This window comes from Nocardia sp. NPDC019323 (assembly GCF_044389845.1).
Classification (GTDB): Bacteria; Actinomycetota; Actinomycetes; order Mycobacteriales; family Mycobacteriaceae; genus Nocardia; species Nocardia implantans.
The window spans coordinates 751,164-802,631 of record NZ_JBIRYN010000003.1 but is presented as its reverse complement, the minus strand read 5'-3'; the positions used below and the strand labels follow the sequence as shown (position 1 = coordinate 802,631).

50 protein-coding genes and 1 riboswitch (1 of these 51 cut by a window edge) are annotated in these 51,468 nt (G+C 70.5%); of the genes, 19 read left to right on the top strand and 31 right to left on the bottom strand.

All coding sequences use genetic code 11. The features are described from left to right. Positions 1-272: 272 nt before the first annotated feature. Positions 273-734 (top strand): Rieske (2Fe-2S) protein, encoded by a 462-nt coding sequence (locus ACH49X_RS16670; RefSeq protein ID WP_195077884.1) that lies wholly within the window; start codon positions 273-275, stop codon positions 732-734. 16 nt (positions 735-750) lie between these two features. On the opposite strand, the gene ACH49X_RS16665 is transcribed toward ACH49X_RS16670, so the two are convergent. The 3 genes from ACH49X_RS16665 to ACH49X_RS16655 all read right to left on the bottom strand — a co-directional run bounded on the left by ACH49X_RS16665 (position 751) and on the right by ACH49X_RS16655 (position 2,905). Beyond that, positions 751-1,218 (bottom strand): VOC family protein, encoded by a 468-nt coding sequence (locus ACH49X_RS16665; RefSeq protein WP_195077883.1) that lies wholly within the window; start codon positions 1,216-1,218, stop codon positions 751-753. 83 nt (positions 1,219-1,301) lie between these two features. Beyond that, positions 1,302-2,018 carry a hypothetical protein gene (locus tag ACH49X_RS16660; protein WP_357112745.1) on the bottom strand — a complete coding sequence of 239 codons (717 nt, stop codon included), beginning with the start codon at positions 2,016-2,018 and terminating at the stop codon, positions 1,302-1,304. After that, positions 2,015-2,905: a hypothetical protein gene (locus ACH49X_RS16655; protein WP_195077961.1), complete on the bottom strand. Its 891-nt coding sequence runs from the start codon at positions 2,903-2,905 to the stop codon at positions 2,015-2,017. The genes ACH49X_RS16660 and ACH49X_RS16655 overlap by 4 nt, the downstream gene beginning before the upstream one ends. 211 nt (positions 2,906-3,116) lie before the next feature. Here ACH49X_RS16655 and lspA point away from each other — a divergent pair, with 211 nt between their 5' ends. From lspA to ACH49X_RS16640, 3 genes are read left to right on the top strand one after another with little or no spacing between them, the layout of a single operon-like run. Further along, a complete protein-coding gene (gene lspA, locus ACH49X_RS16650; RefSeq protein ID WP_195077882.1) occupies positions 3,117-3,713 on the top strand; it encodes a signal peptidase II in 597 nt (198 codons plus the stop codon). After that, on the top strand, positions 3,710-4,636 hold the full coding sequence (locus ACH49X_RS16645) for an RluA family pseudouridine synthase (protein WP_067811124.1): 927 nt from the start codon (positions 3,710-3,712) through the stop codon (positions 4,634-4,636). Before lspA ends, ACH49X_RS16645 begins: the two co-directional genes overlap by 4 nt. After that, positions 4,629-5,294, top strand: coding sequence for a hypothetical protein (locus ACH49X_RS16640; protein WP_357209121.1), 666 nt, complete (start codon positions 4,629-4,631; stop codon positions 5,292-5,294). The genes ACH49X_RS16645 and ACH49X_RS16640 overlap by 8 nt, the downstream gene beginning before the upstream one ends. A 1-nt stretch (position 5,295) precedes the next feature. Here ACH49X_RS16640 and ACH49X_RS16635 read toward each other — a convergent pair whose 3' ends face one another. Together ACH49X_RS16635 and ACH49X_RS16630 are read right to left on the bottom strand one after the other, a co-directional pair. After that, the gene (locus tag ACH49X_RS16635; protein WP_195077880.1) at positions 5,296-6,114 is read right to left on the bottom strand and encodes a PhzF family phenazine biosynthesis protein; all 819 of its coding nucleotides are present in this window, start codon (positions 6,112-6,114) and stop codon (positions 5,296-5,298) included. 81 nt (positions 6,115-6,195) lie between these two features. Beyond that, positions 6,196-8,619, bottom strand: coding sequence for an HAD-IC family P-type ATPase (locus tag ACH49X_RS16630; RefSeq protein WP_357112730.1), 2,424 nt, complete (start codon positions 8,617-8,619; stop codon positions 6,196-6,198). Positions 8,620-8,652: 33 nt separating this feature from the next. Between ACH49X_RS16630 and rarD the strand changes: the two genes are divergently transcribed. The 4 genes from rarD to ACH49X_RS16610 all read left to right on the top strand — a co-directional run bounded on the left by rarD (position 8,653) and on the right by ACH49X_RS16610 (position 10,742). After that, a complete protein-coding gene (gene rarD, locus ACH49X_RS16625; RefSeq protein WP_397070147.1) occupies positions 8,653-9,597 on the top strand; it encodes an EamA family transporter RarD in 945 nt (314 codons plus the stop codon). Positions 9,598-9,647: 50 nt separating this feature from the next. Further along, positions 9,648-9,902 carry a type II toxin-antitoxin system prevent-host-death family antitoxin gene (locus ACH49X_RS16620; protein ID WP_357112727.1) on the top strand — a complete coding sequence of 85 codons (255 nt, stop codon included), beginning with the start codon at positions 9,648-9,650 and terminating at the stop codon, positions 9,900-9,902. Beyond that, on the top strand, positions 9,896-10,162 hold the full coding sequence (locus ACH49X_RS16615) for a PIN domain-containing protein (RefSeq protein ID WP_357296735.1): 267 nt from the start codon (positions 9,896-9,898) through the stop codon (positions 10,160-10,162). Before ACH49X_RS16620 ends, ACH49X_RS16615 begins: the two co-directional genes overlap by 7 nt. A 76-nt stretch (positions 10,163-10,238) precedes the next feature. Further along, complete coding sequence (locus ACH49X_RS16610) at positions 10,239-10,742, top strand: PaaI family thioesterase (protein ID WP_195077876.1); 504 nt, start codon at positions 10,239-10,241, stop codon at positions 10,740-10,742. Positions 10,743-10,846: 104 nt separating this feature from the next. On the opposite strand, the gene ACH49X_RS16605 is transcribed toward ACH49X_RS16610, so the two are convergent. Continuing rightward, entirely contained in the window at positions 10,847-11,347 is a 501-nt protein-coding gene (locus ACH49X_RS16605) for a hypothetical protein (RefSeq protein WP_195077875.1), read from the bottom strand. Between the two features lie 181 nt (positions 11,348-11,528). Further along, entirely contained in the window at positions 11,529-12,851 is a 1,323-nt protein-coding gene (locus tag ACH49X_RS16600) for a DNA polymerase IV (protein ID WP_397070145.1), read from the bottom strand. Positions 12,852-13,250: 399 nt separating this feature from the next. Between ACH49X_RS16600 and ACH49X_RS16595 the strand changes: the two genes are divergently transcribed. Continuing rightward, positions 13,251-14,138 (top strand): UTP--glucose-1-phosphate uridylyltransferase, encoded by an 888-nt coding sequence (locus tag ACH49X_RS16595; protein ID WP_357112719.1) that lies wholly within the window; start codon positions 13,251-13,253, stop codon positions 14,136-14,138. A gap of 189 nt (positions 14,139-14,327) precedes the next feature. Here ACH49X_RS16595 and ACH49X_RS16590 read toward each other — a convergent pair whose 3' ends face one another. The 23 genes from ACH49X_RS16590 to ACH49X_RS16480 form a co-directional block, all read right to left on the bottom strand. Beyond that, the gene (locus ACH49X_RS16590) at positions 14,328-14,873 is read right to left on the bottom strand and encodes an NlpC/P60 family protein (RefSeq protein ID WP_323124697.1); all 546 of its coding nucleotides are present in this window, start codon (positions 14,871-14,873) and stop codon (positions 14,328-14,330) included. Positions 14,874-15,300: 427 nt separating this feature from the next. After that, positions 15,301-18,435, bottom strand: a complete 3,135-nt coding sequence (gene ileS / locus ACH49X_RS16585; RefSeq protein ID WP_195077873.1) for an isoleucine--tRNA ligase — start codon at positions 18,433-18,435, stop codon at positions 15,301-15,303. Positions 18,436-18,698: 263 nt separating this feature from the next. After that, on the bottom strand, positions 18,699-18,899 hold the full coding sequence (locus tag ACH49X_RS16580; RefSeq protein WP_084488747.1) for a hypothetical protein: 201 nt from the start codon (positions 18,897-18,899) through the stop codon (positions 18,699-18,701). Positions 18,900-18,976: 77 nt separating this feature from the next. Then, positions 18,977-19,831: a DivIVA domain-containing protein gene (locus ACH49X_RS16575; RefSeq protein WP_195077872.1), complete on the bottom strand. Its 855-nt coding sequence runs from the start codon at positions 19,829-19,831 to the stop codon at positions 18,977-18,979. Between the two features lie 68 nt (positions 19,832-19,899). Next, on the bottom strand, positions 19,900-20,202 hold the full coding sequence (locus ACH49X_RS16570; RefSeq protein WP_039797136.1) for a YggT family protein: 303 nt from the start codon (positions 20,200-20,202) through the stop codon (positions 19,900-19,902). A gap of 89 nt (positions 20,203-20,291) precedes the next feature. Continuing rightward, positions 20,292-21,074: a cell division protein SepF gene (locus tag ACH49X_RS16565; RefSeq protein ID WP_195077871.1), complete on the bottom strand. Its 783-nt coding sequence runs from the start codon at positions 21,072-21,074 to the stop codon at positions 20,292-20,294. 105 nt (positions 21,075-21,179) lie between these two features. Beyond that, on the bottom strand, positions 21,180-21,941 hold the full coding sequence (locus ACH49X_RS16560) for a YggS family pyridoxal phosphate-dependent enzyme (RefSeq protein WP_357112714.1): 762 nt from the start codon (positions 21,939-21,941) through the stop codon (positions 21,180-21,182). Positions 21,942-21,996: 55 nt separating this feature from the next. Beyond that, on the bottom strand, positions 21,997-22,722 hold the full coding sequence (gene pgeF / locus ACH49X_RS16555; RefSeq protein WP_357112711.1) for a peptidoglycan editing factor PgeF: 726 nt from the start codon (positions 22,720-22,722) through the stop codon (positions 21,997-21,999). 268 nt (positions 22,723-22,990) lie between these two features. Next, the gene (ftsZ, locus tag ACH49X_RS16550) at positions 22,991-24,238 is read right to left on the bottom strand and encodes a cell division protein FtsZ (RefSeq protein ID WP_195077869.1); all 1,248 of its coding nucleotides are present in this window, start codon (positions 24,236-24,238) and stop codon (positions 22,991-22,993) included. Positions 24,239-24,591: 353 nt separating this feature from the next. Then, entirely contained in the window at positions 24,592-25,314 is a 723-nt protein-coding gene (locus ACH49X_RS16545; protein ID WP_195077868.1) for an FtsQ-type POTRA domain-containing protein, read from the bottom strand. 5 nt (positions 25,315-25,319) lie between these two features. Further along, a complete protein-coding gene (gene murC, locus ACH49X_RS16540) occupies positions 25,320-26,843 on the bottom strand; it encodes a UDP-N-acetylmuramate--L-alanine ligase (protein ID WP_195077867.1) in 1,524 nt (507 codons plus the stop codon). Next, positions 26,840-27,943, bottom strand: coding sequence for an undecaprenyldiphospho-muramoylpentapeptide beta-N-acetylglucosaminyltransferase (murG, locus tag ACH49X_RS16535; RefSeq protein WP_357209122.1), 1,104 nt, complete (start codon positions 27,941-27,943; stop codon positions 26,840-26,842). Before murG ends, murC begins: the two co-directional genes overlap by 4 nt. Continuing rightward, positions 27,940-29,340 (bottom strand): putative lipid II flippase FtsW, encoded by a 1,401-nt coding sequence (ftsW, locus tag ACH49X_RS16530; RefSeq protein ID WP_195077958.1) that lies wholly within the window; start codon positions 29,338-29,340, stop codon positions 27,940-27,942. The genes murG and ftsW overlap by 4 nt, the downstream gene beginning before the upstream one ends. Before the next feature lie 214 nt (positions 29,341-29,554). Next, the gene (murD, locus tag ACH49X_RS16525; RefSeq protein WP_195077957.1) at positions 29,555-31,012 is read right to left on the bottom strand and encodes a UDP-N-acetylmuramoyl-L-alanine--D-glutamate ligase; all 1,458 of its coding nucleotides are present in this window, start codon (positions 31,010-31,012) and stop codon (positions 29,555-29,557) included. Positions 31,013-31,059: 47 nt separating this feature from the next. Then, a complete protein-coding gene (gene mraY, locus ACH49X_RS16520) occupies positions 31,060-32,136 on the bottom strand; it encodes a phospho-N-acetylmuramoyl-pentapeptide-transferase (RefSeq protein ID WP_039797126.1) in 1,077 nt (358 codons plus the stop codon). Then, positions 32,133-33,671: a UDP-N-acetylmuramoyl-tripeptide--D-alanyl-D-alanine ligase gene (murF, locus tag ACH49X_RS16515; RefSeq protein WP_195077865.1), complete on the bottom strand. Its 1,539-nt coding sequence runs from the start codon at positions 33,669-33,671 to the stop codon at positions 32,133-32,135. The genes mraY and murF overlap by 4 nt, the downstream gene beginning before the upstream one ends. Continuing rightward, positions 33,668-35,251 carry a UDP-N-acetylmuramoyl-L-alanyl-D-glutamate--2,6-diaminopimelate ligase gene (locus ACH49X_RS16510; RefSeq protein WP_357209123.1) on the bottom strand — a complete coding sequence of 528 codons (1,584 nt, stop codon included), beginning with the start codon at positions 35,249-35,251 and terminating at the stop codon, positions 33,668-33,670. Before ACH49X_RS16510 ends, murF begins: the two co-directional genes overlap by 4 nt. Before the next feature lie 293 nt (positions 35,252-35,544). Further along, positions 35,545-37,440, bottom strand: a complete 1,896-nt coding sequence (locus ACH49X_RS16505) for a peptidoglycan D,D-transpeptidase FtsI family protein (RefSeq protein ID WP_397070107.1) — start codon at positions 37,438-37,440, stop codon at positions 35,545-35,547. After that, complete coding sequence (locus tag ACH49X_RS16500; protein WP_397070105.1) at positions 37,437-38,216, bottom strand: hypothetical protein; 780 nt, start codon at positions 38,214-38,216, stop codon at positions 37,437-37,439. The genes ACH49X_RS16505 and ACH49X_RS16500 overlap by 4 nt, the downstream gene beginning before the upstream one ends. Before the next feature lie 121 nt (positions 38,217-38,337). Then, complete coding sequence (rsmH, locus tag ACH49X_RS16495; RefSeq protein ID WP_195077862.1) at positions 38,338-39,312, bottom strand: 16S rRNA (cytosine(1402)-N(4))-methyltransferase RsmH; 975 nt, start codon at positions 39,310-39,312, stop codon at positions 38,338-38,340. A gap of 183 nt (positions 39,313-39,495) precedes the next feature. Beyond that, on the bottom strand, positions 39,496-39,927 hold the full coding sequence (gene mraZ / locus ACH49X_RS16490) for a division/cell wall cluster transcriptional repressor MraZ (protein WP_357209125.1): 432 nt from the start codon (positions 39,925-39,927) through the stop codon (positions 39,496-39,498). A 403-nt stretch (positions 39,928-40,330) separates the two neighbouring features. Beyond that, positions 40,331-40,738 carry a DUF3040 domain-containing protein gene (locus ACH49X_RS16485; RefSeq protein ID WP_195077860.1) on the bottom strand — a complete coding sequence of 136 codons (408 nt, stop codon included), beginning with the start codon at positions 40,736-40,738 and terminating at the stop codon, positions 40,331-40,333. Positions 40,739-41,053: 315 nt separating this feature from the next. Continuing rightward, a complete protein-coding gene (locus ACH49X_RS16480; protein ID WP_067800524.1) occupies positions 41,054-41,494 on the bottom strand; it encodes an SAV_6107 family HEPN domain-containing protein in 441 nt (146 codons plus the stop codon). Positions 41,495-41,662: 168 nt separating this feature from the next. Here ACH49X_RS16480 and ACH49X_RS16475 point away from each other — a divergent pair, with 168 nt between their 5' ends. The 5 genes from ACH49X_RS16475 to ACH49X_RS16455 all read left to right on the top strand — a co-directional run bounded on the left by ACH49X_RS16475 (position 41,663) and on the right by ACH49X_RS16455 (position 46,705). Further along, positions 41,663-42,274: an N-acetyltransferase gene (locus tag ACH49X_RS16475; RefSeq protein WP_195077859.1), complete on the top strand. Its 612-nt coding sequence runs from the start codon at positions 41,663-41,665 to the stop codon at positions 42,272-42,274. A 7-nt stretch (positions 42,275-42,281) separates the two neighbouring features. Continuing rightward, entirely contained in the window at positions 42,282-43,844 is a 1,563-nt protein-coding gene (locus ACH49X_RS16470; RefSeq protein ID WP_357209127.1) for an NAD(P)/FAD-dependent oxidoreductase, read from the top strand. A gap of 107 nt (positions 43,845-43,951) precedes the next feature. Then, positions 43,952-44,692 (top strand): carotenoid biosynthesis protein, encoded by a 741-nt coding sequence (locus tag ACH49X_RS16465; protein WP_323124703.1) that lies wholly within the window; start codon positions 43,952-43,954, stop codon positions 44,690-44,692. A gap of 61 nt (positions 44,693-44,753) precedes the next feature. Continuing rightward, positions 44,754-45,536 (top strand): LppM family (lipo)protein, encoded by a 783-nt coding sequence (locus ACH49X_RS16460; RefSeq protein WP_397070100.1) that lies wholly within the window; start codon positions 44,754-44,756, stop codon positions 45,534-45,536. A 35-nt stretch (positions 45,537-45,571) separates the two neighbouring features. Beyond that, complete coding sequence (locus ACH49X_RS16455) at positions 45,572-46,705, top strand: glycosyltransferase family 2 protein (protein WP_195077855.1); 1,134 nt, start codon at positions 45,572-45,574, stop codon at positions 46,703-46,705. A gap of 24 nt (positions 46,706-46,729) precedes the next feature. On the opposite strand, the gene ACH49X_RS16450 is transcribed toward ACH49X_RS16455, so the two are convergent. Then, positions 46,730-47,437, bottom strand: coding sequence for a hypothetical protein (locus tag ACH49X_RS16450; protein WP_195077854.1), 708 nt, complete (start codon positions 47,435-47,437; stop codon positions 46,730-46,732). 157 nt (positions 47,438-47,594) lie between these two features. Between ACH49X_RS16450 and ACH49X_RS16445 the strand changes: the two genes are divergently transcribed. From ACH49X_RS16445 to ACH49X_RS16425, 5 genes are all read left to right on the top strand, one after another. After that, positions 47,595-47,732 (top strand): hypothetical protein, encoded by a 138-nt coding sequence (locus tag ACH49X_RS16445; protein ID WP_357112483.1) that lies wholly within the window; start codon positions 47,595-47,597, stop codon positions 47,730-47,732. An 81-nt stretch (positions 47,733-47,813) separates the two neighbouring features. Further along, a riboswitch (SAM riboswitch) is annotated at positions 47,814-47,907 on the top strand. A gap of 27 nt (positions 47,908-47,934) precedes the next feature. Continuing rightward, positions 47,935-48,942: an amino acid ABC transporter permease gene (locus tag ACH49X_RS16440; RefSeq protein WP_357209129.1), complete on the top strand. Its 1,008-nt coding sequence runs from the start codon at positions 47,935-47,937 to the stop codon at positions 48,940-48,942. After that, the gene (locus tag ACH49X_RS16435) at positions 48,939-49,706 is read left to right on the top strand and encodes an amino acid ABC transporter ATP-binding protein (protein WP_357112488.1); all 768 of its coding nucleotides are present in this window, start codon (positions 48,939-48,941) and stop codon (positions 49,704-49,706) included. The genes ACH49X_RS16440 and ACH49X_RS16435 overlap by 4 nt, the downstream gene beginning before the upstream one ends. A gap of 14 nt (positions 49,707-49,720) precedes the next feature. Beyond that, on the top strand, positions 49,721-50,680 hold the full coding sequence (locus ACH49X_RS16430) for an ABC transporter substrate-binding protein (RefSeq protein ID WP_357209130.1): 960 nt from the start codon (positions 49,721-49,723) through the stop codon (positions 50,678-50,680). Positions 50,681-50,801: 121 nt separating this feature from the next. Next, positions 50,802-51,468: the beginning of an ABC transporter substrate-binding protein gene (locus ACH49X_RS16425; protein WP_323124694.1), read on the top strand. 953 nt of this gene lie beyond the right edge of the window; 667 of the gene's 1,620 nt are visible here — the first part of the coding sequence; it begins with the start codon at positions 50,802-50,804; the stop codon falls past the right edge of the window.

The window sequence follows — 51,468 nt, the reverse complement described above, 5'->3', positions numbered from 1 at the left end:
CCCCAAAACCCGCAGCGGCAAAATCATGCGCCGCCTCCTACGCGACGTCGCCGAAGGACGCGAACTCGGCGACACCTCCACCCTCGTCGACCCGAAGGTGTTCGAATCGATCGCCCGCGGGTAACCACAAGGAGCGGCGGACCCGGCCACGAACAGATGAGGGGGTCCGGGTCCGTCGCTCCATTCCGGATTGAACCGCCGGATCACCCTCCCCGTGAACAAGGCGAACGCGGAACCGGCACAGCGCAGGCCGCGCCTTCGAGGGAGATCCGATGAAACGACTCGAGCCCTGGCTCACCCATGACCAGCTCCGCACTCGGCGCGGTGTGGTCATCGCCGGTGCGGGCATCGCCGCCGCGGCGGTCACCGCCTGCACCGCCTCCGCCCAGGACGACCCCGCGCCCGATGCCACCCCCGCCGCGCAGGGAGACCGGCCCGCCGATGCGGACCGCCCCGCGAACGCGCTGGCCAAGACCGCCGACATCCCCGTCGGCGGCGGCGTGATCGTGGGCGACATCGTGGTGACCCAGCCCAGCGCGGGCACCTTCGTCGGACTGTCCTCGGTGTGCACGCATGCCGGCTGCAAGGTCGCGACCGTTTCGGGGGGCACCATCAACTGTGCCTGTCACGGCAGCCGGTTCACGCTGGACGGCTCGGTGGCACGCGGGCCGGCGAGCAGACCACTCGCACCGCGCGGCGTGCGCGTCTCCGGTGATTCGGTGGTGGCGGACTGAGCCGGTCCGACCGCGCTCAGGAGCCGCCGAACTGCTCGGCCATCCGGCGGTCCATCTCGTCGGGCGGCACATCCTCCACATGGGTGGCCACGGTCCACCGGTGCCCCCACGGGTCCTCGAACGCGCCACTGCGGTCGCCGTAGAACTGGTCGGTCATGGGCGTGAGTTCCTTGGCGCCGGCGGCCAGCGCGGCGGCGAAGGCGGCGTCGGCGTCCTCGACGTACACGTACAGGTTGACGGGGGTGCCGCCGATCGTCTTCGGGTCGAGGAAATCCATATCGGGCGCCGAATCGCCGAGCATGACGACGGAATCGCCGAACATCAGCTCACAATGCGCGATCTTGCCGTCCGGACCCGGCATTCGCATGCGCTCGGTCGCGCCGAAGATGTTCTTGTAGAAATCGATCGCCGCCGCGGCGCCGTCGATCGCCAATCCGGGCGACACCACCGGATATCCCTCGGGAACGGGCTTGACATCGGACATCGGAAACCTCCGGTCGAGGCGTTGTGTCGGACCATGCCGAGCCTATTCCGGCGACCGGCGCGATTCGGCCGGATCGTGGGAAATCACGGTCCGGCGACGCCTTGCACTCTGCGCACCTGGGCCGCGGTCAGCGCGCTGAGCACCCCGGGGTCGACCGACTCCGGCGCCGTCACCGCGACCTGCACCAACGTGCTTCCCACCTGGACGATCGCGACCGACGAGCCGAGGGTCAGGTCGTCGCTGGTGGTGCGCACCTGGAACGGCGCGCAGGCATCGCCGGCGGGCGGCTGGGCCAGGCCGCCGACGCGGTAGTCGACCGGGATGTCGGAGCCGTCGGCGCTGGCGTAGTGCGCGCAGCGACGCAGAATTCCCTGCACGTCCGCGAAAGCGGCCGCGACCGTGTCCGCCGGATAACTGGCCGCGTCGATATCGATGCTGGAGAAATTCGGCCCCGCGTAGTGCGTGGACGCCCGCGCGAGCGCGCCGGAGCGTTGCGCACCGAGCGGCGCGAGCACTTTCACGCATTCGGCCGGATTCGTCGGCGAACCGCTGGCAGCGCCTGCCCCGGGTTCGGCCGCAGGCGGCAGCGCGGTGAAACCCGCGGGAAGGTCGGTGTCGCCGAGCAATCGCTCGCGCAGCCGAGCGGAATCGGTCTCAGGGGCGGTGGTCACGGGGGCCGCGGCAACGACCGGACCCAGCGCGGGTAGATCGGCCTTTCCGGCAGGCGCGGGCTCCTGCGAGCCACATCCGGCGACGACGAGCGGCACGAGCGCGGCCAGCATTCCGCACTGGCGGATCATTCGGCCCACGACACCTGCGTATCGATCGTCTGCTGCAGCGTGCTCTCGCTGTGCGGGTCGCGATAGGCCTGGTGCCCGCCGACGGTGATAGACCCGGCCACCGGCAGCGGCAAGCCGAGATCCACCGTGATGGTGCCCGCGCCCTGCATGGCGTAGTCGTCGATGTCCAGGGTGCCCGCGTTGTTGGGCAGGTCCCACACCGGCGACTTCGGCTTCTGGGTGACGCGCAGTTCGATGGTGAGCCGGTCGCCGTCGCGCTTGCTCAGCGTCGCGGTGGTCACCTGGTCCAGCAGGATGCCGCTGTTGACCTCCTGCCGCACCGTCCACACCGCGCCCTCGCCGACGGGCTCGTCCGGGAACGCGATCGACCGATAGACCGCCTGGTAGAACGCCTGCTCGAGGGCGGAGCGCGCGGTGTTGGACGCGTCGGGCGCCGGCTCGAGGCGCAGGGCGGTGATCGCGCCGAGATCACTGAGGTCGAAACCGGCGTGCGAACCGCCGATCTTGGTGAGCGCTTTGGCCAGCGTCGGATCCGGCGAGGTGACCGTGCCCAGAGTGAGATCGATGCCTTCGGCGGTGGTCTCGGCGGTCATGGGAATGGTCATGGCCGGGGTGGAGAAGTCGGGCTTGGGCTGCCCGTCGATCCGCTGTTCGATGTGGTGGGCGGTGTAGAGCGTGACCCGCTGCACGGTGCCGGCCGGATACTCCGGCCGCAGCAGCGATCGCGGCTCGGCGCCGGCCGATTGGACCGTGGTCACGGCGGCCGGAATCGGCACGGTCACTTCCTTGCCGATGCCGAGCGGCTCGGTTCCGTCGGCCTCACCGCTCGACTCGGCGCGGTCGCCGCAACCGACGCCGAGGGCCGAGAGCCCGACCGCGAGCACCATGAGCAGCACACCCGAGCGCGCGCTACGGGCATGGCTCGCGCTTCGTGGCAGGCGGGGAGAAGACAACACCGTCACGAGCAACAGGGTACGACCGATTCCTGAGTGTCAGCTGGGACATTCGGATGCGAGCCGGTCGGCGCGGCACGCGAACGCCCGAGGCGCGGGGCAGCGGCAATCGGACGCGCGCACGGCGCTCGATTCCGCTCGAGAGATGATGGTCGGTGTGAGTGACGACCGGCCGCCCGAGGAAACCCCAGCGAACACCGCAGATCCGACGACCGTGTCGGCTCCGCCGCAGCGCCTGCGGACACTGCTCGTCCTCGCCGCGGTCGTGCTCGGCCTGGATCTGCTCACCAAGACCCTCGCGGTCGCGAAGCTCACCCCGGGCGATCCGGTGCCGATCATCGGCGACTTCGCGCGCCTGAGCCTGGTGCGTAATCCGGGCGCGGCGTTCTCCATGGCCACCGGCATGACCTGGCTGCTGACCCTGGTCGCCGCCGCCGTCGTCATCGGCGTGGTGCGCATCGGCCGCACTCTGCGCTCGCTGGGGTGGGCGATCGGACTGGGCATGGTGCTCGGCGGCGCGGTCGGCAATCTGGCCGACCGGCTGTTCCGCGCGCCGGGCCCGCTGCAGGGGCACGTGGTGGATTTCGTCGCGGTGGGCTGGTGGCCGGTGTTCAACGTCGCGGACTCGGCCATCGTGTGCGGCGCGATCCTGCTGGTCGTGCTGACCGTGTTCGGCTTCGAACCGAACGGCACCCGGGTGGGCCACGGCAAGACCGGTGCGAGCGAGGGCAGCGCGGCATGAGGGAGACCAGGACCATGCCCGTCCCCGACGGGCTCGACGGCATGCGCGTCGACGCGGGCCTGGCCCGTCTGCTCGGCCTGTCCCGCACGGCGGTGGCCGCGCTCGCCGAGGAGGGGTCGGTGCAGCTCGACGGCGTCGCCGCAGGCAAATCCGACCGCCTCACCGCAGGGGCCTGGCTGGAGGTGATCTTCCCGGAGCCGAAGCGGGAACTGACCATCGAGGCCGAACCGGTGGAGGGCATGAAGATCCTCTACGCCGACGACGACATCGTCGCGGTGGACAAGCCGGTCGGCGTGGCCGCGCACACCGGCGTCGGCTGGAGCGGGCCGACGGTGGTCGGCGGGCTCGCCGCCGCCGGGTACCGCATCTCCACCTCGGGCGCCCACGAGCGGCAGGGCATCGTGCACCGGCTGGACGTCGGCACCTCCGGCGTGATGGTGGTCGCGCAGTCCGAGCACGCGTACACGGTGCTCAAGCGCGCGTTCAAGCAGCGCACCGTCGACAAGCGGTATCACGCCCTCGTGCAGGGACATCCCGACCCCAGCAGCGGCACCATCGACGCCCCGATCGGCCGGGCCCGCGGCAACGACTGGAAGTTCGCGGTCACCGCCGACGGACGACCGAGCGTCACGCACTACGACACCGTCGAGGCGTTCCATTCGGCCAGCCTGCTCGACATCCACCTGGAGACCGGCCGCACCCATCAGATCCGCGTGCACTTCTCCGCGATCCGCCACCCGTGCTGCGGCGATCTCACCTACGGCGCCGATCCGCGCCTGGCCGAGCGGCTCGGGCTGCAGCGGCAGTGGCTGCACGCGCGGTCGCTGGGCTTCCAGCACCCCGCCGACGGCCGCTACCTGGAGATCACCAGCGAATACCCGGACGACCTGAGACACGCGCTGGACGTCCTGCGCGATGCGTGAGCGCCGGGTGCCGCCGTGGCGCGGAATCCTCCTCGGCGCGGTGGCCGTCGCGCTGGTCGCGCTGATCCTCGCGCTCGGCGCGCTGTATCCGCCGTATCGCACCGCGGTGTCCACCGACCGGCTCGGGCCCGACCAGGGCGAGCAGGTCGCGGAGTATCTCGCCCGCGCACGCGACTCGCTGGACGCGGGCGGCGACGAGCCACGCTGGGCGCTGGCGTCGTTCACCGAGCCCCTCGCGCCCGGCGACATTCCGGCACACAGCGGCGGATTGCGTATCGCGCAGGTGCTCTACCGGGTGCCCGCGCCCGGCGTGCAGACGCCGCTGGTGGCCGTGCCCGTACCGGAAGGGGTTGCGTCGGCCGTGGATTCGTCCTCCGACGCGGCCTGGCTGCTGCCCCGCCCCGCCGACGAGCGCTCCGCGCGCGTGGTCGCGTTCTCCGCCGCGCGACTGCGCGGCGGCTGCGGCTGCGTCGTCGGGCTGGTCGTCCGGGGCGCCCCGGCGCAACTGCGAGACCTAGCCGGGCAGAAAGGCATTCGCGCGGTCCAGGCGCTTCCCGCCGACGCGGTGGCGGGCAGCTTCGCGGTGGCCCCGCTGCTGCCCGACTATCGCGACGTCGTGGGGCCACTGCCCGACGACGGACCGGTTCCGCAACCGTGAGCTAGTCCGGCAGGGTGACCACGCCGTCGAGGTAGCGGCGGCATCGTCCGAACAGCAGCACCCGGTCGTCGGTCAGCTCGCAGCGCAGGCTTCCGCCGCGGCGCGACAGCTGCCTTGCGCGCAGTTCGGTGCGGCCGAGCCGCTCGCTCCACAGCGGGACCAGCTGCGCGTGCGCCGATCCGGTCACCGGGTCCTCCGGGACGCCGACGGCCGGGGCGAAGACGCGGGAGACGAAGTCGACCGAATCGCCGGGCGCGGTGACGATCGCGGCGCGCGGCAGCGCGGGGAAGGCCGCCAGCACGGGCGCGACATCGCGCACCTCCTGTTCGGTCGCCACCACGATCACCTCGTCGGTGCCGGAGTACCCGCTCACCGGACGCACCCCGAGCGCGGCGACGAGCGCCGGATCGGGCTGCACCGGGATACTCGGCACGGCGGGCAGATCGAGGACGAACTCGTCGTCGTCGGTGCGGTCGACGTGCAGCCAGCCGCTGCGCGTGTAGAAGCTCACCCGGTCCTCGCCGGGGTGCAGGTCGGCCAGGATCTGCGCGGCGCTGGCCAGCGTGGCGTGCCCGCAGAGCGCGACCTCGACCCTCGGAGTGAACCACCGGAGGTGGAACGCGGGCCACTCGCCCGGCGGCAGGCCCGCTTCGGGAGGTAAGCGCGAGGTGTAGAACGCGGTCTCGGCGAGGTTGTTCTCCTCGGCCAGCTGTTGCAGCAACGCATCCGGCAGCCACGACGGGAGCGGCATCACCGCGGCCGGGTTGCCCGAGAACGGTGCGTCGGCGAACGCGTCGATCTGGTGCAGCAGTACCTCCATAATCTCCAGAAGGTACTCCAAGTCTGAATGGCCGCTTCGCACAAGGCTTCTCGTGGCGCGGCGAGTCAGGCGTCCAGTCTGTCAGGCGGCTCCGCCGGGCGAGCTCGGCAGCAGTTGCCGCTTCTCTCCGCGCAGCGCCGCGCTCACCCACCAGGCCGCCTCCACGAGCACGATGCCGACCACGCCGCAGCTCACCGCCGCGCCGGTGAGCGCGAGGTTGGACGGGTCGAGTTTGAAGAACTCGCGGGTGAACGGAACGGTGAACAGCACCACGTACGCCGCCACCGACACCGCGATCAGCACCACCTTCCACCACGCGTACGGCCGCGCGACGATGGCCAGCACCCACACCGCGATCATGATCAGCGTGATGAGCGCGGTCGTGCCCGCCTGGACCTTCTGCTCCTCGCTGGCGTGCGGCCCGGCGTAGGCGATCAGGTAGGACACGAAAGTGGCCGCGCCGATCACCACCCCCGACGGGATGGCCAACCGCATGACGCGCCCGACGAAACCCGTGCGGGCCCGCTCGTTGTTGGGCGCGAGGGAGAGGATGAACGCCGGAATGCCGATGGTGAACCAGGCCGCGATCGTGACGTGGCGCGGCAGGAACGGGTAGCCGATGGGCTCGTAGTCGAAGATCTGCGATCCGATCCCGGCCATGCCGACCAGGAAGGCCAGCAGCACCGAGTAGACGGTCTTGGTGAGGAACAGATTCGAGACCCGCTCGATGTTGCCGATCACCCGGCGGCCCTCGCCGACCACGTACGGCAGCGTGGCGAACTTGTTGTCCAGCAGCACGATCTGCGCCACCGCCCTGGTCGCCGGGCTGCCCGCGCCCATCGCCACGCCGATGTCCGAATCCTTCAGAGCGAGTACGTCGTTGACCCCGTCGCCGGTCATCGCCACCGTGTGCCCGCGCGCCTGCAAGGCCGACACCATGGCGCGCTTCTGATCCGGGCGCACCCGGCCGAAGGTGGTGTTGCCGTCCAGCACGTCGGCCAGTCCGTCGAGGTCCTCCGGCAACTGCCGCGCGTCGACCGGATGCTCGCCGCCGGGCAGATCCAGCGAAGAGGCCACCGCGCCGACCGACACGGCGTTGTCGCCCGAGATGACCTTGATGGAGACGTCCTGGCCGGCGAAGTAGTCGAGGGTGTCGCGAGCGTCCGGCCGGACCTTTTGTTCCAGCACGACCAAGGCGGCGGGCCGAACGACGCCGGGGGCGTCCGCCGCGTCCACCGCCCGGTCACCGCGCGCCAGCAGCAGCACGCGCAGACCGGAGGCGCCGAGTTCCTCCGCGACTCGCGCGTCCGCGGAATCCGGGTCCAGCAGCACGTCCGGCGCGCCCAGCAGCCAGTCGCCGTGCTCGCCGTAGGAGCAGCCGCTCCACTTCTTGGCCGAGGAGAACGGCGCGACGGCGGTGCGCTGCCAGCCGGGACCGTCCGGCAGCGCCTCGGCGATCGCTTGCACGCTCGCGTTCGGACGCGGATCGTCGGCGGCGAGCGCGGCCAGCGCGGTGCGCACCTCGGTGTCGTCGAAGGCGCCGAGGATCTTCAGGTCCGACAGCCGCATGCCGTTCTCGGTGAGCGTGCCGGTCTTGTCCGCGCAGACCACGTCGACGCGGGCCAGCCCTTCGATCGCGGGCAATTCCTGGACCAGGCACTGCCGCCGGCCCAGTCGCACCACGCCGACCGCGAACGCGATCGAGGTCATCAGTACCAGGCCCTCGGGCACCATCGGCACCAGCGCGGCCACCATGCCGGTGACCGCGGGCCGCCACGACTCGTTGCTGGAGACCAGCTGGTTGTAGATGCTCAGCAGACCTGCGGGGATCAGCAGGTAGGTGATGAACTTCAGAATCTTGTCGATACCGCTGCGCAGCTCGGAGTGCACCAGCGTGAACTTGCTCGCCTCCTCGGCCAGCCGCGCCGCGTAGGCGTCCCTGCCGACCTTGGTGGCGCGGTAGGCGCCGGACCCGGACACCACGTAGCTGCCCGACATCACGGTGGCACCGATCGCCTTGTCGATCGGGTCGGCCTCGCCGGTGAGCAACGACTCGTCCACCTCGAGCTGCGCGGATTCCTCGACCGTTCCGTCCACCACGATCTGGTCGCCTGGACCGAGTTCGATCAGGTCGTCGAGCACCACCTCGTGCGGCGCGACCTCGACGGCCCTGCCGTCCCTGCGGACGGTCGGCTTGGCCTGGCTGACGATGGCCAGCTCGTCCAGGGTGCGTTTGGCGCGGATCTCCTGGATGATGCCGACCGCGCTGTTGGCGACGATCAGCAGGCCGAACATGCCGTCGATGATCGATCCGGTGGCCAGTACCAGCACGAACAGGACCCCGAGGATGGCGTTGATCCTGGTGAAGACGTTCGCGCGCACGATGTCGCGAACCGAACGGCTCGCGCGATCGGGGACGTCGTTGGTCAGCCCGTCGCGGCGGCGTCGCTCGACCTCGGCCGCGGTCAATCCGGTGGCGCCCGACGCCTGCACGGTAATCGACATGACCGCAAGGCTACGTGACAACTACGTTCGTACATCGTGCGGCGAAGCAGGTCCATCCCCGGTGTGGCGTTCGGAGCGAGCGCGTACTTCTTGTGGGGACTTTTCCCCGCGTTCTTCGGGTTGCTGGCATTCGCAGGCCCGGGCGAGGTGGTGGCGCAGCGGGTCGTCTGGACGCTGGTGGTGGTGCTGGCGGTACTCGCCGTAACCGGCCGGATCCGCGAGCTGCGCGGCATCGGCGGCCGGGTCTGGCGCCTCGCGGCCGTCGCCTCGGCCGCGATCACGCTGAACTGGGGCGTGTACGTCTACGGGGTCATCTCCGGGCACGTCGTGGAGTGCGCGCTCGGCTACTTCATCAACCCGCTGGTCACCGTCGCGTTCGGGGTGGTGATCTTCCGGGAGCGATTGGCCGCCGCCCAGTGGGCCGCGCTCGCGCTCGGCGCGACCGCGGTGGCCGTGCTCACCGTCGACTACGGCAGACCACCGATCATCGCCTTGGCACTGGCCTGTTCCTTCGCCACCTACGGCTTGGTGAAGAAGGTGATCCCGCTGGACGCGCTGCGCGGCATCGCGGCCGAGGGCATCGTCGCCGCGCCCTTCGCGCTGGCGTTCGTGATCGCCCTCGCGATCACCGGGCACAGCGAATTCGCCACCGGAGCGGGACATACCGTGTTGATGGTGGCCACCGGGCCGGTCACCCTGCTTCCGCTGCTGCTGTTCGCCGTCGCCGCCCAGCGGGTCGCGCTGTCCACCATGGGCCTGCTGCAATACCTCACACCCGCACTACAGATGGCCTGGGGCGTCGCCGTCGCCCACGAGCCGATGCCCGCCTCCCGGTGGGCCGGTTTCGCTCTGATCTGGGTGGCGCTGGCGCTCTTCACCGCCGACGCGCTGCTGCGGACCCGTCGCGCGCGACGCGCGGCGCGCGCGGGAGCCACCGAATCCAGCCTGCTCGCGGACGAAACCCGGTCGACGCCATGAGCACGACGCAGCAGTTTGCTACGCGCGTAGCAAGTCGCTACGCGCGTAGCATGACTGCGTTGCCCGCTCGTGAACTGCGAAATCACACCGCCGAGGTACTGCGTCGCGTCGAGGCCGGCGAAGAGATCGAGATTCTCGAGGACAACCGACCGGTCGCGAAGATCATCCCGATATCCAGGCGGCGGCAATGGGTGCCCGCCTCGGAAATTCTCCGAGAACTGGCTCGCCTCGGCCCGGATACCACAGGCCTCCGACAGGAACTACGAGAGACCCTGACCGAAACGACGGATGACCTGCCGTGGTGAACAGTGAAGCGACGAGTCCCGAAGGGTCGGCACGTAGGTTGGCGAGCTACCAGCTCGCGCAACGGGTTCAGCCACTCGAGGTGGATGAGACCGTCGCGGAACATTGGGCGCTGCTGATCGCACGCCTTCGGTCCGCCGGGCGCAAAGTACCGATCAACGACTGCTGGATCGCAGCAACCGCACTGGCACATGACATTCCGATGGTCACGCAAGATGGCGATTACGAAGCGATGCCCGATCTAACGGTGCGGAAGCTGTAGCAATTCGTCGGGATCGGTCGCAAACGTGTCGGATCCGACACTTCTGCGGGCTGCGGCTGCTCCGTAGCGTCGATGCATGACCGCGCCCAGACCTCTCCGCTCCCGGACCGACACGTGGCGAACGCCCGCCGCGACTCCCGATCCGCTCGGCATGACCGGGCGGGAAATCCTGCAGGCCACCCTGGACGGACGATTCCCGGGTGCGCCGATCCTGGGCGCACTCGGTTTCCGGCTGGTCGAGGTCGGCGACGGAATCGTGGTCTTCGAAGGCCAGCCGGGCGATCAGCTGCTCGACCCGACGGGCGGGGTGTACGGCGGCTTCGTGGCGACGCTGCTCGAATCGGCCCTCGGCTCGGCCGTGTTGACGCGATTGGCGGGCGGGACGCGTTCCACCTCGGTCAAGATCGGGATGGACATCCACCGGGCCGTGCGCGGCGACACCGGAAAGCTGCGCTGCGAAGGCACCGCGGTCCACGTCGGCCCCACCACGGCCAGCGCCGAGGCCCGGCTGATCGGCGCCGAAGACGGCGAGCTGTACGCGCAGGCCACCTCGATGTACGCGATTCTGCGCATACTCTGAGCGGCGCACCGGGTGTTATGCGAAGTATGAAGTGCGCCAGAGCTTTTCCTACGACGACGGCCGGTCGCCGAGGCGGAGCCCCGGCGACCGGCCGTCGAGTGCACTCAGCTGCAGGCCACCGACTGCTGACCGAGGTTGGTCAGCATGGTGCAGGCCCATGCCTTCTGGATCTTCCACTTGCCGTTGTCGGCGACGAACGGCACGTCGACGATGTTCTCCTGGCCGTTGAGGGTGAACTTGGCCTTCGCGTTCACGCTGTCGCCGAAGGAGGTGACGTCGGTGACCTCGATCTTCACGTCGGCGCCCGACGCGGCCTGGGACAGGCGGTCCGGCAGCGTCGGGTCGGCCTCGGCGCCCTGGACGTTGTCCAGCTTCTCGGAGGCGGGCACCGACGGGTCGAGCGCACGGGCGAGGGCGGTGTTCAGCTCCGCGGGGGTCGGGACCGGCGGCAGGTTCGCGCTCGCGGTCGCCGACGCCTTGGCGCTGGTCGACGTCTTGGCGGCGGGCTTGCTGTCCTTGTCGTCGCCACCACAGGCGGTCAGGCCAAGCGCGGCGACGATGGCCAGTCCGGCGATCGCGATGCGTCCAGTCTTACGAAGCTTCAACTGCTCGTCCTTTGCGTTCGAGAGGTCCGTGTCGTGTTCACCATGGCAGCCGCCCCCGAACCGGCGGCGCTGCACGAGGTCCCAGGCTACCGGCCCCGGGCGGCGTCAGCCGGACCGGCGATGGTCGTCGGCAGCGAACGTACGCGCCCGGCCGGGCGATGTCGAGCCGCGAGCCCGGATCTCAGCGCAGACTGCCCAGCGGATCGGCCCGGGTGAGCGCGGCATCGTCGGCGGCGAAGGTGCGCGCGGGACCCGGGCCGGTGGAACGGGTTTCGAAGCGCACGGTCACGACGCCGAGCCCGGCGCCCTGCACCCACCCGTGACCGTGCTCGGGATGCGACACGTCCATGCCGGGATGCCAGGCGGCGATGGGCAGGACCGGCGCGGTGCGGTCGGCATCGCCGAGGTCAGCGACCTGCGGCTGTTCGGGTTCGGGCCGCGCCGAAGCGATTTCGGCCGTGCCGCGATCCAGTTCGGGGAACAGCGATTCCTGGCGGACGGTGGACAGGCCGCCGTAGCCGACGCCGACGAGACGGATCGGGCCCAGCTCCCTCGGGTCGAGCGCGGAGCGCTGCGCGGCGGCGGCGAGCGTGGCCAGATCCTCGGTGGCATACGGCAGTGTGAAGGAGCGGGTGACGATGCTCATATCGGACTTCTTCAACTTCAGCACCACCGTGCGCGCGGCACGCCCGTCACCGGTCAGGCGCCGGTGCGCCGCGGCGGCCATGTCCTCGATGGCAGGACGCAGCTGCTCGAGACTGACGATGTCGGTTTCGTAGGTTGTCTCGGCGCTGATCTGTTTCGCCTCGGTGCGTTCGGCGACCGGACGGTCATCGATGCCGCGCGCCAGCCGGTGCAACGCGGCGCCGATGCTGCCGCCGAGGATCGACATCGCCTCCGATTCCGGCAGCGCGGCGAACGCGCCGACGGTCTCGATGCCCAGCGAGCGCAACCGGCCCTCCGCGACCGGGCCGATCCCCCACAGCTTGCGCACCGGAAGACCCGCGAGCAGGCGCGGCTGCTCGACCGGCGAGATCACTCGCACCCCATCGGGTTTGGCCAAGCCGGAGGCGATCTTGGCCAGCTGTTTTCCGGTGCCCGCGCCCACCGAGGCGGTCAACCCGGTGCGTGCGCGCACCACGGCGCGCAATTCCTCGCAGAACGCGTGCACCCGGGCGACCGTCGCGCCGGCCAGCTCGGCGGGCTCGCCGAACGCCTCGTCGTACGACAACGTCTCCAGCACCGGGATCCGGCTGCGCAGCGCGTCGAACACCTGCCCGCTGACCACGCCGTAGACCGCTCCCCGCGGCGGCACCACCACCGCGGTGACGCCGACCAGCCGGCGCGCCTGATGCATCGGCATCGCCGACCGGGCGCCGAACACGCGCGCCTCGTAACTGGCTCCGGCGACCACGCCGCGTCCGCCCGTCCCGCCGACCAGCACCGGCCTGCCGCGCAACGTCGGCCGGGTCAGCTGTTCGACGGAGGCGAAGAACGCGTCCATGTCGATGTGCAGCACCCAGCGCCGTGCGGCGCTGTCCGCGTCGGCGAGCACCGGCGGCGGGCTCGCCGGGCTTGCGCCGGAGGTGTTCCCGATCCCCGTCGACGGCGCGGCCACGCGCTCGACGGTCGGTTTCTCGGTACGCACGGGTGCAATGTACGCCCGTGCACCGACAGTCCGGGCGCGGCGGTGACGCTGTCCGGTGGCTGTGCGCTAGCTGCTGGTTACCTGTCGGTATCGCCCCGCCCTCGCTCGCGCCTCCGCAGGCCGATCCGTCCCGCCGCGACGGCGTTGATCTGCCCTTTTCCGCGCCGAACCCGGTACCGGACAGTCCTGAAATAACCGCCGACGTGCCGCGGGGACGGGGCCGGACCCTCGGTCCGATATGTGATGATCGGACCCATGAATATCCGCAAGGCCGTCATCCCGGCCGCCGGTATCGGCTCCCGGCTGCTTCCGCTGACCAAGGCCATCCCCAAGGAGATGCTGCCGGTCGGCGACAAGCCGGTGATCGAGCACACGGTCCGCGAGCTGGTCGCTTCGGGCATCACCGACATCACCATCGTGGTCAGCAGCGGAAAATCACTCATCCAGGATCACTTCCGGCCCAATCCCGCACTGGTGGCCCAGCTGCGCGCGGACGGCAAGACCGCCTTCGCCGACGCTGTCGAAGAGGTCGGCGAGCTGTCGCGGCTCGGCCACATCACCTACCTGGACCAGCACGGGCCCTACGGCAACGGCACCCCGGTGCTCAACGCCGCCCGCAATCTGGGCGACGAGCCCATGCTGGTGCTGTGGCCGGACGACGTATTCGTCGCCGACGTGCCCCGCGCCCAGCAGCTCATCGACGCCTACGAGGCCACCGGAGCCCCGGTGCTGGCGCTGATGCCGATGGATCCCGCCGAGTCGCAGCGCTACGGCGTTCCGGTGGTCGCCGACGATCACGGCAACGGCCTGCTGCGCATCACCGGCCTGCGGGAGAAGCCGAAGCCGAAGGACGCGCCGTCGTCCTTCGCCGCGATCGGCGGCTACGTCGTCACCCCCGGCATCATCGACGAACTGCGCAGGCAGACCGAAGCGTGGTACGAACACCGCACCGGCGAGGTGTATCTCACCGACGCGATCAACGTGCACGCGGCGAACAATCCGGTCTACGGCCAGGTCATCCGCGGCCGGTGGTACGACACCGGCAACCCGGCCGACTATCTGGTGGCGCAATTCGCCTCGGCGCTGGCCCATCAGCAGTACGGACCGCTGCTGCGCACCCTCGCCGACGACCTCGGCGACTGACCGCACCCCGGCCACCCGGAGCGCGGCGGTGCTGTCCGCCCCGCGCCGAGCGGTGACCAGGGTGGCATCCGGCGTCGGCGCACCGGTGCCGCTCCCGTCCGACGGCGGGCACGGCCGAGTCGCCGCGGCCCCGGCCCACATTCGCGGGTCGGGGCCGTTTCCGCGCGGGCGTAGCCGCGCCGGGTGCGCTCAGAAGCGACGGATGGCGTAGATGTCGAATTCGTCCAGCGGAGTGAAGCCGACCGGCACGCCCTGCCCGTAGGCGTTGAGCACCTGGCCGTTGCCCGCGTAGATACCGACGTGCGAACCGTCGCTGTTCAGCACGATCACGTCGCCGAGCGACAGCGAACCACGCGGGACGGGCGCGCCCACCTTCGCCTGCTGCCAGGTGGTCCGCGGAAGGCGCACGCCGACCTGGCGATACGCCCACTGCACGAGGCCCGAGCAGTCCCAGCTGTCGGGGCCGGTGCCGCCCCATTCGTAGGGCTTGCCGATCTGCGTCGTCGCCGCGGCCAGCGCTCCGACGCCGAACACACTGGGTATCGGCAGGTCGGCCGAGCCGCTGGCGCTGCCGGACGACGAACTGCCGGTGCCCGACGAACCGGATGACGCGCTGCCCGGCCCGCTGCCGGAGGCGCTGCCGGTGTCGGCCCACGCCGGTCCGGCGAGCAGAAGAGTCGCGATGATCGAGAGCAAGAATCCGAGTGCGATGCGATGCAACGATTTTCTCGGCACGTACTCGCCCCTTCCATGGGCGCAGTTGACTGGCCGCCGATCGGCAGCCTGGCTAACATATGGCATCGGCAGCGGTCCCCGATGCGGAGCCGCGGCCACCCGCGCCGGACACGTTCCCAGCACGGCCGAATCCCAAGTACGACACGCGAAAAAGAGAAACTGCCGCCCCCTGAGAACGCCTGGGCAACAGTAGCGACATCGCAGATTGTGCCTGGGATATCGGCGAATTGTCGGGAATCAGCAAACTCTCAGCATGTGATCTAAATCACTATGTGGTGACGGTGGCCGCCGATGCCGGAAGCCGAGCACCTTGCTGCTGGGTAGCGGTCCGGTCGCGGGGCGATGCGTACGTCGTCCGCCGTACCGACCCGAAAAAGCCGGGGCGGGACCTTTCGGTCCCGCCCCGGCTCGCCGAAGTACCCGACGCTCAGGCCTTGGCGATCTTCGCGCGTACACCGCCGACCAGATCGGCGGCTTCCGGGCCGGCGTCGCCGAAGGTCAGCGTGGTGGCCAGGATCTCACCCGCGATCAGGTCACGATGCGTCTCGGCCCACGCGGCCCGGTCCGCCGGGACGTCCAGCACCACGGTGATGCGGTCGGAGACGTCCAGCCCGGCGGACTTCCTGGTCTCCTGCAGGTCGCGGATCAGGTCCCGCGCCCAGCCCTCGGCCTCCAGTTCCTCGGTGACCACCGAGTTCAGCACCACGAGGCCCGCGTTGCCCGGCAGCGCCGCGGTCGACTCGGGTTCGGCCGCGACCAGGCGCTGGGTGTACTCCTCAGGCAGCAGGGCGATCCCGGCCGCGCGGACCGTGCCGTCGGCGTCCTCCGACCACTCGCCCGCCTTGACCGCTTTGATCACCGCCTGCACGTCCTTGCCCAGTCGCGGTCCCGCGGCGCGGGCGTTGACCACCAGCTCGAACCGGCCGTGCGCGTCCACGTCGGTGGTCAGATCGACCTTCTTGACGTTGACCTCGTCGGCGACGATGTCGGCGAACGGCGCCAGCCGCTCCGCGTCGGCCGCGGCGATGGTGACCTCGGCCAGCGGCAGCCGCACCCGCAGGTTCTGCGCCTTGCGCAGGCTCAGCACCGTCGAGCACACCACCCGCACCTCGTCCATGGCGGCGACCAGCTCCGGATCGTCCGGCAGCTCGCCCTCCTTCGGCCAGTCGGCCAGGTGCACCGACTCGCCGCCGGTCAGCCCGCGCCAGATCACCTCGGTGATCAGCGGCAGCAGCGGCGCGGCCAGCCTGGTGACCACCTCGAGCACCGTGTGCAGGGTGTCCACCGCGTCGCGGTCCTCGCTCCAGAACCGGGAGCGCGAGCGCCGCACGTACCAGTTGGTCAGCGCGTCGGCGAAGGAGCGCAGTTCCTCGCAGGCGCCTGCGATGTCGTAGGTCTCCAGCGCCTCGGTGATGACGTCCCTGGTGCGCGCCAGCTTCGCGAGGATGTAGCGGTCCAGCACGTGCGGCGAATCCGTGCGCCACACACCGGGCTTCGAGGCGTACAGCTGCAGGAAGGTCCACGCGTTCCACAGCGGCCGCAGCGCGTGGCTCACGCCCTCGCGGATGCCGCGCTCGGTGACGATGAGATTGCCGCCGCGCAGGATCGGCGAACTCATCAGGAACCAGCGCATCGCGTCCGAGCCGTCCCGGTCGAACACCTCGTTGACGTCCGGGTAGTTGCCCTTGGACTTGCTCATCTTCAAGCCGTCGTCACCGAGCACGATGCCGTGCGCGGCCACGGTCTTGAACGCCGGGCTGTCGAACAGGGCCGTCGCCAGCACGTGCAGCGTGTAGAACCAGCCGCGGGTCTGCCCGTTGTACTCGACGATGAAATCGCCGGGGAAATGGCTGTCGAACCACTCCTTGTTCTCGAACGGGTAGTGCACCTGGGCATACGGCATCGAACCGGACTCGAACCAGCAGTCCAGCACCTCCGGCACCCGGCGCATGGTCGACTTGCCGGTCGGGTCGTCGGGATTCGGCCGGGTGAGCTCGTCGATCATCGGACGGTGCAGATCGGTCGGGCGCACACCGAAGTCGCGCTCGAGCTCGTCCAGCGAGCCGTAGACGTCGACGCGCGGGTAGGCCGGGTCGTCGGACACCCAGACGGGGATCGGGCTGCCCCAGTAGCGGTTGCGGCTGATGTTCCAGTCGCGCGCGCCTTCCAGCCACTTGCCGAACTGGCCGTCGCGGATGTGCTCGGGCACCCAGGTGATCTGCTTGTTCAGCTCCACCATGCGGTCGCGGAACTTGGTCACCGCGACGAACCAGGACGGCACGGCCATGTAGATCAGCGGCTGCCCGGAGCGCCAGCTGTGCGGGTAGGAGTGCTCGATCGTCTCGTGCCGCAACAGCTTCCCGGCGGCCTTGAGGTCCTTGATGATCACCGGGTTGGCGTCGAACACCATCAGGCCCTCGTACGGCGGAACCATCGAGGTGAACTTGCCGCCCGGATCCAGCGGCTGCACCAGTTCGATGCCGTGGGCGGAGGCGACGTCCATGTCCTCCTCACCGAACGCGGGCGCCAGATGCACGATGCCGGTGCCCGAGTCGGTGGTCACGTAGTCGGCGGTGAGCACACGGTGGGCGTTGGGGTGGCCGGCGAAGAAGTCGAACGGCGGCGCGTAGGACAGCTCGGCCAGCGCGGCGCCGTCGAACTCCGCGAGCACCTCCGGCTCCTCGCCGAACTCCCGCGCGTAGTGCGAGACCCGTTCGGCCGCGAGCACATAGCGTTTGCCGTCGGCCGCGCGCAGGTGCACGTAGCGGACGTCGGGGTGCACCGCGATCGCCAAGTTGGACGGCAGCGTCCACGGCGTGGTGGTCCAGATCAGCGCGTTGGCGCCGTCGAGTTCGTGCAGCGGATGCTCGGCGGGCACGCGCAACGCCATGTCGACGGTGACCGCAGGATCCTGGCGCATCTTGTAGGCGTCGTCGAGGCGGGTTTCCTGATTCGACAGCGGCGTCTGCTCGTACCAGCTGTAGGGCAGCACCCGGAAGCCCTGATAGATCAGCCCTTTGTCGTACAGCGACTTGAACGCCCACATCACCGACTCCATGAAGTCGGTGTCCAGCGTCTTGTAGTCGTTGTCGAAGTCGACCCAGCGGGCCTGGCGGGTCACGTAGTCGCGCCATTCCCCGGTGTAGCGCAGCACCGATGTTTTGCAGGCCGCGTTGAATTCCGCGAGCCCCATCGCATCGATCTGTGATTTGTCCGTGATACCGAGCTGCTTTTCGGCTTCGATTTCCGCGGGCAATCCGTGGCAGTCCCAGCCGAATCGCCGGTCGACCCGCTTGCCGCGCATCGTCTGGAAACGCGGGACGAGGTCTTTGACGTATCCGGTGAGCAAATGTCCGTAATGCGGCAGACCGTTGGCAAAGGGCGGCCCGTCGTAGAAGACGAATTCGGCTGCGCCGGAACGGTTTTCGATGCTCGCGCGGAAAGTGTCGGCGGCCGCCCACGCGTCGAGCACGCGGCGCTCCATCTCGGGGAACGACGCCCCGCTGCCGACGCTCAGGTCGACGCGCGGGTACGCGCTGTTGCTGGAAGTGTGGTCCGCCATCGCGGATACGTCTCCTCGTGCCGAGTCGTTTGGCACGGGGACGATGTCGGCGCCCGGTGCGCCGAAACCGCGGTACCACCCCGCTTGTCCGGCGTGACGAACACCGGACCTCTCATTCGCGAGCTGTGACGGGCTCACCCGTTCGGTTCTACTGAGCGGCCCCCGGGCCGCCGTTCTTCCGAAGGCTCCCCGGTGATGGCCGGATCGACGCCGTGTTCATGTTTGATTCTAGCCGGATCGGTCAACTCACTTTGCAGCGCAGGTCAGCGTTTGGCATGACGACCAGGAGGCGGCGGGGAATCACCATCCGGACTCCGCATGGACAAAGCACTCACCAGCAAGAGCATCGCGCCGATGACGCACACCACGATGCAGCCCCACGCCCAGATCACCGATCCGGTGGTGAGCGCTGCCACGAGCAGGGCGAAGCCGATCGCGGCAAGGACGAGTGTCAAGACGAGCATGGTGACCCCCAAGGCATGCCGGGCGGCTCGACAGTTCCTCTAACGGTATGCGAACTGCTGTGCTGGGGCGCGGCGAGCTACTTGCCGCCCTTGGCGAACGACGCCGGCGCGAGGTTGTTGGCCGTGTTGGCATCCGCGAAGGCTTCGCCGCCGTCGACCGGGACGGCCGAGCCACGGTTCTCCAGCTCCTCGAGCTGCGACTCCAGGTACGACTTCAACCGCACCCGGTACTCCCGCTCGAACGTCTTGAGCTGCTCGATACGGCTCTCCAGCACGCTGCGCTGCTGGGTGATGGTCGCCATGATCTCGGTGTGCTTGCGCTCGGCGTCGGCCTGCAGGGCGTCGGCCTTCTCCTTGGCCTGGCGCAGCTGGCTGTCCGAGCGGCTCTGCGCGTCCGACAGCATCGCGTCCGACTTCTGACGGGCGTCGGCGATCATGGCCTCCGACCGGGTCCTGGCGTCTCCGACCAGTCGCTCGGAATTCGCCCGAGCATTCGACAGCAAGCTCTCCGCCTCGGCCTTGGCGTCGCTGGTCAGCCGATCCGCCATCTCCTGGGCGAGGCTGAGCACCTTGGCGGCCTGCAGGTTCGCGTCGGCGCCCGGCGCGTCCTTGGCCACCGGCGCCGCAGGCATCGGGGCGGGCGGCGCGGCGGGAACCGGAGGCTTGATCGGTTCCGGCTGCGGCGGCGGGGCCTGCGGAATCGGCGGTTTCGCCGCGTTCACCCCGGGGCCGCGGTTCTTCTTGGCGTCGGCCAATTCCGCGTCGAGCTCGGCGACCCGCTGGCGCAGATCGGCGTTCTCCTCGATCAGACGCGACAGCTCCTGCTCCACGAGATCCAGGAACGCGTCGACTTCATCCTCGTTGTAGCCGCGCTTCCCGATCGGCGGTTTGCTGAACGCGACGTTGTGCACATCGGCTGGGGTCAGCGGCATGGAAGGATCCCTTCACGCGTCTTTTGGAGATCTAGCAGATCTAGCAAGCTGTCTTACGGCCCATTCTGTCACACCGGAGCTACCGGCTGCCCGAGCCTGCCCACGATCGACATCAGGATGAAGACGATGAAAAGCAGGACCATAATCGACAGATCCAGGCGAATTCCGCCCAGCGACACCGGAGGTATCAACCGCCTGAGCAGTTTCACCGGGGGGTCGGTGATCGTGAAGATCACCTCCAGGACGACGACCACGACACCGGTAGGACGCCAGTCTCGGGCAAAGCTACGGATGAACTCGACGATCACCCGGCTGATCAGCAACAGCCAGAAGATGAACAGTACGAAGTACAGCACCGCGAACAAGGCCACGAGTTCACTCTGCCGTAAAAATCGCTTCGCGCAAAATGACCGCGCCGCACAACCTGCGACCGGTCCGCTTCACCCCCCAGATCACGAGCTTATTTCTGGTTGTAGAAGCCGGTTTCCGCGATGCGCCTGCGTTCTTCCGCTGATACGTCGACATCCGCCGGTGAGAGCAGGAACACTTTTGTCGCGACCTTGTCGAACGACCCGCGCAGCGCGAAGGCCAGGCCCGCGGCGAAGTCGACCAGCCGCTTGGCGTCGGCGTTGCTCAGATCCACCAGATCCATGATCACCGGATTGCCCTCGCGGAAGCGTTCGCCGATGATCCGAGCCTCGCTGTAGTCGCGCGGGCGCAGCGTCGTGATCTTGGACAAGGGGCCTCCGTCCTCGAAGATCCCGGGCCGCCGCACCGGGGCGGGCTCGGGACGCACGCGCTCCTCCAGCCTGCGCTCCTCGGCGTCGGGGTCGACGGCGAGCGCGCCACGGGTCGTGCCGCGCAGCGGGGGCGCGCTCCCGCCCGCGCGGAACCGGCCCGACGGCGCGGAGTCGATCCGGGTGGGACGCCGGGGCGCGTCGTAGCGGTCGTCGCCGTAGGGCTCGTCGACGTAGTCGTCGCGCCGCGACACCGAGTAACCCGCCTTGTAGGGCGACTTGTAGGCCGGCTCGGGGTAGTCGACATCGTCGAAACGGCTTGCGCCGTACCGATCCTCGCCGTAGCGCTCGACGTAGCCGTCGCGGTCGGAGTAGTCACGGGGCCGGGGCCTGCGAGCGCCGCGCTCGTCCACCCCTCGGGGAGCGCGATCGTCGACGTAGTCGTCTTCGTAATCCTCGAGCGGAACCATGCCGAAGTACGCCTTGAACTTGTGCAGCGTGCTCATTGGTCGACCTTCCTTCGGCCCCGGTGGCGGCCGGGTGTTGAAGTCTTGCTCAGCCCTCGTCAGATCCCAGCATATGTGTCGAATGTGACTGATGAGGTTTCTTTGCTAGCCCGAGGTTATCGGTCGCATACCCATCAAGGCGGTACCGACACGCACAACCGTCGAACCGTGTTCGATCGCGGATTCCAGATCACCCGACATTCCCGCGGAAAGCTCTGTCGCGTCCGGATGATCGGCGACCAACAACGTGTGCAACGTCGCAAGTCGCGCAAATGCGGCATCGGTCTGCGCACCCAGCGGCGGAATGGCCATCAGGCCCGACAAACGTAATCCGGGAGCGTCCGCAATCCGTTCGGCGAGCGCGGGAAGATCGCCTGCCGTGACGCCGCCTCTGGCGGGGTCGTCGTCCAGGCTCACCTGGAGCAACACCCGCAGCGGTTCGGTGCGCTCGCCCGCCTCCAGCGCGGCGACGGCACCGGCGTCCAGGGCGGTAGCCAGACGTTCGCTGTCCACCGAATGGACGGTGTGGGCCCAGCGGGCGACACCGCGCGCTTTGTTCCGCTGCAACCGCCCGATCATGTGCCAGCGGATGCCGGAGAGGTCTTGCTCACGTAAGTCCGCCACCTTCGCCGCGGCCTCCTGCTCGCGCGACTCGCCGAACTCGCGCCGGCCGAGCCGGTGCAGGATCGCGACATCGGAGGCGGGGAAGAATTTCGTCACCGGCAACAGCCGCACCGACTCCGGCGCCCGGCCCGCCGCGCGGCACGCCGCGTCGATGCGCGCCAGCAGACCGGCCAGGTTCTCCGACAGCTCGGCGGTCCTCGCGGCGAGCGCGGCGTCCACCGCGGTCCTCGCTTCGGTGCTCACGCGCCCACCTCCCCCGCGCTCGGCTCCGCGAGCGCGCCGATGGCGTTCCGCCCGCTCATGCGGCCTCCATCCAGATCACCCCGCCGATCCGGCCGGTCGGCGCGCCACGGCGATGGCTGAACAAGGTGTGGTCCTCGATGGTGCACCGCGGGTCGACCGCGATCGCGCCGACGCCGGCCTCGGTGAGCTGGCGCGAGATGCCCGCCCGCAGATCCAGGCCGGGGGTGCCGCGGACCGTGGTGGTCGCGCTGCCGGGCAGATGCTTCTCGACGTCGGCGCGCATCGCGGCGGGAACCTCGTACTGACGGCCGGAGGCGGCGGGCCCGAGCAGCGCGCCGATCCGCTCCGGGCGCGCGCCGACCGAGACCATCGCGTCGAGCACGCGCGGCACGATGCCGATGCGGGCGCCGATCCGCCCCGCGTGCACCGCGGCGATCACGCCCGCCTCGTCGTCGGACAGCAGGATGGGCACGCAGTCGGCGGTGAGCACGACCAGCGCGAGTCCGGGCACGGTGGTCACGAGCGCGTCGGTGGCCGGGACCGGTTCGGCGCGCGGGCCGTCGACGATCTCCACGTTGCGGCCGTGGATCTGTTCCATCCAGACCAGGCGTTCGGGCGGCAGGCCGATGCCTTCGGCCAGCCGGTCGCGGTTGCGCCGGACGGCCGCGGGATCGTCGCCGACATGGTCGCCGAGATTGAACGAGTCGTAGGGTGGCGCCGAGAAGCCTCCGGACCTGGTGGTGGTCACCCGTCGGACAGTGATGGTCGGCGCGATAGTCATGGCGACGAGCGTAGTTGCGCTCGCGGAATGGCGTCGAAATGCCGAGGTAGAAGCGAAATTTCCCCCCGGGGCCGAATCAGTTGCGTCGCATCGGGCGCCGTGACGCCCGGTCTCGCTCGGCCGGCCCCGCGCCGGCGTCCCCCGGAAAATGCTGCGCGATCGTACTGCGGGACACCGCTTCGGCGGGTCCCTCCGAGACGTCCCGGCGCGGGCCGGGATCGCTCTTTCCAGCTCGGTCCCGGCGCGCGCCGGAACCGGATTCCAGCGCTCAGCCCCTCCGCATGAACGACGGCACGTCCACGTCGTCGTCATCGTCGCCGGCGTCCGGCGGCGGCGTGAGGTGCGATCGCGTGCCGCTGGTGACCGACGGCTCGCCCAGCGTGCGCGGCCGTTCGGTGTCCCGGTAGCTCGGCAACGCGCCGCGGCCCGCCGTGCCCGCGACCGAGGCGCTCGGCGTGCTGTCGCTGCCGCGCGCGGCGATCTCGCTGGTCCGGCTCTGCCCGATCTCGCCGGAGCGCGCCGTGCCGATGGTGCTGCGGCCCGACGTCTCGAAGGTGCGCCGGGCCGGGCCGCCGCCGTCGAAGCCCGCGGCGATCACGGTGACCCGCACCTCGTCGCCGAGCGAGTCGTCGATCACGGTGCCGAAGATGATGTTGGCCTCGATGTGCGCGGCCTCCTGCACCAGCGAGGCGGCCTCGTTGATCTCGAACAGTCCCAGATCCGACCCGCCCGCGATCGACAGCAGCACGCCGTGCGCGCCGTCCATGGAGGCTTCCAGCAGCGGCGAGTTGATCGCCGCCTCGGCGGCTTTCACCGAGCGGCCCTCACCGCGCGCCGAACCGATACCCATCAGCGCGCTGCCCGCGCCGGACATCACGCTCTTGACGTCGGCGAAGTCGACGTTGATCAGACCGGGGGTGGTGATCAGGTCGGTGATGCCCTGCACACCGTTGAGCAGCACCTCGTCGGCGGAGCGGAACGCGTCCATCAGGCTCACCGCCGCGTCGCCGAGCTGCAGCAGCCGGTCGTTCGGGATGACGATGAGCGTGTCGCACGACTCGCGCAGCAGATTGATGCCGACCTCGGCCTGGTTCCCGCGCCGCTTGCCCTCGAAGGAGAACGGGCGGGTGACCACGCCGATGGTCAGCGCGCCGAGCTTGCGCGCGATCTGCGCGACGACCGGTGCGCCACCGGTGCCGGTGCCGCCGCCCTCGCCCGCGGTCACGAAGACCATGTCGGCGCCCTTGAGCACCTCTTCGATCTCGTCCTTGTGGTCCTCGGCGGCCTTGCGGCCGACTTCCGGGTCGGCGCCCGCGCCGAGACCGCGGGTCAGCTCGCGGCCGACGTCGAGCTTGACGTCGGCATCGCTCATCAGCAGCGCCTGCGCGTCGGTGTTGACCGCGATGAACTCGACACCTTTGAGTCCCTGCTCGATCATCCGGTTGACGGCATTCACACCGCCGCCGCCGATACCGACGACCTTGATCACCGCAAGGTAGTTGTGCGGGGGCGTCATGGGCTCTCGCCTTCCTTCGATCTAAAGCCTGTCGTTTCCGGATGCTCGGCACCCCGCCTTTTCGGCCCGGTCCGGCGGTCGGGTCGCTGCGAAGAGCGAACCGCGGCTCGGGCAAACCCTAAAGCTCAACCATAGGGTTAGCGTTATGTCAAGTATCCGACTGGTGCGGAACGCTATTCGCAGCCGACGCGATACGCGCGCAGGCGCGCCGAAACGAGAGCCAGAATCTTGCGTGATCCCGCTCGTCTCGCCGCTCCACACGTCGTATGGTGAACGGTTGCCTCCCGGCTCCCTTCTCGGCGCCGGAACCGCTCCCGGACCGCCGAAAATTACCTGGGCGCAATGGGTGCGGATCACTTTACCGTGACCAGATTGGGACTCGACACATCGAACACCGTTCCGGGGCGCGTCAACAACGGCAACACGACCGCCGCCTTTCGCTCGGCGTCGTCGCTCCCGCCCCAGAGTACCGTGCGGCCGTCCTTCAGATTCAGCGAAATATCCGAAATGGACCGCGCCGCAACCTCGCTCACCTGAACCGCCAGCGCAGGGGGCACGATGGCGAGGACGGCGACCGCCGCCCTGGTCACCGGATCCGCGCCGCCGGGATGATCGGTGATCAACTTCGGCACGCCGATCGGCGTCGGCTCGACCGCGAATTCCACGCCCTCGGCGTCCAGGAGATGCGCGCCTTCGTGACTGTCGTAGAACAACACCGCGGTGCGCTCGACGACCGTCACCCGGACCGTGGACGGAAAAACCCGCTGCACCCGTGCCGAGCGCACCTTCGGAATGCTCGCCACCCGCCGCGCCACGGCATTCGTGTCGATCCGGAAGATCGAGCGGCCGGAAGGAATTTCGAGCACATCGCGCACCTGCTGTTCGGGCACCGCCACCGCACCTTCGATCCGCACGGTGCGCACCGACAGCACCGGGGTGAACCAGGCGAGCACACAGAGCACCGCAAGAACGCACACGCTCAGCAATCCCCACAGGCGAATCCGGCGCCAGTCGAGTTCGCCGAACCGATCACCCGCGCGGCGCCCGGCCGCGCGCGCCGACCCGACCCCGCGCACGCGGGTCACCGTCCGTGCTGGGGACGCGCACGTAATCCGTCGAGAATCTGACCGCCCAGCATCGTCACGTCGCCCGCGCCCATGGTGATCACCACGTCACCCGGCAGCGCCAGCCCGGCGACCTGGCGCCCGACCCGGGACATGTCCGGCTGGTAGTGCACCGGCTTCGTCACCGACTGCGCGACCAGCGCGCCGTTCACGCCCGGCAGCGGTTTCTCCCGCGCGCCGTAGACATCGAGCACGACGACCTCGTCGGCCAGGCTCAGCGCGGCGCCGAAGTCCTGTGCGAAGGTCGCGGTGCGGCTGTAGAGGTGCGGCTGGAAGACCACGATGACCCGGCCCTGCCTGGACCTGGCGCCGTCGCGGGCCTCCTGCTGGACCAGTTCGGCGGCGGCGCCGAGCACGGCGCGCACCTCGGTGGGGTGGTGGGCGTAGTCGTCGAACACCCGCACGCCGTTCTCCCGCCCGGCGAACTGGAACCGGCGGTGCACCCCGCCGAACCCCTCCAGGCCCTGGATGACCTCGCCGACCTCGGCGCCGGTGGCCCTGGCGGCGAGCAGCGCGCCCAGCGCGTTGAGCGCCATGTGCCTGCCCGGCACCGCCAAGCGCAGCGTGCGCGGCGCGGCCTCGTCGGCGAGCTGGAATTGCGCGATGCCGCCGACATCCCGCGGCTCCCAGCTGTGCAGCCGGGCGCCCACCGGCACCGGCGCGTCCGCGAGGTCGCCCGAGCCGTAGCCGAGGACCTGGACGTTCCGCTCGGCCAACCGCGCACCGACCCGCTCGGCCAGCGCCAGCGAGCCGGGATCGTCCAGGCACACCACCAGCAGGCCGCCCGCGGCGAGCCGGTCGGCGAAGTCGTCGAAGACCTGCACGTAGGCCTCGTCGGAACCGAAGAAGTCCAGGTGATCGGACTCGATGTTGGTGACGACGGCCACATCCGGCTCGTATTGCAGCAGCGAGCCGTCGCTCTCGTCGGCCTCCGCCACGAAGATGTCGCCGGTGCCGTGGTGGGCGTTGGTGCCCGCCTCGTTCAGCTCGCCGCCCACCGCGAACGACGGATCGAACCCGCAGTGCTGCAACGACACGATCAGCATCGAGGTGGTGGATGTCTTGCCGTGCGTCCCGGACACGAGCAGCGTGCGATGGCCCTGCATGAGCGAGGCCAGCACCGTGGGGCGCAGCAGCACCGGGATGTCGCGCCGGTTGGCCTCGACCAGTTCCGGGTTGGTCTTCGGAATGGCGGCATAGGTGGTCACCACGGCCGTGGGGCCGCCGGGTAGCAGGTCGAGCGCGGTGGCGTCGTGCCCGATCCGCACCTGCGCGCCGCGAGCGCGCAGCGCCAGCACACCTCGGCTCTCCTTGGCGTCCGATCCCGACACCGCACCGCCGCGGGCGAGCAGGATCCGCGCGATGCCCGACATCCCGGCCCCGCCGATGCCGACCATGTGCACGCGCTCCAGCTCCGGGGGCAGCGCGGTCCGCTCGGCGCCGTTGTCCGAGGCCACCCGGTCCGCGGTGGTGTCGCTCATCGGCGCGCCACCTCCAGCGCGATCCGCGCCACCTCGTCGGCGGCGTCGCGGTGCCCCGCGCCTGCGGCGGCCCGGCCCATCTCTGTCAGCCGTGCGGAGTCCATGAGCAGCGGAATCACCTCATCGATCACGTACTTCGGCGTCAACTCGGAATCGGGGACAATTCTGCCACCGCCCTTGCCCACCACGGGCCGGGCGTTGAGTTCCTGTTCCCCGTTACCGTGCGGCAGCGGCACGTAGAACGCGGGCAGTCCGACCGCGGAGACCTCCGCCACGGTCATCGCGCCCGACCGGCAGACCACCGCGTCGGCGGCGGCGTAGGCGAGGTCCATCCTGGACAGATACGGCACCGCGACGTAGCGAGCGCCGTCCGCGGCGGAGTCGTCCACCTCGATGGTGTTCTTGGGTCCGTGCGCGTGCAGCACCGAGATGCCCGCGGCACCCAGTTGCGGAGCGGCGCCCGACACCGCCTCGTTCAGCGTCCGCGCGCCTTGCGAACCGCCGAAAACCAGCAGCACCGGCCCTTCGGCCGGAAGACCGAAGTGCGCCCGCGCCTCGGCCCGCAGCGCGGCCCGGTCGAGCCCCGTGATCGATTCGCGCACGGGAATGCCGACCACCCGCGCGTTCGCCAAACCCGAGTCCGGGACCGCGGCGAGCACCCGTGCGGCGCGGCGGGCGCCGACCTTGTTCGCGATGCCGGCCTTGGCGTTCGCCTCGTGCACCACCACCGGCACCGGGCGCCTGCGGCGCAGTACGCCCGCGCCCGCGGCGAGATACGCCGGAAGCGCCACGTAGCCGCCGAATCCGACGATCACATCGGCCTCGACCGCATCGATGACCGCGCGGGTGGCCGCCACCGAGGCGCGCACCCGGCCGGGCAACCGCAGCAGGTCGGCGGTGGGCTTGCGCGGCAAGGGGACGGGAGGGATGAGCTCGAGCGGATAGCCGCGCTCGGGAACCAGGCGGGTCTCCAAGCCGCGTTCGGTGCCCAGCGCCGTCACCCGGATCGAATCGTCGAGCCGCCGCAACGCGTCGGCCACCGCCAGTGCCGGTTCGATGTGGCCCGCCGTGCCGCCGCCCGCGACGATTACCGAGATCACCTGGATCTTCCCCGTTCTCTTGCGTGATTGACCGGATAGCTGGGTTCCCAAGCCCTGGTGGCACGCGCCGAGCTGGTGCCGCGGCTCTCCGGCGAGCGGCGGCGCGGTTCCGCACGCCCCCGCCTGCCCTGCGGCTGCGCCGACGGTCCTCGATCCGAAGGCCGCGGCGCCCGGCCACGGCGGGCACTGGCCCGAGCCGGTGCGTACACCTCGGGTTTGGGCAACCGCAACAGCCTACTGAAACGCCCGTCCTGTCCGGCGTGCAGCGCCGCGACGGCCTCCGGCTCGTGTCTGGCCGCGTTGGCGATCAGGCCGAACATCAGCAGGGTGATCGCCAGCGACGAGCCACCGGCGGAGACCAGCGGCAGCTGCAACCCGGTGACCGGCAGCAGACCGACGACATACCCGATGTTGATCATGGCCTGCCCGGCGATCCATGTGGTCGCCGACGCGGTGAGCAATTGCAGGAACGGATCAGCCGACCGGCTGGCGATGCGCAGGCCCGTGTAGACGAACAACGCGAAAAGCCCGAGCACCAGCGCGCAGCCCAGGAAGCCCAGCTCCTCTCCGATGATCGCGAAGATGAAGTCGTTGTGCGCGTTCGGCAGGTAACTCCACTTGGCCCGGCTCTGTCCCAGGCCTCTGCCCCAGATCCCGCCGTCGGCAAGGGAGTACAGCGCCTGCCGAGCCTGATAGTTGTCGCCCTGCGGGTCCGAACCCGGGTTGAAGAAGGACCGCACCCGATTCGACCGGTAACCCGCGGACATGGCGAGCACGCCAGCGGCGACCACGCCGGACACCGCGATCGTCACGAACAACCGGACCGGAAGGCCGCCGAACCACAGCAGAGCGCCGAGGATGATGCCCACCGCCACCGTGGTGCTGAGGTTCGGCTGGACCACGATCAAAAGACACACCAGCACACCCGCCGGGACCAGCGGCACCAGGATGTCGCGCAGACTCGAACCCATCGCGCGCCGGGAAACCAGCAGGTGCGCACCCCAGACGATCAGCGTGACCTTCACGACCTCGGACGGCTGCACCGACACCGGGCCGAAGACCAGCCAGCGCCGCGCGCCCTGCACACTGGTGCCGATACCAGGGATGAGCACGAGCGCCAGCGCCAGCACCGAGAGCGCGAACAGCGGGAACGACGCCTGGCGCAGCAGCCGCAGCGGAACGCGCAGAGCCAGATAGAACAGCACCGCGCCGATGCCGGCGAACAACGTCTGCTGGATGAACAAGGAGTACGCCGACCCGCCCTCGGCGTACTCCACGACTCCGGACGCGGACAGGACCATGACGAGTCCGAGTGCGGTCAGCAGCGTGGCGATGGTGACGACGAGATGGAAGGACGCCAGCGGCCGTGCCAGCCACGAACCGGGGCCGGTCGCCATCCCGCGGCCACGCCGCGGGGCCGCCGCGGCTTCTCGCGCGCCCGCGGTCCGGGCCGCCCTGCCGGTCCAACGCCTGCCGGTGCCCGAAGTCACGAGACACTCGAGCTCGACGCCGGTGCGACCACCGTGGCGGCGGACGAGCTGACCGCTCGCGCGTGAAAGCGACTCGACCGACCGGAGCGGGTGTCCGTACCCCGCCCGCCCCGGCCGGCGGTCATCGCAAACCCCCGATATCGGTGGTGCCTAGATCACGGTCTTCCAGGGCGTGCACCGCCGCGGCGAAACTGCGGCCACGGTGGGTGTAATCGGCGAACATGTCCAGCGACGCGGCGGCCGGCGCCAGCAGCACGGTGTCGCCGCGGCGGGCGAAACCGGCGGCCGCGCGCACCGCCCGCGCCATGACGGCGTCGGCCGCGGCGGTCCTCGACGCTTCGTCACCCATCCCTGCATCGTCTCCCGCGACCAGCTCGACGACGGGGACCTCGGGCGCGTGTCGCGCCAACGCGGCCGCGAGCACCGGCGCGTCGACGCCGATCAGCACCGCCGCGACCAGCCGGTCGGCGACCTCCTCCACGAGGTCGTCGACGTGCGCGCCCTTGAGCTGACCACCCGCCACCCACACCACCTGCGGATGCGCCAGGATCGACGAACGCGCGGCGTGCGGATTGGTGGCCTTGGAATCGTCGACGAACTCGACGCCGGCCAGCTCGCGCACGAACGCGGCGCGGTGCGGCCCGACCTTGTGCTCGATCAAGCCTTCCCGGACGAACTGCGGCGCGACGTCGATCGCCCTGGTCAGCGCGGAGGCGGCGAGCGCGTCGGCGACGCCCGCCGGGCCGGGCGGGCTGATATCGCCCACCTCTGCCAGGATCGCGGCCTTGGTGAACGCGCGGTCGAGCAACTTGCCGTCCACCACGCCGAGTTCACCGTCGGCGGGCACGCCCACCCGGAAACCGACGGTCCGGCGCGCCTTGGACTTGCGGGCCAGCGAGGCCGCGACCGGATCGTCCAGGCCGACCACGCCGACCCGGCCGACCAGCGCCCTGGCCTTGGCCGCGGCGTAGGCGTCGAGGCCGCCGTGCCAATCCAGGTGATCCTCGGCCACGTTCAGGACGACGCCCGCCTCCGGGCGCACCGACGGCGCCCAATGCAGCTGGAACGACGACAGCTCCACCGCGAGCACCTGCGGACCCGGATTGCGCCGCAGCGCGTCCAGGATGGGCAGGCCGATGTTGCCGCACGCGACGCTGGCGATGCCGGCCGCGCGCAGGATCGAGTGCGTCATCTGGGTGGTGGTGGTCTTGCCGTTGGTACCGGTGACGACCAGCCATTTGCGGACCGGGCCGTAGATTCTGGCCTGATCGACCCACCAGGCGAACTCCACGTCGCCCCACACCGGCGTGCCCTCCGCGACCGCGGACGCCAGCACCGGCGAGTCCGGCCGCCACCCCGGGCTGGTGATCACCAGCGCGAAGCGGCTCCAGTCCGCGCTCTCCAGCTCCGCGGTGGTGGCCACGTCCAGCCCGAGCCCGGCCGCTTCGGCCAGGGCCGCTGCGCCGCCGTCGGTCACCACCGGACGCGCGCCGATGTCGCGCAGCGGTTCCACCAGCGAGCGTCCCGACACGCCCCAGCCCGCGACCAGGACGTCGCGCCCGCGCAGGAATTCCAGCATGGGCCCCGGTGTGCGCAGAGCGCGCGGAGAATGTTCGACCATCTCGCTCACCCGACCGCGGAGAGGTATTCGCTGTAGAACAGCCCGAGCCCGACGGCGGAGGCCATCGCGGCCAGCAGCCAGAATCTGATGATCACCGTGGTCTCGGCCCATTTGCTGAGCTCGAAGTGATGGTGGAACGGCGCCATCTTGAACAACCGGTTGCGCGTGGTGCGGAAGACCGCGACCTGCAGCACCACCGAGGCCGTCTCGGCGACGAACAGCGCGCCGATGACGATCATGAGCAGTTCGGTGCGGGTGGTGATGGACAGGCCCGCCAGCAGGCCGCCCAGCGCGAGCGAGCCGGTGTCGCCCATGAAGATCTTGGCCGGTGCGGCGTTCCACCAGAGGAACCCGACGCAGGCCGCCGCGCCCGCCGCGCAGACCAGCGCGAGATCCAGCGGGTCGCGCACGTTGTAGCAACCGGTCTCCGGCTTGGTCTCGCAGGCGTGGTAGTACTGCCAGAACGTGATGATCACGTAGCCGCCGAGCACCAGGCTCATCGATCCGGCGGCCAGCCCGTCGAGTCCGTCGGTGAGGTTCACCGCGTTGGACCAGGCGACGACAACGAAGCAGACGAACACCAGGAACACGACCACGCCCATGGTCACGGTGCTGATGTCGCGCACGTAGGACAGGTGCCTGCTGGCGGGCGTCAGCCCGCTGCCGCCGCGGAACTGCAAGGCGAGGATGCCGAAGATCACGGCCGACGACAGCTGGCCGAGATACTTGCCCGCGGCGGTCAGGCCGAGGTTGCGCTGCTTGCGGATCTTGATGAAGTCGTCGACGAAACCCACCGCGCCCAGCGCCGTGGCCAGGCCGAGCACGAGCAACGCCGATGCCGACGGCCCGTCGGCGTCGTACCCGATGCCGATCAGGTGCGAGCCCAGGTATCCGGCCCACATGCCGACCAGGATGGCGACGCCGCCCATCGTCGGGGTGCCGCGCTTGGCCTGGTGGCTGGCGGGACCGTCGACCCGGATCTCCTGCCCGAAGCCCTGCTTGGCGAACAACCGGATCAGCAGCGGGGTGAGCAGGATCGAGACCGTCAGCGCGATCGCCGCGGCGAAGAGAATCTGTCTCATCCTGCTGCCTCCGTGTCCTGTCCCACCCCGTTGCTCACCGCGCCGCCGCGTGCGGCCACGGCGCTCGGGTCGGTCAGATGCTCGGCGACCTCCCACAGCCCGACCGACTTCGATGCCTTGACCAGCACCACGTCACCGGGGGCCACTTCCTGCTCCAGCAGCGCGATCGCCGACGCGATGTCCGGCACGATCACCGATTCCTCGCCCCACGACCCCTCCATCACCGCGCCCTGGTGCAGCGCGCGGGCGGGTCGGCCCGTGCCGACCACGACCACCCGGCTGACGTCCAGCCGCACCGCGAGCCGGCCGATGGCGTCGTGCTCGATGACGGATTCCTCGCCGAGCTCGCCCATCTCGCCGAGCACCGCCCAGCTGCGTCGCGGCGTCTCGGCCGCGCGCGCCATGCTCACCAGCGCTTTGAGCGCGGCGCGGACCGAGTCCGGATTGGCGTTGTAGGAGTCGTTGACGACGGTGATCCCGTCCGCGGTGGTGCGCACGTCCATCCGGCGGGCGGAGGCGGCGCGCGCGCCGGACAGCGCGACCACGACGGTGTCGAGGTCGGCGCCGCATTCCAGCGCGACCGCGATCGCCGACAGCGCGTTGCCCACGTGGTGCTCGCCGTGCACGGCCAGACGCACCTGGGCGCTGCCCGCGGGGGTGTGCACGGTGAACTCGGCCCTGGCCTGGTCGTCGAGCCTGATGTCGGTGGCACGCACGTCCGCGGTCGCGGCCTGCCCGACCGTCACCACCCGCGCCGCCGTGCGCGCGGCCATGGCGGCGACCTGGGGATCGTCGGCGTTGAGCACGGCCAGTCCGGTGGAAGGCAGCGCCTCCACCAGCTCGCCCTTGGTCTTGGCGATGGCCTCGCGGCTGCCGAACTCGCCGAGATGCGCGGTGCCGACGTTGAGCACGACGCCGATGCCAGGCGGCGCCACCTCGGCCAGCGCCGCGATGTGGCCCGGCCCGCGCGCGGACATCTCCAGCACCAGGAAACGGGTGCTCGCGTCGGCGCGCAACGCCGTCCACGGGTGGCCGAGTTCGTTGTTGAACGACCCCGGCGGCGCCACCACGGTGCCCAGCGGCGCGAGGACGGCCGCCAGCAGGTCCTTGGTGGAGGTCTTGCCGGACGAGCCGGTGACGCCGACGACGGTGAGCCCGCCCGCGGCGACGAGACGCGACACGCTGGCGCGGGCGAGCGCGGCGAGCGCGGCCAGCACGGCGGCGCCGGAACCGTCCGCGTCATGGCTGAGCGCGACCGAAGTCGACGGCACGGCGCCGCGGCCTGGCGTGACCACGATGGCAGGTACGCCGACCGGCCGCGCGGCCAGCACCGCCACCGCGCCGGCCGCGATCGCCGCGCCGGCGTAGTCGTGGCCGTCGGAGCGCTCGCCCGGCAGCGCCAGGAACAGATCGCCGGAACCGATTCGGCGCGAATCGAATTCCACCGCGCCGGTCACTCGCACCTCCGGGTCTGCGACGTCGTGCAGCGTGCCGCCGACGACGTCCGCGATCTCCCGCAGTGTCATCTCGATCATGAAACCGTCAAGTCCTCCGCGTGGTTACCTTGCGGACTGCGTCTTTCCAATGCGGCCGCGAGTACGTCGCGGTCGTCGAAGGGGTGCTTCACGCCCTGGATCTCCTGCCCTGCCTCATGTCCCTTGCCCGCGATCAGCACCACGTCGCCGGGGCGCGCCCAGGCCACCGCGGCGGCGATGGCTTCGGCGCGGTCGCCGATCTCCCGCACCTCACCGCGTTCGGCCTCCGCGACCTGGAGCGCACCGGAGCGTACGGCGGCGCGGATGGCCGCCGGATCTTCGGTGCGCGGGTTGTCGTCGGTGATGATCAGCAGGTCGGCGCCTCGTGCGCCCACCGCGCCCATCAGCGGCCGCTTCGCCGCGTCCCGGTCGCCACCGGCGCCGACCACCACCGCGAGCCGTCCCGCGGTGTCCGCCGCGAGATGTCCTCGCAGCGTGGCGATCACGGACTCCAGCGCAGCGGGCTTGTGCGCGTAGTCGACGATCGCCAGGAAGTCCTGTCCGCGCTCCACCCGCTGCATGCGGCCGGGCACGTCCACGGTCGCCAGCGCCGGGGCCGCCACCGAAGGCTCGACGCCCGCCGCGGCGCACACCGCCACCGCGAGCAGGCCGTTGGCGACGTTGTAGTGGCCGGGAAGCCGCAGGCGCACGGGGATCTCGCCCCGCGGACCCGCCGCGGTGAAGTCTTGTTCGCCGCCGTGCGCCGACACCGCGCCCGCGACGCTCCAGGCGGCGGTCCGGGTGGTCGACACGGTGACCGGGTCCGGCAGGCCCGCGGCCAGCCGCCGCCCCCACTCGTCGTCGACGCAGACCACGCTGGTGCGCGCCGCGACCGGCGAATCGGGTTCGAACAGTTTGCGTTTGGCGGCGAAGTAGTCGTCGAAGTCGGCGTGGAAGTCCAGGTGGTCCTGGGACAGGTTGGTGAACGCGCCCACCGCGAACCGCACGCCGTCCACCCGGCCCAGCGTCAGCGCGTGGCTGGACACCTCCATCACCACCGCGTCCACGCCCTGCTCGACCATCAGCGCGAACATCGCGTGCAACTGCGGCGCCTCCGGCGTGGTCAGCGCGCTCGGCACCCGCCTGCCGCCGATCCTGGTCTCGATGGTGCCGATCAGGGCGGTGGACAGCCCCGCGGCGGCCAGTCCCGCCTCGACCAGGTAGGAGGTCGTGGTCTTGCCCGAGGTGCCGGTGATCCCGACGATGCGCAGCCGCTCGGAGGGATTGCCGTAGATCGTGGCCGACAGCTCGCCGAGCACCGCTCTGGGGTTCTGGCGCACCAGCACGGGCACCTCGAGCGGACCGGCCAGCTCCGCGCCCGCCGCGTCGGTCAGCACCGCCACCGCGCCGCGGGCTACGGCGTCGCGCGCGAAACGCGCTCCGTGCGCGCGGGCGCCGGGCAGCGCGGCGAACAGGTCACCGGGCAGCACGGCGTCCGAGCGCTGCTCGATGCCGGTGACCGACACGTCACGCACAGCCGATTCGGGGCTCGTCACGGCCCCGATGGCGGCGGCCAGCGACGCCAGCGGCGTCGACGGCGAATGCTCTGGCCGCAATGCGCGTGGTTGACCGGACTGCACAGAAACCAGGCTCCTTTCGGGGGCGGCGATCGACGTGTCAGGTTACCGGCGACCGGTCACGGCGGGACCATGCGCCCCGTCGCAAAGCCGGGGAAGTCGCCCACCGCACCCTACGGGTTCGCTCGCCCGGCCCGGACCGCGCCACGCGGCACACGGACGCCATCGGCCCCCGACGCGGCGCGTACCGAGGGCCGCCCCGCGCCTCCGGCCCTCGAACACCGCACTCACCTGCTGTTTCCTCCGCATACATCCGTTCTCGCCGCTACCGCTCGCACGCCCGCGCAGCGGTCCGATCACCCTGCCTGCAAGACGAATTGCCGGGACGGCTGCGCGGAGGGCGGGATGCGGTCGCGCTGCAGCGCCCAGGACGCGATGTTGTGGAACAGCGGAGCGACCGAACCGCCACCGGAGCCATCCGAACTGCGGACGGGCGCGTCGAGCATGAGCCCGATCACGTACCGCGGGTTCTCCGCGGGCACCATGCCCGCGAACGTGATCCAGAACGACGACGTGGAATAGCACCGGCAATTGCGATCGACCTTCTGCGCGGTGCCGGTCTTGCCCGCCACCTGGTAACCCGTGATGGCCGCCGGCCACCCGGTGCCGTTCTGATTGGCGTTCATCGGGTCACGCTGCACGACCGCTTGGAACATCGTCCGCAAGGTGGCGGCGGTCTGCTTGCTCACCACCCGCACGCCGTCGGGCTGGGTCTCCTCGGTGCGGGTGCCGTCCGGCGCGATCTTCGCCCGGACGATCCGTGGTGGGATGCGGACGCCGTCGTTCGCGATGGCCTGGTACATCCCGGCCATCTGCAGCGTCGTCATCGAAAGCCCCTGACCGATGGGGAGATTGGCGAAAGTGCCGCCGGACCACTGATCGCGGTCCGGCATCAGGCCCGCGCTCTCGCCCGGCAGGCCGATGCCCGTGCGCTGCCCGAGCCCGAACCGGTGGGCCATGTCGGCGAAGCGGTCCTCGCCCACGCGCTGCGCGAGCATCAGCGTGCCCACATTGGATGACCTGCCGAAAATCCCGGTGGTCGTGTAGGGCTCGACGCCGTGCGACCACGCGTCGTGCACCGTGACACCCGCCATCTGGATGGCGCCGGGCACCTGGTGCACCTCGTCCGGATCGGTCAGGCCGTACTCGATGGCCGCGGCCGCCGTGACGATCTTGTTCACCGAGCCGGGCTCGAACACGTCCGTGACCGAAGGATTGCTCAGCTGGGCATTGGCCCATTTCTGCGGTCCCAGGTCGGGATTGAAGGTGTTGTCGTTGGCCATCGCCAGGACCTGCCCGGTCTTGGCGTCCAGGACGACGGCGGAGGCCGAACCCGCGCCGGAGACGTCTTTGGCCTGCTGCACCTGCTGCTGCACGTAGTACTGCAGATCGGAATCCAGGGTGAGTTCCACCGTCGATCCGTTGACGGCCGGCTGCTCGTCACGCCAGCTGCCGGGGATGACCGCGCCGTCGGAGCCGCGGTCGTAGGTGTGCGATCCGTCGGTACCGGCCAGCACCGAGTCCAGCGACGACTCCAGCCCGATCTGCCCGTGGCCGTCCCAGCCGACGGCGCCGACGACATTCGCCGCCAGCGACCCGCCGGGATACACCCGGGGGAACTGCTGATCGCTGCCCACTTGCGGGTACTTCTCGGTGATCTCGTCCGCGACGCGGGGATCCACATTCTGGGCCAGGAACACGAATTGCTCGTCACTGTTCAACTTGGCGAGCAGGTCCGCTTCCGCGGGCGCGTCCTTGCCGAGCTTCTCGTGGATGGTGCGCGCGATGTCGCGCAGCCGCTGGTCCGGATCGGGCGCCTTGTCGTTCTCGGCCTTGGCGTCGGCCAGCTCCTTGCGGACGGCGACCGGCCGGAAATGCAGTTTCTTCGCCGACACGGTGAAGGCCAGCGCCTTGCCGTAGCGGTCGGTGATCGGCCCGCGAGTGGCCGGATCGGGCTGATGGGTGGTGCGCTGGCTGGCCGCCTGTGCCGACAGTCCCGGCGCCGCGACGCTCTGCACCCACAGCAGTTGCAGCGCGACGACGGCGAGCGCGACGAACATGACCACCCGTCCGACGCCGAGGCGTAACCGAAGCGGACCGTCCGGGACAGCCGAGCGGGGAGCCCGCGCGCCCGCCGTGCGGGGCGCCGACGACCCGCGCCGCGGACGCGGCGCGGGCCTGGGATGGGTCACTGCGGCACTCCGTCGGGCGCCGCCTCCGGCGCCTGCGCGGCTTCCTGCTGCGGCGCCGGTTCCGCCGGCGGCTGCGGCGCGGCGGCCCGCGGCGCGGCCGACGGTCCTGGCAGCGGCGGATTGATCGCTGGGGTCGGGGTCGGGCTCGCCGGCGTGGGTACCGCGTTGACCTGCGCGTTGTTCTGTGCTGCCTGGTTCGGCTGACCCGGCGCCGGAGCACCGGGCGTGGTGGTGACCGGCACCACCCGCTCCCCGCGCGGCGACCGCGCGGACGGCGAGGCGTTCAGCGGCGGCACCGGGGTGCCCTCCGCCGGGACCGGCTTGCCGATCACCGTGACCGAGCCGTCCGGGCCGACCAGCAGGCGAGCCGGGTCCTTGGCGGGGATCATGCCCAGCTCCCGCGCCCGCAGGGCCAGCTCGGGCGCCGAATCGGCGACCTCGACCTCACGCTGCAGGGCGGCGCGCTCGTCGGCCAGCCGCCGGTTCGTCGCTCGCGCGTCGCCGAGCTGATAGCTGTCCTCGGCGGCCCTGGTGGTCAACAGCAAGGTCAGCGCGAGACCGCACCCGAGCAGGGCGATGATCGCCGTGACGAACGGGATGCGCGCCGCCATCGCCGAGCGCCGCACGGCGGGCAGAATCGCGCTGTCCGAACCGCTTTCGCGCATGCGCCGCCGCGCGTAGGCGCGCTGCGCCGCGCCCGACTTCACCCGCTCGGCGTCCTGGACCCGCCGGGCGACCCGGCCCGGCGCTTCGACGGTCCTCGTCCGCACGCTCATGAATTCCCCTCCTCCGTCCTCCGGGGACGCCGGGCGGGCACAGCGCTGCGCTGTCTCATCCGGCCTCCGCCACCGCTGCGGGACATCCGCACCCGGTCGGCGCGCCGCGGGCACTGCTCGCTCACCGCGCCTCCTGGATCCGCTCGGCGGCGCGCATCCGCACCGGAGCCGCCCGCGGGTTGTCTTCGATCTCCTGCTCGGTCGCTTTCTCCGCGCCACGGGTCAGCATCCGGAACTCCGGTCCCATACCGGGGAGCTCGACCGGCAGGTCCACCGGCGTCCTGGACGCGGTGTGGGCGGTGAGCTCGTGCTTGACCACCTTGTCCTCCAGCGATTGGTAGGACATGACGACGATGCGGCCGCCCACACGCAGCGCGGCGAGCGCGGCGGGCAGCGCGGCCCGCAGGGAGTCGAGTTCTCCGTTGACCTCCACCCGCAGCGCTTGGAACGTGCGCTTGGCCGGGTGCCCTCCGGTGCGGCGCGTGGCCGCGGGAATCGTCGCGTACAGCAGCTCCACCAGCTCGGCGCTGGTGCGGAACGGTTTGCTCTGGCGACGGCGGATCACCTCGGCGGCGATCCGGCTCGCGAAACGTTCCTCGCCATAGGTCCGCAGCACCCTGGTGAGGTCGCCGTGGCTGTAGGTGTTGAGCACGTCGGCGGCGGTGGGTCCGGTGGTGGGGTCCATCCGCATGTCGAGCGGGGCGTCGACGGAATAGGCGAAGCCGCGGTCGGCCTCGTCCAACTGCATGGAGGAGACGCCCAGGTCCATCAGGATCGCCGACACCGAACCGGTGGCGGGCAGCCCCGCCTCCGCCAGCGCGTCGGCGATGCCGTCATAGCGGGTGTGCACCAACGTGATTCGATCCGCGAACGGCGCGAGCCGCTCACCGGCCAGCTTCAGGGCGGTGGTGTCGCGGTCGAGCCCGACGAGACGGACGCCGGGGTAGGCGCTCAGGAAGTGCTCGGCGTGACCGCCGAGGCCGAGTGTCGCGTCCACGTAGACCGCGCCCGGCTCGGCAAGGGCCGGTCCGAGCAGCGCGTCGGCTCGCTCCAGCAGAACCGGAACATGGCGGGGACCGCGCTGTTCACGGTTCACCTAGACCTCCCGGAGTCTGCCTCGCGTCGTCGCGCACCGCACACGGGTCGCCTTGATACACAGTGCTTTCTATACGGATACGAATGCCCCGTGGTCTCTGACCGAACTTCGGCACCTGGCGTCGGGGAAGTACGTCAGGGTCCGCGTCCGGGCAGAGACCGCGTGGCACTCGTGCGCCCGCGGCTAGAAGATTCCGCCCAGCGACTCGTCTCTGGCTTGCGAGAAGTCCTCCTCGTGCTCGGCGAGGTAGGACTCCCACGCCTGCTTGTCCCATATCTCCAGGAAGTCGACCGAACCGATCACCACGCAATCCTTTTGCAGGTTGGCGTAGCGACGATGGTCGGCGGACAACACGATCCGGCCCTGCGCGTCCGGACGTTGCTCGTCCGTTCCGGCCGCGAGTGCCCGGACGAACGCACGGGCCTGCGGATTGGTTCGAGACGCGGCCGCGGCTCGCCGGGCGAGCGCGGTGAACTCATCTTTCGGGTACACGGCAAGGCTGTGGTCCTGCCCCTTCGTGACCATCAACCCTCCCGCCAGATCGTCTCGAAACTTCGCAGGCAACGTGAGTCGCCCCTTGTCGTCCAAGCGAGGTGTGTAGGTACCGAGAAACATCCCGATACCTCCCTAGTCGATCACCTCGATGGTCGGCCCTTCGGTACTGCGCGCTCCACATTACCCCACTTTCCCCCACTTTCAATCGAAACAGGCGGTGATCTGGCTCCCGACTCAGACGATTCCGCAGGTCATGTCAGCTATCACCGGCGTGGAGAACTTTCGCGAGTTCTGCCGACACGCGCCGACCCAGGTGACAAACGCCCGAAAACACCCAGCAAACGTGCTGGTGCGGCACCGGAGGGGGCGAAGTGGGGGAAGTTCGTGGGGAGGTGTGGAGGAAGGGGGAAGACCTCTCCGAAGATCATCCGACACGTGACCGGCCACACACGCGAACCGGCGACGCCGCACCATCGCGGTGCGGCGTCGCCGGTCGTGCTGAAGTTGTCAGGCTACGGGCGAGCTACTCCTGCTCGAACCGCCGCCGGAAGCGATCCTCCATACGCTCGGAGAACCCGCCGGCCTTGCGCTGGCGCCCTCGCCCGCCGCCGGCGGATGCCTGCCCGCCGGGCCGATCGTTCTTCGCGATGCTCTTGGAGGTGCCGAGCAGCAGGAGCACGCCCGCGCCGAACATCACGATGAAACCGATCAGGCTGATGATCGGGAAGCCGCCGGGCTTCACGGGCGCGGCGATGCCCGCGACGAGGAGGAAGAGGCCGAGGACGAACAACGCCGCGGCCTGGAGTCTGCGACGACTCGAGGTCGAACGTAGCCGTCCGCCGCGGACGGACGAGGCGAACTTGGGATCCTCAGCATAGAGAGCGCTCTCGATTTGTTCGAGCATGCGCTGCTCGTGCTCGGAGAGTGGCACGGTACCTCCCCCGGCACTAGGACGTGGCTGTCGCCTCCGGGTAGACGACAGATAGCCGACCTTGGCGGCCATCTGTCACCAATGATACGAGTTCGATCAGGGCCAGACCACCTTATGCACACAGTCGGACGCAGTCCGTCCTTTCCCCGCGCACGGCCGCAGCGAAGGCGGAGGTACGCACAACAAGCACCGCCGGACGCAGTCCGTCCCCAACCCGCGCACGGCCGCAGCGAAGGCGGAGGTACGCACAACAAGCACCGCCGGACGCAGTCCGTCCTTTGCCCGCGCACGGCCGCAGCGAAGGCGGAGGTACGCCTAGGCCGTCATACCGCCGGTGACTCCAGGGGCCGGGCGCAGCCGGGCCGATGTGGCGAGGAGGTCTTCCACGTCGTGGAGGAATGCCGCCACCCGGGAAGAGAACTCGTCCGCCTCGTGTTCGTCCACATTCCGGTCCAGCCCCGCCTCCAGCGCCGCGCGGATCTCCGAGCGGGCGCTGAAGTAGTCGGCCCACATCACGAATTCCGGCGCGGCGCGCTGCATCAGCACCCACGCGTTGCGCGAGCGCGCCCTCGGCGCGGCATCGGCGCCCGTGAGCGCGATCACCGCGCCCGCCCCGCGCAGCGCCGCCAGGTAGGCGGTGCGGAACCGCTCCCGCGGATCCCGTTCCCCCGCCGCCTGCATGAGCAACCCGTCCGCGCGCTCCAGCAGCTTGCCGGCCCGGCCGGGCCCGCCCGGATGTTCCACTCGACCAGACATCGCCGTCCCTCCACCCTCGCGTACCTTGGCCCATAGGGCGCAGGAGGCGGCGTGCCCCACCGCTTTCCAGCACCGCCCGGACCGAACAGGCATTCGAACGTTTGAATTGAGCTTCAATATAGAGACGCCCACCGACAAACTTCCGCGTCCGCGCGACCGACGAGAGCCATGACCGCCGTCAAGCCCAATCACACTCCCGCACCCGCCGTCGTCGATCTCTCGGTGGCGGCGCTGCGCTCCCGGCTGCACGACGCGCTGTCGGTCTACGTGGCCGCCATGGACTACCCGCGCGGGACCGAGAACCACCGCGCGCCGATGTGGACCGAGCACACCACCCGGCCCGGCTGGCAGGCGGTCGCCGCGGTGCTGCCCGACGACTCCGGCCGGATCGATCTGCGGCGCGCGCCGATCGTGGCGATCGCCTACGGCTATCGCGGCGCCGCGCACCAGTGGTGGCACCAGCAGGTGCACAGCGGCATGCGGCGCTCGGGCTGGCCGGAACATTCCGCGCGCGAGTTGCTCTCGGACTACTTCGAGCTCACCGAGCTGCACGTGCATCCGGCCGCGCAGGGCCGCGGCATCGGCGGCACGCTGCTGGAACGGCTGCTGCGCGACCGTACCGAGCGCGCGGTGCTGCTGTCGACGCCGGAGGTCGCCGAGGAGGACAACCGGGCCTGGCGGTTGTATCGCAGGCAGGGATTCACCGACGTGGTCCGGAATTTCGTCTTCGCGGGCGACAACCGGCCGTTCGCGATTCTCGGCAGGCGGCTGCCGCTGTGAGGATCACGTGACGGCTGTCGTCGTCGGCTCGGGTCACAACGCCTTGGTGGCCGCCTGCTACCTCGCCCGCGCCGGGCACGAGGTCGAAGTACTCGAGCGGGACGACGTCTTCGGCGGAGCGGTCTCGACGGTCGAACGGTTCCCCGGTCACCGGGTCGATCGCGGCTCGTCGGCGCACATCATGATCCGCCACACCGGCATCGTCGACGACCTGGAACTCGACCGTTTCGGCCTGCGGTACATCGACTGCGACCCATGGGGATTCACCCCGGCGCACACCGGCCGCCCCGCCATCGTCTTCCATCGCGACCTGGATGCCACCTGCGCCTCCATCGCGGCGGCCTGCGGCAGGCGGGACGCGGAGGCCTACCGCCGGTTCGTCCGGGTGTGGGGTCCGCGCAGCGCCAGGGTGATGCGGGCGTTCGGCGGCGCGCCGACGCCGGGCAGGCTGGTGCGGTCGTTCTGGGGACTGGACGCGAACAGCGGCGGCAGCGCGCTGTCGCGGGAATTCCTGCAATCCGGCGACGCCCTGCTGGACTCGTTCTTCGAGGACGAACGGCTGAAGGCGGCGCTGGCCTGGTTCGGCGCGCAATCCGGGCCGCCGATGTCGGAGCCGGGCACGGCGCCGATGGCCGGCTTCGCCGCGCTCATGCACACGCTGCCGCCGGGTCGCGCGGTCGGCGGCAGCGGAGCGCTGACCACCGCGCTGGTGGCACGGCTGCGATCCGACGGCGGGGTGGTCAGCGCGGGCGACGCGGTGTCCGCCCTGCGTCGTGACGGAGACCGCTGGCTGGTGCGCACCGCGTCGGGCCGAGAGTTGCGCGCCGGCATCGTGATCGCCGGTTGCCACGTGCTGACCACCCTGGACCTGCTGCGCGCCGGTGGCTTCGACGGCGCGGTGCTCGACGACTGGCGCGGGCGCATCCGCGTGGGCCCCGGGATCGGGATGGTGGTGCGGGCCGCGACCTCGGCGCTGCCCCGCTACCCCGGCAGCCCGATCGAGCACTCCTCCCGCGGCCTGCAGTTCCTGGTGTCCGATCGTGCGCAGTTGCGGCGCGCCCACGGAGCGGCGCTGGCGGGTGACCTTCCGCCGCGGCCGGTCGTGCTCGCGATGAGCTTCAGCGCCGTCGACCCGACGATCGCGCCGCCCGGCGAGCACCAGTTGTCGCTGTGGGCGCAGTGGCACCCGTACCGGCCCTCCGGCGCGGACTGGGCCGACCTCGCGCAGCGGGAAGGCGACCGGATCATCGCCGAAGTCGACTCCTACGCGCCCGGCTTCGCGGCGACCGTGCTGCGCACGCACGTGCAGACGCCGGTGGACCTGGAGCGCGAACTCGGGCTCATCGGCGGCAACGTGATGCACGTGGAGATGTCGCTGGACCAGATGATGCTGTGGCGTCCGCTGCCCGAGCTGGCGGGGCAGCGGGTGCCCGGCGCGCCGGGGTTGTATCTGACGGGCGCGTCGACCCATCCCGGTGGCGGCGTCTCCGGCGCCAGCGGGCGCACGGCCGCCGCCCTCGCGCTGCGCGACCTGAACCGGCCGAGGTTGCCGCGGTGGCTGCGGCGATGACTGACTCGGGCTACTCGCCGCGCGTGGCGCCCACCGGGTCCGCGCCCACGCGGGAAGACCCAACGGCTCGGTCGGCCGGCTTGCTGCTGCCACTCGCCCTGGTCGCCATGACGATCGTCGCGCAGATCGGTTACCCGCTGACGGCGGGTGCCGCGCGTGACCGCGTCACCATCGCGGTCGTACTGCTGTCCGCCGCCGCCGCGCTGGCGCACGCGACCGCGACAAGGGGGTTGCGCTATGCCGTCGGTTTCCTGGTGGTCGTCTCCGGCATCGGCCTCACCGCCGAGGTGATCGGCACCGCGACCGGCATACCGTTCGGCTGCTACGAGTACGCGACCGACCGGCTCGGGCCGGCCCTGCTCGAGGTGCCGCTGCTGGTCCCGCTGGCCTGGACCGGCGGGATGTATCCGGTGTGGGTGGTGGCCGGGTTGCTGTCGCGGCGAACGGCGGTGCGAGTCGCGGCGACGGCGGTGGGCGCGGTGGGCTGGGATCTGTTCCTGGATCCGCAGATGGTGACCGACGGGCAGTGGACCTGGTGCGACACCCGATCCGGGCTGCCCGGACTGGACCTGATTCCGGTCACCAACTACCTGGGCTGGTTCGGCGTCGCGCTGGTGATGGGCTGCTTGCTGGCGGTCTGGGAGCGAGCGGCGCCGGATCCGGTACGGATGCGGCCTGGTGGCCGCGCGGTCGCGGTCCCGGTGGCCTTCTTCCTGTGGACCTGGCTCGGGTCGGCGCTGGCGCACGCGGCGTTCCTCGGTCTCGCGCCGTCGGCCGGATACGGTTTCGCCGGCATGGGGATGCTCGGCGTTCCCCTGCTCGTCGCGCTGGCTCGCGCGCGGCGCTGACCCGGCGCGCCGACGCGCGCTGCGACTGGCGCGTTTCATTCCGGGCGGATGGCCTGGCACGATGTCACCCGTGCAGCCGAGTCCCGTCACCACGAAGCTCGATTCCCCGGATCTCCCGCAGCGACGGGTCCCACGCCGCGGTGTGCGTGCCGCTTCGGTCGTCCTGCTCGCGGCGATGCTGGTCCCGCTGCTCGCCGGCTGCCTGCGGGTGCAGGTGTCGATGGGAGTCTCGTCCAACGACCGGGTGTCCGGACGGATCGTCGCCGCCGTGGTGCCCGCCGACGCCGGGGACAAGGGCCCGCAGCTGAAGGCGCCGGAGACGCTGGCCGCCAAGGTGCGGGTGGAGCCGTACGCCCAGGACGGGTACACCGGCAGCCAGGTCTTCTTCGAGGATCTGTCCTTCGGCGAGGTGCAGCAGCTCGGCCAGCTGTCCGAGCAGACCCAGGGCATGTTCCAGTTGCAGTTCCAGCGCACCGGCGACCTGGTCAGCCTGACCGGGCGAGTCGATCTGAAATCGGTTCCGCCGCACGGGTCGGACGTGCAGTTCACCATCGCGTTCCCGGCCCGCGTCGCCAAGACCAACGGCAGCCGCGAAGGCGACAACGTCGTGTCCTGGAAGCTGCCGCCCGGCGATGTCTCCACGCTGCGCGCCGAGGTCAGCTACGCCGACCCCAACACCCGCTCGTTCGCGGGCTGGGCCGGCATCGCAGGCGGCATCACCCTCGCGGTGGCCGCCATCGTGGCCGCCATGGCGTACATGGACCGCAACCCCGCCGCGCCCGGCGCGCCGGAAGTCGGCTTCTCCCTGAGCCGCTGGTGGCGGTCGGTGACGCAGAATCGCTGAGCGACAGGTCGGTGCGCCGGGATAGCGTGGCCCGCATGGTGAGGATCCTGCCTTCCTGCGCCACCGCGGTGGCGGCGCTCGGCGCGGGCATCGCGCTGTACAACCGGGTCACCGTGCGGCGGTTGACGACCACCCCGACGACGGTGATCGAACCGGTCACCGTCTGTATCCCGGCGCGTGACGAGGCCGACCGGCTACCCGAGCTGATCGGCGACCTGCGCGCCCAGATCGGCGTGCCGCGCATGGCGGTGCGCATTCTCGACGACGCTTCCACCGACGACACCGGCGCCGCCGCCCGCGCGGCCATCGACGGCGATCCGCGTTTCACGCTGCTGCGCAGCGAGTCCCATCCGGTTCCCGGCTGGACGGGAAAGGCAGCCGCCTGCGTCCGGCTGGCCGAGGAAGTGTCGACGCCGGTGCTGATCTTCTTGGACGCCGACGTGCGCCTGGCCCCGACGGCGCTGGCGGCGGCGGTCGGGGCGCTGCGCGGTCGGGGCGCCGCGCTGGTCTCGCCGTGGCCCCTGCAAGTCGCCGGTTCGGCGGCGGAGGCCGTGGTGCAGCCCCTGCTGTGCTGGTCGTGGGCCTCGACGCTGCCGATCACCGCGGCCGACCGGAGCCTGCGGCCCGCCACGGCGGTGGCCTGCGGCCAGTTCCTCGTGTTCGACAACGCCGCCTACCGGTCGGTGGGCGGTCACGCGGCGGTGGCCGGGAGCGTCACCGAGGACCTCGATATCGCCCGTGCGCTGCGGCGAGCCGGTCACTCGACGGTTCTGGTGGCCGCGGGAGCGTCGGCCCGCACCAGGATGTATCGCGGCGCCGCGGAATTGGACGCGGGCTACACCCGCTGGCTCTGGTCGGCCTACGACGGCACGATCGCTGGCGGTGCGGCGGTGGGACTGATTGCCGCCTTTGCCTATTGGGCGCCGCCCGCGATGGCGGTGTTCGGCCGTGGAGCGACCCGAACGACCGGATCGATCGGCTGGCTCGCCGCCGTCGCCGGGCGGCTGCTGGCCCGTTCGACCGAGACCGGCGGCCCGCTGCGGCCATCTGACCTGCCGGCCGCCGTCGCGCACCCGGTGTCGGTGGCGGCGTATCTGCTGCTGTGGGCGCGGTCGCACCGGGCCCGTCGCCGCGGCACGGCGCGCTGGAAAGGTCGCTCGCTTCCCTGATCGCGCCGAGCCGCGGCCGCAACCTCACGGCACCGGCGTGATTCCGACGGTCGGCAGGAAGACGCAGGACTTGGCGCCGTTCTGCACCGAGCCGAAGACCGCGGCGAGCACGGTTCCCTTGCCGGTGTCCACCGGAACGGCACGCACCCCGCCCATCGGGAGCGACGCGACGAGGAAGTCGCGGATCGCCTGCTCGGCGGCTGGTCGCAGGTCGGCGGGAACGGCCGCGGGGATCATCGAGCGGGCGACCTCGGGCAACGGTCCCATGGCGGCCGTGCCGCCGCGGCCGGTGTTCAGATTGAGCCAGGCCACTTGCATGCCTCCGGTATTCGGACCGTCCGGCCCGAGGCCGTAGGGCACGAAGGTGAACATGGCTTGCCCGGCCTTGACGGCGCTGAGATCCTGGCCGGGAATCTGGACGGTGTTCTTCGGCCACGGCCCCGGGATGGCGCCTGCCACGGCGGGCGCCAGCCCGGCCGTGGTGTTGTCGAGGCAGAACGCCGACGCGCTGGGGTAGGCGAACGGCTGGATGCCGAGCGCGCGCAGCGCGTCGAGCGCGGCTTGATACGCGCCGAACAGGTCACCGGGAGCGGCGATCGGCACGGAGTCCTCGGCGGATGCGGGAAGCGTTACGTCCGGAGCCGCGAACGCGGCGGCGGGCCCGGAGAACACGAGGGCCATCGAACTGGTCGCGACAGCGGACAACTGGGTCAGACGGCGCAATATGGTCACGAAACCTCCTCATCGGCGGAACGATCGAGGGGGACAGTACTCCGGCAAACGCATTCATCAGCCGGGATTCCACACAGCAATTTCGTGGCGAGTCCTGTTTGCCCGGAACGGACCTCAGCGTCGCACACCGGCGTTCCCCAGCCTCGGTGATACCCGTATGCTGCATCGGACCGGCATCGTCCCGCAGCGCCTGTCCTGCACCGGCGAACTCACCGCGCCCTCGATCGAGCAGCGCACGCCTGGTTACTACAAGGATCCGATGCACGCGCGTGGGCAAGGTCTACGCTCACGGTGATTACTTCTCTTGTTCCATGCTTCCCTTGCTGGGCATCATGATTCGGCTCGCCCCTGACACCCGTTGACAGGGGGTCGGCGCCAACCATCCAGAGCGACCGAGAGACCTGGCTCGTCGACGTCGCAGCAACCCCCCGGTCACCGGGTGCGGGTGCTTCCGCCGGGACCGATGGAGGAACCGAAGTGATCATCGAGGACCCGTCATGAGCGCGTCCACCGCGCCGGACGCCGCCCCCGAGGCCGCCGCGCCGAACGAACCGGACCCGACCCGCACGCCCGCCCCTGTCGCGAGCGCCGCGACGCCTACCGTCGCGAAGACCCGGCATCCGTGGCGCTGGGTGGTCAGCGCCGTCGCCCTGATCGTGCTCGCCCAGTTCGTGCACGGCCTGGCCACCAACCCCGGCTGGGACTGGCCGACGTTCGCGCGGTACATCACGGCGAAGTCGGTGCTGTCGGCGCTGCGGGTCACCCTGGAGCTGACCGCATGGGGCACGGCGCTGGGCTTTCTGCTCGGCACCGCCCTCGCGATCGCCCGGCTGTCGAACAACCCGGTGCTGCGGGTGATCTCGTGGGTCTACATCTGGGCGTTCCGCTCGATCCCGCTGATCGTGCAGTTGCTGTTCTGGTTCAACATCGCCTACCTGTACCAGACCCTTTCAGTCGGCATCCCGTTCGGGCCCGCGCTGTTCACCTTCGAGGTGAACGGGGTGATCAGCGGTTTCACCGCCGCCGTTATCGGCTTGGCGCTGCATCAGGCGGCCTATTCGGCGGAGATCATCCGGGCCGGGTTCATCGCGGTGGACGCGGGTCAGCTGGAAGCCGCGGCTGCGCTCGGGATTCCGCGGCTGCGGCAGTTCCGCACGGTGGTCATGCCGCAGGCGATGCGCTCGATCCTGCCGAACGCGACCAACGAGGTGATCAGCCTGTTCAAGGGCACCTCGATCGTGTCGGTCATGGCGATCGCCGAACTGTTCTACCAGGTCCAGGTGATCTACGGGCGCAACGGCCGGGTGGTGCCGCTGCTGATGGTCGCGACCGTCTGGTACATCGTGCTCACCACCGTGCTGTCGGTGGCGCAGTACTACATCGAACGCCACTACGCCAAGGGCGCGCACCGCACGCCGCCGCCGACGCCGCTGCGACGCGCGTGGCGGAAGCTGCGCGAGGTCGCCGAGGCCGGTCCCGCCGCACCGCGCGGAGCGACCCGATGAGCGCCGCACCCGCCGTGCAGGTCCGCGGCCTGCGGAAGTCCTTCGGCTCGCACGAGGTGCTGCGCGGCATCGATCTCACCGTGCGCTCCGGCGAGGTGGTGGCCGTGATCGGCCCGTCCGGGTCCGGCAAGTCCACCCTGCTGCGCGTGGTCAACCATCTGGAGACGCTGGACGCGGGCACCGTGCACATCGACGGCGAGCTGATCGGATACCGGCTGCGCCGCGATCGCCTGCACGCCCTGCCCGACCACGCGGTGCGCAAGCAGCGCTCCCGGATCGGCTTCGTCTTCCAGCAGTTCAATCTGTTCCCGCACCTGACCGTGCTCGACAACGTCACGCTGGCGCCGCTGTCGGCGCAGCGGCGCGACCGGACCGAGGTGGAGCGCGAGGCGCGCCTGCTGCTGGACCGGGTCGGCATCGGACACCTGGCCGACGCGTATCCGCGCAGGCTGTCGGGCGGGCAGCAGCAGCGAGTGGCGATCGCCCGCGCGCTGGCGCTGCGCCCGCGGGTGATCCTGTTCGACGAGCCGACCTCCGCGCTCGACCCGGAACTGGTCGGCGAGGTGCTCGACGTGATCCGCGATCTGGCGCACGGCGGCACCGCGCTGGTGATCGTCACCCACGAGATCGGTTTCGCCCGTGAGGTCGCCGACACCGTGGTGTTCCTCGACGAGGGCGTCATCGTCGAGCAGGGCCCGCCCTCGGCCGTCCTCGACCATCCCGAACACCCGCGCACCCGCGCGTTCCTTTCCCGAGTCCGTTGACGAACAGGTTTCCGATGAAGTTCTCCGCCCTGGTCACCGTCGCCGCCACCACGGTCGCGCTGCTGGCCACCGGCTGCACCGAACCCGAGGCGGACAACGCCGCGCAGCCCGCCGGTTCGATCACCTTCGACCTCTCCCCCGCCCAATCCGGCCGGATCAGGGTGGCCAAGGTCGACGCCATCGCCGCCGAGGTGCCGAAGGCGATCCGCGACCGCGGCACGCTGGTGGTGACCGGCGCGGCCGGCGCGGCGCCGCCGCTGCGGTTCTACGCCACCGACGACAAGACGGTGGTCGGCTCGGAAGTCGACTTCGCCTCGCTGATCGCCGACATCCTCGGCCTGAAACTCGACGCGCAGGTGGCCGATTGGTCGCAGAACTTCGTGCGGGTGGACTCCGGCGAGGTGGACGCGTTCATCTCCAACGTCACCGTCACCGAGGAACGCAAGGAGAAGTACGACTTCGCGACCTACCGCAAGGACAACGTCGCGCTGGAGGTGCCGATCCAGAGCAAGCTCGACTACAAGGACCGCACGAGCCTGGCGGGCAAGCGGATCGGCGTCGGCAGCGGCACCAACCAGGAACAGCTGCTGGTCAAGTGGAACGAGCAGAACCGGGCCGAGGGACTGGCGCCGATCGACATCGCCTACTTCCAGCAGGTCACCGACTACTACCTGGCGCTGGCCTCGCAGCGGCTGGACGGCTACCTCGGACCGAACCCGACGGCGATCTACCACGCGGCCACCGCGAAACAGACCAGGATCGTCGGCACCTTCTCCGGTGCGGGCGAGGCGCTGCAAGGCGAGATCGCGGTGCTCACCAAGAAGGACAACGGGCTGATCACCGCCGTGCAGCACGCACTGGCCTACGCCATCGAGCACGGCGCCTATCAGCAGGTGATCGACCGTTGGGGCCTGCAGAGCGAGACGGTCACCGAATCGCGGATCAACCCGCCCGGCCTGCCGAAGAAGCGATGAGCCGATGGCGCGTCGCGCCCGAATGGCGCCGCCGCGTTCCCAGCAGGCCGTCGGCGACCGCCGACACCGACCCCGACCCCGGCGAGAAACTCGTCCGTCCCGAAGTATCTGGAGTTGCCCCGTGATCCGAACCCGTCACCGAATCGTCGCGCTGGCCGGCGCGCTCGCCACGGCCACCACCGTGGCCGCCTGCGGCAGTGATTCGGCCGCGCCCGGCGGCGACGCGGGCCCGCCCCAGCCGGGCGGCACGCTGCGCTACGGCCTGTCGCAGGCGCCGACCTGCTCGGATCCCGCCCAGGCAGGCACCAATCAGACGCTGTATGTCGCCCGGCAGATCGTGGATTCGCTGACCGACCAGGACCCGGCCACCGGCGAGCTGAAGCCGTGGCTGGCGCACAGCTGGGAGTCCAGCCCCGACGCGAAGGTCTTCACCTTCCATCTCGTCGACGGCGTCACCTTCAGCGACGGCACGCCGCTCACCGCGGAATCGGTGCGCAACACCTTCGATTCGGTCGTGAAGCTCGGCTCGGGCAAGGCGCCGCTGGGCAGCAGCTACCTCACCGGCTACGTCGGCACCACGGTCGTGGACCGGCTCACCGCCCGGGTCGAGTTCAGCAAGCCCAACGCGCCGTTCCTGCAGGCGTCCTCGACCGCCGCGCTCGGCATCCTCGCCGACGTGACCACCGCCAAGCCCGCCGAGCAGCGCTGCCTCGGCGACAACGTCGGCAGCGGGCCGTTCACCTACGCGGCCTACCGCCAGGACGCCGCGGTGACCCTGGCCAAACGAA

Bases quoted from the DNA above. Each gene is read 5' to 3' on its own strand.
- ACH49X_RS16670 (WP_195077884.1), top strand. From the start codon at position 273: ATGAAACGACTCGAGCCCTGGCTCACCCATGACCAGCTCCGCACTCGG.
- ACH49X_RS16665 (WP_195077883.1), bottom strand. From the start codon at position 1,218: ATGTCCGATGTCAAGCCCGTTCCCGAGGGATATCCGGTGGTGTCGCCC.
- ACH49X_RS16660 (WP_357112745.1), bottom strand. From the start codon at position 2,018: ATGATCCGCCAGTGCGGAATGCTGGCCGCGCTCGTGCCGCTCGTCGTC.
- ACH49X_RS16655 (WP_195077961.1), bottom strand. From the start codon at position 2,905: ATGGTGCTCGCGGTCGGGCTCTCGGCCCTCGGCGTCGGTTGCGGCGAC.
- lspA (WP_195077882.1), top strand. From the start codon at position 3,117: ATGATGGTCGGTGTGAGTGACGACCGGCCGCCCGAGGAAACCCCAGCG.
- ACH49X_RS16645 (WP_067811124.1), top strand. From the start codon at position 3,710: ATGAGGGAGACCAGGACCATGCCCGTCCCCGACGGGCTCGACGGCATG.
- ACH49X_RS16640 (WP_357209121.1), top strand. From the start codon at position 4,629: ATGCGTGAGCGCCGGGTGCCGCCGTGGCGCGGAATCCTCCTCGGCGCG.
- ACH49X_RS16635 (WP_195077880.1), bottom strand. From the start codon at position 6,114: ATGGAGGTACTGCTGCACCAGATCGACGCGTTCGCCGACGCACCGTTC.
- ACH49X_RS16630 (WP_357112730.1), bottom strand. From the start codon at position 8,619: ATGTCGATTACCGTGCAGGCGTCGGGCGCCACCGGATTGACCGCGGCC.
- ACH49X_RS16620 (WP_357112727.1), top strand. From the start codon at position 9,648: ATGACTGCGTTGCCCGCTCGTGAACTGCGAAATCACACCGCCGAGGTA.
- ACH49X_RS16610 (WP_195077876.1), top strand. From the start codon at position 10,239: ATGACCGCGCCCAGACCTCTCCGCTCCCGGACCGACACGTGGCGAACG.
- ACH49X_RS16600 (WP_397070145.1), bottom strand. From the start codon at position 12,851: ATGGACGCGTTCTTCGCCTCCGTCGAACAGCTGACCCGGCCGACGTTG.
- ACH49X_RS16595 (WP_357112719.1), top strand. From the start codon at position 13,251: ATGAATATCCGCAAGGCCGTCATCCCGGCCGCCGGTATCGGCTCCCGG.
- ileS (WP_195077873.1), bottom strand. From the start codon at position 18,435: ATGGCGGACCACACTTCCAGCAACAGCGCGTACCCGCGCGTCGACCTG.
- ACH49X_RS16580 (WP_084488747.1), bottom strand. From the start codon at position 18,899: ATGCTCGTCTTGACACTCGTCCTTGCCGCGATCGGCTTCGCCCTGCTC.
- ACH49X_RS16575 (WP_195077872.1), bottom strand. From the start codon at position 19,831: ATGCCGCTGACCCCAGCCGATGTGCACAACGTCGCGTTCAGCAAACCG.
- ACH49X_RS16565 (WP_195077871.1), bottom strand. From the start codon at position 21,074: ATGAGCACGCTGCACAAGTTCAAGGCGTACTTCGGCATGGTTCCGCTC.
- pgeF (WP_357112711.1), bottom strand. From the start codon at position 22,722: ATGACTATCGCGCCGACCATCACTGTCCGACGGGTGACCACCACCAGG.
- ftsZ (WP_195077869.1), bottom strand. From the start codon at position 24,238: ATGACGCCCCCGCACAACTACCTTGCGGTGATCAAGGTCGTCGGTATC.
- murC (WP_195077867.1), bottom strand. From the start codon at position 26,843: ATGAGCGACACCACCGCGGACCGGGTGGCCTCGGACAACGGCGCCGAG.
- ftsW (WP_195077958.1), bottom strand. From the start codon at position 29,340: ATGGCGACCGGCCCCGGTTCGTGGCTGGCACGGCCGCTGGCGTCCTTC.
- murD (WP_195077957.1), bottom strand. From the start codon at position 31,012: ATGCTGGAATTCCTGCGCGGGCGCGACGTCCTGGTCGCGGGCTGGGGC.
- mraY (WP_039797126.1), bottom strand. From the start codon at position 32,136: ATGAGACAGATTCTCTTCGCCGCGGCGATCGCGCTGACGGTCTCGATC.
- murF (WP_195077865.1), bottom strand. From the start codon at position 33,671: ATGATCGAGATGACACTGCGGGAGATCGCGGACGTCGTCGGCGGCACG.
- ACH49X_RS16500 (WP_397070105.1), bottom strand. From the start codon at position 38,216: ATGAGCGTGCGGACGAGGACCGTCGAAGCGCCGGGCCGGGTCGCCCGG.
- mraZ (WP_357209125.1), bottom strand. From the start codon at position 39,927: ATGTTTCTCGGTACCTACACACCTCGCTTGGACGACAAGGGGCGACTC.
- ACH49X_RS16480 (WP_067800524.1), bottom strand. From the start codon at position 41,494: ATGTCTGGTCGAGTGGAACATCCGGGCGGGCCCGGCCGGGCCGGCAAG.
- ACH49X_RS16475 (WP_195077859.1), top strand. From the start codon at position 41,663: ATGACCGCCGTCAAGCCCAATCACACTCCCGCACCCGCCGTCGTCGAT.
- ACH49X_RS16465 (WP_323124703.1), top strand. From the start codon at position 43,952: ATGACGATCGTCGCGCAGATCGGTTACCCGCTGACGGCGGGTGCCGCG.
- ACH49X_RS16460 (WP_397070100.1), top strand. From the start codon at position 44,754: ATGTCACCCGTGCAGCCGAGTCCCGTCACCACGAAGCTCGATTCCCCG.
- ACH49X_RS16455 (WP_195077855.1), top strand. From the start codon at position 45,572: ATGGTGAGGATCCTGCCTTCCTGCGCCACCGCGGTGGCGGCGCTCGGC.
- ACH49X_RS16445 (WP_357112483.1), top strand. From the start codon at position 47,595: ATGCTGCATCGGACCGGCATCGTCCCGCAGCGCCTGTCCTGCACCGGC.
- ACH49X_RS16440 (WP_357209129.1), top strand. From the start codon at position 47,935: ATGAGCGCGTCCACCGCGCCGGACGCCGCCCCCGAGGCCGCCGCGCCG.
- ACH49X_RS16435 (WP_357112488.1), top strand. From the start codon at position 48,939: ATGAGCGCCGCACCCGCCGTGCAGGTCCGCGGCCTGCGGAAGTCCTTC.
- ACH49X_RS16430 (WP_357209130.1), top strand. From the start codon at position 49,721: ATGAAGTTCTCCGCCCTGGTCACCGTCGCCGCCACCACGGTCGCGCTG.